The organism is Bradyrhizobium sp. UBA2491 (genome assembly GCF_002341725.1).
In the GTDB taxonomy this organism is placed as follows: domain Bacteria; phylum Pseudomonadota; class Alphaproteobacteria; order Rhizobiales; family Xanthobacteraceae; genus Bradyrhizobium.
This window is the reverse complement of the sequence record NZ_DDOP01000050.1, coordinates 1-47,455: the sequence shown is the minus strand read 5'-3', so window position 1 is coordinate 47,455 and position 47,455 is coordinate 1. Positions and strand designations below refer to the sequence as shown.

At 65.0% G+C, this 47,455-nt stretch carries 47 protein-coding genes, 2 tRNA genes and 1 pseudogene; 15 read left to right on the top strand and 35 right to left on the bottom strand.

Annotated elements, in window-relative coordinates:
• On the top strand, positions 1 to 1,450 hold a 1,450-nt coding region (gene groL, locus B2W55_RS16730), incomplete at its 5' end, for a chaperonin GroEL (protein WP_291532251.1).
• A 166-nt stretch (positions 1,451 to 1,616) separates the two neighbouring features.
• Positions 1,617 to 1,905 (top strand): annotated as a pseudogene (locus B2W55_RS16725) (GIY-YIG nuclease family protein).
• An 88-nt stretch (positions 1,906 to 1,993) separates the two neighbouring features.
• On the opposite strand, the gene B2W55_RS16720 reads toward B2W55_RS16725, so the two are convergent.
• The 4 genes from B2W55_RS16720 to B2W55_RS16705 form a co-directional block, all read right to left on the bottom strand.
• Complete coding sequence (locus tag B2W55_RS16720; RefSeq protein ID WP_024582527.1) at positions 1,994 to 3,145, bottom strand: SPFH domain-containing protein; 1,152 nt, start codon at positions 3,143 to 3,145, stop codon at positions 1,994 to 1,996.
• Between the two features lie 335 nt (positions 3,146 to 3,480).
• Positions 3,481 to 3,547: transfer RNA gene (locus B2W55_RS16715), tRNA-Val, on the bottom strand.
• A 3-nt stretch (positions 3,548 to 3,550) separates the two neighbouring features.
• Positions 3,551 to 3,622: transfer RNA gene (locus B2W55_RS16710), tRNA-OTHER, on the bottom strand.
• 183 nt (positions 3,623 to 3,805) lie between these two features.
• Positions 3,806 to 4,645 carry a LysR family transcriptional regulator gene (locus B2W55_RS16705; protein ID WP_024582528.1) on the bottom strand — a complete coding sequence of 280 codons (840 nt, stop codon included), beginning with the start codon at positions 4,643 to 4,645 and terminating at the stop codon, positions 3,806 to 3,808.
• Between the two features lie 128 nt (positions 4,646 to 4,773).
• Between B2W55_RS16705 and B2W55_RS16700 the strand changes: the two genes are divergently transcribed.
• The gene (locus B2W55_RS16700) at positions 4,774 to 5,367 is read left to right on the top strand and encodes a cysteine hydrolase family protein (protein ID WP_024582529.1); all 594 of its coding nucleotides are present in this window, start codon (positions 4,774 to 4,776) and stop codon (positions 5,365 to 5,367) included.
• 11 nt (positions 5,368 to 5,378) lie between these two features.
• Positions 5,379 to 6,008 carry a glutathione binding-like protein gene (locus tag B2W55_RS16695; protein ID WP_024582530.1) on the top strand — a complete coding sequence of 210 codons (630 nt, stop codon included), beginning with the start codon at positions 5,379 to 5,381 and terminating at the stop codon, positions 6,006 to 6,008.
• Between the two features lie 69 nt (positions 6,009 to 6,077).
• Here the strand turns inward: B2W55_RS16695 and B2W55_RS16690 are convergent, their stop codons facing one another.
• The 4 genes from B2W55_RS16690 to B2W55_RS16675 form a co-directional block, all read right to left on the bottom strand.
• Entirely contained in the window at positions 6,078 to 7,574 is a 1,497-nt protein-coding gene (locus B2W55_RS16690) for an AMP nucleosidase (RefSeq protein ID WP_029879436.1), read from the bottom strand.
• Between the two features lie 98 nt (positions 7,575 to 7,672).
• Positions 7,673 to 8,023, bottom strand: a complete 351-nt coding sequence (locus B2W55_RS16685) for a DUF779 domain-containing protein (RefSeq protein WP_024582532.1) — start codon at positions 8,021 to 8,023, stop codon at positions 7,673 to 7,675.
• A gap of 85 nt (positions 8,024 to 8,108) precedes the next feature.
• Positions 8,109 to 9,626 (bottom strand): aldehyde dehydrogenase, encoded by a 1,518-nt coding sequence (gene adh / locus B2W55_RS16680; RefSeq protein WP_024582533.1) that lies wholly within the window; start codon positions 9,624 to 9,626, stop codon positions 8,109 to 8,111.
• Positions 9,627 to 9,801: 175 nt separating this feature from the next.
• The gene (locus B2W55_RS16675; RefSeq protein ID WP_024582534.1) at positions 9,802 to 10,758 is read right to left on the bottom strand and encodes a GAF domain-containing protein; all 957 of its coding nucleotides are present in this window, start codon (positions 10,756 to 10,758) and stop codon (positions 9,802 to 9,804) included.
• A gap of 438 nt (positions 10,759 to 11,196) precedes the next feature.
• Here B2W55_RS16675 and B2W55_RS16670 point away from each other — a divergent pair, with 438 nt between their 5' ends.
• The 3 genes from B2W55_RS16670 (at position 11,197) to B2W55_RS16660 (ending at position 14,627) form a co-directional block, all read left to right on the top strand.
• Positions 11,197 to 12,117, top strand: coding sequence for a LysR family transcriptional regulator (locus B2W55_RS16670; protein WP_029879438.1), 921 nt, complete (start codon positions 11,197 to 11,199; stop codon positions 12,115 to 12,117).
• A 105-nt stretch (positions 12,118 to 12,222) separates the two neighbouring features.
• Complete coding sequence (locus B2W55_RS16665) at positions 12,223 to 13,224, top strand: carbon-nitrogen hydrolase family protein (RefSeq protein ID WP_024582536.1); 1,002 nt, start codon at positions 12,223 to 12,225, stop codon at positions 13,222 to 13,224.
• A gap of 227 nt (positions 13,225 to 13,451) precedes the next feature.
• Positions 13,452 to 14,627, top strand: coding sequence for a CaiB/BaiF CoA transferase family protein (locus tag B2W55_RS16660; RefSeq protein WP_024582537.1), 1,176 nt, complete (start codon positions 13,452 to 13,454; stop codon positions 14,625 to 14,627).
• Positions 14,628 to 14,826: 199 nt separating this feature from the next.
• Here the strand turns inward: B2W55_RS16660 and B2W55_RS16655 are convergent, their stop codons facing one another.
• The 6 genes from B2W55_RS16655 to B2W55_RS16630 all read right to left on the bottom strand — a co-directional run bounded on the left by B2W55_RS16655 (position 14,827) and on the right by B2W55_RS16630 (position 20,766).
• Entirely contained in the window at positions 14,827 to 16,020 is a 1,194-nt protein-coding gene (locus B2W55_RS16655) for a DUF2778 domain-containing protein (protein ID WP_024582538.1), read from the bottom strand.
• 426 nt (positions 16,021 to 16,446) lie between these two features.
• Positions 16,447 to 17,148, bottom strand: coding sequence for a DUF899 family protein (locus B2W55_RS16650; RefSeq protein WP_024582539.1), 702 nt, complete (start codon positions 17,146 to 17,148; stop codon positions 16,447 to 16,449).
• Between the two features lie 78 nt (positions 17,149 to 17,226).
• On the bottom strand, positions 17,227 to 18,729 hold the full coding sequence (locus tag B2W55_RS16645) for a glycosyltransferase family 39 protein (protein WP_024582540.1): 1,503 nt from the start codon (positions 18,727 to 18,729) through the stop codon (positions 17,227 to 17,229).
• A 7-nt stretch (positions 18,730 to 18,736) separates the two neighbouring features.
• A complete protein-coding gene (locus tag B2W55_RS16640) occupies positions 18,737 to 19,870 on the bottom strand; it encodes a glycosyltransferase (protein ID WP_024582541.1) in 1,134 nt (377 codons plus the stop codon).
• A gap of 247 nt (positions 19,871 to 20,117) precedes the next feature.
• Positions 20,118 to 20,327, bottom strand: coding sequence for a hypothetical protein (locus B2W55_RS16635; protein WP_080891170.1), 210 nt, complete (start codon positions 20,325 to 20,327; stop codon positions 20,118 to 20,120).
• Between the two features lie 67 nt (positions 20,328 to 20,394).
• Positions 20,395 to 20,766 carry a hypothetical protein gene (locus B2W55_RS16630; protein WP_024582542.1) on the bottom strand — a complete coding sequence of 124 codons (372 nt, stop codon included), beginning with the start codon at positions 20,764 to 20,766 and terminating at the stop codon, positions 20,395 to 20,397.
• 231 nt (positions 20,767 to 20,997) lie between these two features.
• Here B2W55_RS16630 and B2W55_RS16625 point away from each other — a divergent pair, with 231 nt between their 5' ends.
• Together B2W55_RS16625 and B2W55_RS16620 are read left to right on the top strand one after the other, a co-directional pair.
• Positions 20,998 to 21,780, top strand: coding sequence for a DUF72 domain-containing protein (locus B2W55_RS16625; protein ID WP_035636296.1), 783 nt, complete (start codon positions 20,998 to 21,000; stop codon positions 21,778 to 21,780).
• A 10-nt stretch (positions 21,781 to 21,790) separates the two neighbouring features.
• Positions 21,791 to 22,252: a DUF488 family protein gene (locus tag B2W55_RS16620; RefSeq protein WP_024582544.1), complete on the top strand. Its 462-nt coding sequence runs from the start codon at positions 21,791 to 21,793 to the stop codon at positions 22,250 to 22,252.
• Here the strand turns inward: B2W55_RS16620 and B2W55_RS16615 are convergent.
• The 20 genes from B2W55_RS16615 to B2W55_RS16520 form a co-directional block, all read right to left on the bottom strand.
• Entirely contained in the window at positions 22,249 to 23,166 is a 918-nt protein-coding gene (locus tag B2W55_RS16615; protein WP_024582545.1) for a PhzF family phenazine biosynthesis protein, read from the bottom strand. The two genes, B2W55_RS16620 and B2W55_RS16615, sit on opposite strands and share 4 nt — an antisense overlap.
• Before the next feature lie 154 nt (positions 23,167 to 23,320).
• Complete coding sequence (locus B2W55_RS16610; protein ID WP_024582546.1) at positions 23,321 to 24,217, bottom strand: amidohydrolase family protein; 897 nt, start codon at positions 24,215 to 24,217, stop codon at positions 23,321 to 23,323.
• 15 nt (positions 24,218 to 24,232) lie between these two features.
• The gene (locus B2W55_RS16605) at positions 24,233 to 25,477 is read right to left on the bottom strand and encodes an MFS transporter (RefSeq protein ID WP_024582547.1); all 1,245 of its coding nucleotides are present in this window, start codon (positions 25,475 to 25,477) and stop codon (positions 24,233 to 24,235) included.
• 53 nt (positions 25,478 to 25,530) lie between these two features.
• On the bottom strand, positions 25,531 to 26,259 hold the full coding sequence (locus B2W55_RS16600) for a GntR family transcriptional regulator (protein WP_024582548.1): 729 nt from the start codon (positions 26,257 to 26,259) through the stop codon (positions 25,531 to 25,533).
• 70 nt (positions 26,260 to 26,329) lie between these two features.
• The gene (locus B2W55_RS16595) at positions 26,330 to 27,646 is read right to left on the bottom strand and encodes an adenylate/guanylate cyclase domain-containing protein (protein ID WP_024582549.1); all 1,317 of its coding nucleotides are present in this window, start codon (positions 27,644 to 27,646) and stop codon (positions 26,330 to 26,332) included.
• Between the two features lie 72 nt (positions 27,647 to 27,718).
• On the bottom strand, positions 27,719 to 28,882 hold the full coding sequence (locus B2W55_RS16590) for an ABC transporter permease (protein WP_024582550.1): 1,164 nt from the start codon (positions 28,880 to 28,882) through the stop codon (positions 27,719 to 27,721).
• An 18-nt stretch (positions 28,883 to 28,900) separates the two neighbouring features.
• Positions 28,901 to 29,848: an ABC transporter ATP-binding protein gene (locus tag B2W55_RS16585; RefSeq protein WP_024582551.1), complete on the bottom strand. Its 948-nt coding sequence runs from the start codon at positions 29,846 to 29,848 to the stop codon at positions 28,901 to 28,903.
• Positions 29,845 to 30,630, bottom strand: coding sequence for an HlyD family secretion protein (locus B2W55_RS16580; protein ID WP_024582552.1), 786 nt, complete (start codon positions 30,628 to 30,630; stop codon positions 29,845 to 29,847). Before B2W55_RS16580 ends, B2W55_RS16585 begins: the two co-directional genes overlap by 4 nt.
• A complete protein-coding gene (locus B2W55_RS16575) occupies positions 30,627 to 31,337 on the bottom strand; it encodes a TetR/AcrR family transcriptional regulator (RefSeq protein WP_080891171.1) in 711 nt (236 codons plus the stop codon). The genes B2W55_RS16580 and B2W55_RS16575 overlap by 4 nt, the downstream gene beginning before the upstream one ends.
• 126 nt (positions 31,338 to 31,463) lie before the next feature.
• Complete coding sequence (locus B2W55_RS16570) at positions 31,464 to 31,850, bottom strand: VOC family protein (RefSeq protein WP_024582554.1); 387 nt, start codon at positions 31,848 to 31,850, stop codon at positions 31,464 to 31,466.
• 69 nt (positions 31,851 to 31,919) lie between these two features.
• Complete coding sequence (locus B2W55_RS16565) at positions 31,920 to 32,330, bottom strand: DUF2000 family protein (RefSeq protein WP_024582555.1); 411 nt, start codon at positions 32,328 to 32,330, stop codon at positions 31,920 to 31,922.
• Between the two features lie 332 nt (positions 32,331 to 32,662).
• Positions 32,663 to 33,013, bottom strand: coding sequence for a DUF4189 domain-containing protein (locus B2W55_RS16560; RefSeq protein ID WP_043855788.1), 351 nt, complete (start codon positions 33,011 to 33,013; stop codon positions 32,663 to 32,665).
• Between the two features lie 275 nt (positions 33,014 to 33,288).
• On the bottom strand, positions 33,289 to 34,893 hold the full coding sequence (locus B2W55_RS16555; RefSeq protein WP_024582557.1) for an NTP transferase domain-containing protein: 1,605 nt from the start codon (positions 34,891 to 34,893) through the stop codon (positions 33,289 to 33,291).
• Entirely contained in the window at positions 34,890 to 35,591 is a 702-nt protein-coding gene (locus tag B2W55_RS16550; protein ID WP_024582558.1) for an XdhC family protein, read from the bottom strand. Before B2W55_RS16550 ends, B2W55_RS16555 begins: the two co-directional genes overlap by 4 nt.
• Positions 35,592 to 35,593: 2 nt before the next feature.
• Entirely contained in the window at positions 35,594 to 35,917 is a 324-nt protein-coding gene (locus tag B2W55_RS16545) for an XdhC family protein (protein ID WP_024582559.1), read from the bottom strand.
• 29 nt (positions 35,918 to 35,946) lie between these two features.
• Entirely contained in the window at positions 35,947 to 37,149 is a 1,203-nt protein-coding gene (locus B2W55_RS16540; protein ID WP_024582560.1) for a vWA domain-containing protein, read from the bottom strand.
• Between the two features lie 145 nt (positions 37,150 to 37,294).
• Positions 37,295 to 38,203 carry an AAA family ATPase gene (locus B2W55_RS16535; RefSeq protein WP_024582561.1) on the bottom strand — a complete coding sequence of 303 codons (909 nt, stop codon included), beginning with the start codon at positions 38,201 to 38,203 and terminating at the stop codon, positions 37,295 to 37,297.
• A gap of 97 nt (positions 38,204 to 38,300) precedes the next feature.
• Positions 38,301 to 39,107 carry an FAD binding domain-containing protein gene (locus B2W55_RS16530; protein WP_024582562.1) on the bottom strand — a complete coding sequence of 269 codons (807 nt, stop codon included), beginning with the start codon at positions 39,105 to 39,107 and terminating at the stop codon, positions 38,301 to 38,303.
• 99 nt (positions 39,108 to 39,206) lie between these two features.
• A complete protein-coding gene (locus tag B2W55_RS16525) occupies positions 39,207 to 39,692 on the bottom strand; it encodes a (2Fe-2S)-binding protein (RefSeq protein ID WP_024582563.1) in 486 nt (161 codons plus the stop codon).
• A gap of 231 nt (positions 39,693 to 39,923) precedes the next feature.
• Entirely contained in the window at positions 39,924 to 40,370 is a 447-nt protein-coding gene (locus tag B2W55_RS16520; RefSeq protein WP_016840413.1) for an SRPBCC family protein, read from the bottom strand.
• Positions 40,371 to 40,577: 207 nt separating this feature from the next.
• Between B2W55_RS16520 and B2W55_RS16515 the strand changes: the two genes are divergently transcribed.
• The 3 genes from B2W55_RS16515 to B2W55_RS16505 all read left to right on the top strand — a co-directional run bounded on the left by B2W55_RS16515 (position 40,578) and on the right by B2W55_RS16505 (position 43,264).
• Positions 40,578 to 41,933, top strand: coding sequence for a 3-carboxy-cis,cis-muconate cycloisomerase (locus B2W55_RS16515; protein WP_024582564.1), 1,356 nt, complete (start codon positions 40,578 to 40,580; stop codon positions 41,931 to 41,933).
• A 41-nt stretch (positions 41,934 to 41,974) separates the two neighbouring features.
• Entirely contained in the window at positions 41,975 to 42,757 is a 783-nt protein-coding gene (pcaD, locus tag B2W55_RS16510) for a 3-oxoadipate enol-lactonase (protein WP_024582565.1), read from the top strand.
• A gap of 114 nt (positions 42,758 to 42,871) precedes the next feature.
• Positions 42,872 to 43,264, top strand: coding sequence for a carboxymuconolactone decarboxylase family protein (locus B2W55_RS16505; RefSeq protein ID WP_024582566.1), 393 nt, complete (start codon positions 42,872 to 42,874; stop codon positions 43,262 to 43,264).
• Here the strand turns inward: B2W55_RS16505 and B2W55_RS16500 are convergent.
• Positions 43,244 to 43,765 (bottom strand): hypothetical protein, encoded by a 522-nt coding sequence (locus B2W55_RS16500; RefSeq protein WP_024582567.1) that lies wholly within the window; start codon positions 43,763 to 43,765, stop codon positions 43,244 to 43,246. The two genes, B2W55_RS16505 and B2W55_RS16500, sit on opposite strands and share 21 nt — an antisense overlap.
• A gap of 524 nt (positions 43,766 to 44,289) precedes the next feature.
• On the opposite strand from B2W55_RS16500, the gene B2W55_RS16495 reads away from it, so the two are divergent.
• The 3 genes from B2W55_RS16495 to B2W55_RS16485 all read left to right on the top strand — a co-directional run bounded on the left by B2W55_RS16495 (position 44,290) and on the right by B2W55_RS16485 (position 47,373).
• Positions 44,290 to 45,207 (top strand): ABC transporter permease subunit, encoded by a 918-nt coding sequence (locus tag B2W55_RS16495; RefSeq protein WP_024582568.1) that lies wholly within the window; start codon positions 44,290 to 44,292, stop codon positions 45,205 to 45,207.
• 67 nt (positions 45,208 to 45,274) lie between these two features.
• Entirely contained in the window at positions 45,275 to 46,543 is a 1,269-nt protein-coding gene (gene livM / locus B2W55_RS16490) for a high-affinity branched-chain amino acid ABC transporter permease LivM (protein WP_371412480.1), read from the top strand.
• Complete coding sequence (locus tag B2W55_RS16485; protein WP_024582570.1) at positions 46,540 to 47,373, top strand: ABC transporter ATP-binding protein; 834 nt, start codon at positions 46,540 to 46,542, stop codon at positions 47,371 to 47,373. Before livM ends, B2W55_RS16485 begins: the two co-directional genes overlap by 4 nt.
• The last annotated feature ends 82 nt before the right edge of the window (positions 47,374 to 47,455 follow it).

Genomic DNA, 47,455 nt, shown 5'->3' with positions numbered 1-47,455 from the left:
CAAGTTCGAGAACATGGGCGCCCAGATGGTGCGCGAAGTCGCCTCCAAGTCCGCTGACGCGGCTGGCGACGGCACCACCACGGCAACCGTGCTCGCCCAGGCGATCGTGAAGGAAGGCGCCAAGTCGGTCGCCGCCGGCATGAACCCGATGGACCTCAAGCGCGGTATCGACCTCGCGGTCGAAGCCGTCGTTGCGGACCTCCAGAAGAACTCGAAGAAGGTCACCTCGAACGAGGAGATCGCCCAGGTCGGCACCATTTCGGCCAACGGCGATGCCGAGATCGGCAAGTTCCTCGCCGACGCCATGAAGAAGGTCGGCAACGAGGGCGTGATCACGGTCGAGGAAGCCAAGTCGCTCGAGACCGAACTCGACGTCGTCGAGGGCATGCAGTTCGACCGCGGCTACATCTCGCCCTACTTCGTCACCAACGCCGACAAGATGCGCGTTGAGATGGACGACGCCTACATCCTGATCAACGAGAAGAAGCTCTCGTCGCTGAACGAGCTGCTGCCGCTGCTCGAGGCCGTGGTGCAGACCGGCAAGCCGCTGGTCATCGTCGCTGAAGACGTCGAAGGCGAAGCGCTTGCCACCCTCGTCGTCAACCGCCTGCGTGGCGGCCTGAAGGTCGCGGCCGTCAAGGCTCCGGGCTTCGGCGATCGCCGCAAGGCCATGCTGCAGGACATCGCGATCCTGACCGGCGGCCAGGCCATCTCGGAAGACCTCGGCATCAAGCTCGAGAACGTCACGCTGCAGATGCTCGGTCGCGCCAAGAAGGTGATGATCGACAAGGAGAACACCACGATCGTCAACGGCGCCGGCAAGAAGGCCGACATCGACGCTCGCGTTGCCCAGATCAAGGCGCAGATCGAGGAAACCACCTCGGACTACGACCGTGAGAAGCTCCAGGAGCGTCTCGCCAAGCTCGCAGGCGGCGTCGCGGTGATCCGCGTCGGCGGCGCGACCGAAGTCGAGGTGAAGGAGCGCAAGGATCGCGTTGATGACGCGATGCACGCGACCCGCGCGGCTGTCGAGGAAGGCATCGTCCCGGGCGGCGGCGTCGCCCTGCTCCGTGCCTCCGAGCAGCTCAAGGGCCTGCGCACCAAGAACGACGACCAGAAGACCGGCGTCGAGATCGTGCGCAAGGCGCTGTCGGCTCCGGCTCGCCAGATCGCGATCAACGCCGGTGAAGACGGTTCGGTGATCGTCGGCAAGATCCTGGAGAACAAGACCTACAATTACGGTTTTGACTCCCAGACCGGCGACTATGCCGACCTGGTCAAGAAGGGCATCATCGACCCGACCAAGGTCGTGCGCACCGCGATCCAGAACGCTGCCTCGGTTGCGGCGCTGCTGATCACCACGGAAGCGATGGTTGCCGAGCTGCCGAAGAAGAACGCCGGCGGCCCCGCGATGCCTCCGGGCGGCGGCATGGGCGGCATGGACTTCTAAGTCCAGCCACTCAAGGCGATCCACGAAATGCAAAACCCCGGCAGCGATGCCGGGGTTTTTGCTTTTGGAGTGAGTGTTGATTTGACGTTCGAAGCGACGATACCATCCGCCGTCATTCCGGGGCGCGCGCTGCGCGAGCCCGGAATCCATAACCACGAGTGTCGAGATGGCCTACTACGTCTATCTTCTTGCGAGCAAAAAAGCACGGCACACTCTATCTCGGTGTAACAAACGATCTTGTGCGTCGCATCCACGAACATCGTACGAAGGCGGTTAAAGGCTTTACATCGCGATATGGCGTCGACAAATTGGTTTGGTTCGAGATTTACGAAGACGCAACCACCGCAATCACTCGCGAGAAAGAGCTCAAGAAGTGGCGGCGCGATTGGAAGACCCGGCTCATTGAGGAGCAAAACCCGGGATGGGTTGATCTCTATCCGGGGATATCCACGTGATAGCCGTGGTTATGGATTCCGGGCTCGCGCTGCGCGCGCCCCGGAATGACGAACGTGAAGGGCCGCCCGTGGGCGGCCCTTCTTGTTATCATGCGCTCTCGGGCGCCTTGAGGCGGACCAGCTTGGTCAGCAGCGCATCGAGGCCCTGCCCGTCGCCGGCGTGCAGGTCGATGCGGCCGACCTTCTCGACCAGACGCTCCAGCGACTCGAGCTCCTTGAGCCGCAGCAACAGAGGGTTCTCCTCCATCAGCTTGGCGGTGTTCAGGAGCGAGCGCGTCGCCGCGGTCTCCTCCTGGCGACGGATCAAATTGGCCTTCGCCACCCGCTCCGCCTCCACCACCTTGTTGACCAGCTCGCGGATCTCGCCGGGCAGGATCACGTCCTTGACGCCGAGCTCGGTAACCTCGACGCCAGAGCCCGCGACACGGCCGCGGACATAGTCGCGCAACTCCTCGTCGAGCGCCGTCTTCGCAGACAGCACCTCGTCCAGCGTGCGGCCGGCCACCGCCTCGCGGATCGCGAACTGCACCAGGCGGTACAGCCACGCATCCACGTCGGGCACCGTGGCCACGACCCGCTCGGGATCGACGATCCGGCGGAACGCGGTCAGCGTCACGCGCAGCGCGATGCGGTCCTTGGTCAGCATCTCCTGCGCCGTGATCTCGATCGCCTGGGGACGCAGGTCGAGGCGCTTGACCTCGATCTTGCGGCCCGCGATCCAGAACGCGTGCCGGCCGGGCGCGAGCCGCTCGACCAGCTTGCCCTCAACCGTGAGCAAGCCCGCCTCGTGGTTCTCGACCACGGCCTCGGTGATGACGCCGGCCCGGTTGGGCTGGATCATCGCGAGATGGCGCGCCGTGACCCTGGGATCGCTGGTCACGTCGATGCGCTCGACATCGACCACGGTCGCGACCTTCCAGTAGACGCGCGTCTGCCAGGGCGTCATCAGTTGCACCGGACGGCCGTCGAGGCTGACGATCGCGATCTCGTTCGCCTTGGTCTCGATCGCCGCGAACAGCCCGTCAGCCAGATCGGGCCGCGCGGCCTTGATCACCGCGAAGCGATCCGCGGGGAATTCGCTGCGCACGACGCTGAACAGCTCGGCCTTGAGCTCATGCAAGGGATCGAACAGCCGATGGCGTCCGGGGCCGAGCACCTGCTCGAGCCGGCCGTCACGCGTCAGCAACGCGCGCTCGCCATCCTTCACCGTCAACTTGGTCGTCAAGAAATGCCAGGTCATGGCACGCCTCCATCGTTGCCTCGGGCCCATGGGCCTGAGAGCGGGTTTCATTTTGCAAAGGACGTGAGGACGCGAACGCGGCTTCCTGTCAGCCAAGCGGGCCGTGGCTTGAGCTTGCGCGATGACGGGCGCACGCGCGCGATCGCACGACGATTGTCGTGCGGCCGTGTGGAGCCACCCGGCATCAGCGCAAGCGGTATCCACCGCGGCGCAAAGCCGGTCTCACAGTGTCGATGTTCGGACGAAGAGCCTTGCGGCAGGACGACCGGACTGCGACTGAAGCGCGCGTCCGGTCCCCTTCAGAGGCATCAGCTTTGAAGGCTGAAACGGAGCGCTTGGAGCGGGAATCGAACCCGCGACCCGATGAGTGTCATTCACCTGCTCTAACCAACTGAGCTATCCTTTGTGAGAAGATCGGATTCGAACCGGTACCTTCGGGATTTCAGTCCCGACGCTCGCCCATGAGCTTCATTCTCGTGATCTTCATTTCGGCGGAACACGACACCGCAGAGCGGCACGCGCCAGTCGGGATCTCACGAGCCCGAACCCATGGCCGAAGCGAAGGAGCGGGCTAATAGACGAAGCACGCCCGGGTTGCAAGAGGGCAATGTGTGATTTTTTCGTGACGGGACACCGACCATCACCTCGTCATTCCGGGGCTCACCCGCCCCGTGCGACATCCTGGAAACAGCCGCGCAGCCAATCGATGGTAACGCGCGTGGCCACGTCGCGCTTGAGATGGTTCTGCACCAGCAGCCACACGTCGCGTCGCTTCGGCAGCAGCGTGGCACGCAGGCGGCGATCGGTCAGCAAGTCCACGCAACTATGCTCCGGCAGCACGCCGACCGCGTGATGCGACTGGATCAGTCTGTGGATGACACGCACATTGTCGGTGACGCAGCGCGCGCGAAGCCGCTTCGCGCGCAGGAATTGCATTTCAGGAATGCCTCCGAGTTCGTCCGGATAGGCGCACGTCACCGCCTCTCCCGCCGTCGTCGCGGCCGGCTCGAAGAAATACAGCCTGACCTCGGCGAGCTTCGAGATCGCAAAGTCGCCCTTGTCGGGCTTGCGCAGGCGGATCGCGAGATCGGCCTCCCAGCGCGAGAATTTGACGTTGTCGCTCGACGTCAGAAACTGCAACGTCAAGCCCGGATGGGCACGCAGCAACGCGCCGGTGCGCGGCGCCAGCACTTCCTCGGCAATCGCATTGGTCGAAGCGATGCGCAGCCGGCCGACCGGCCCGGGCAGGCTCTCGCCGATCCGGCCGATCTCCTCGGCATGCGCGGCCATCGCCTGGATGTGCGCGAGCACGACGTCGCATTGCCGGGTCGGCTTGCGCAGTCCGTCGGCGGCCTCGAACAGGCGTAAGCCGAGCGCGCGCTCGATCCGCGCCAGCCGGCGGCCGACCGTGGTCTCGTCGATGCGCAGCCGCGCGCTGGCGCCGGCATAGGTGCCCTCGTCCCTGATGGCGGCGATGATGCGAAGGTCGTCCCAATTCATGGCGTCAGGCTACATCGTGCCTGGCCTGCCTGCAACAACGCAGCCACCGGCTGCAATATCCCTGCATAACGGCAGGCCGCTCCGCGGCTATATTTTCGCAAGACACATCCGCTGGAGACATCGGGACCATGACCGCAGCCAAGACATTGATGCAGCTCGCCGGTATCGATCTTACCCCGCCTCGCCTCGGCGACAGCTGCCTGGTGCTGATCGATATCCAGAACGAATATCTCGCAGGTCCCCTCGCTTTGCCCGACGCCAGCCCCGCGATCGTACGCGCTACCGCGTTGCTCGGACGCGCACGCGACAGCGGCGCTGTCATCATCCACATCGCGCACAAGGGAGCGCCGGGAAGCCTGTTCGACCGCGCCGCGGAGCGCGGCGCGATCGTGGCGCCGTTGGCACCAAGGCCGGGCGAGATCGTGATCGAGAAGCAATTGCCGAACGCGTTCGCCGGCACCGAGCTGAACACGCAGCTTGCCGCGACCGGACGCAAGGAGCTGGTGCTCGCCGGCTTCATGACGCATATGTGCGTCAGCTCGACGGCCCGCGCCGCGCTCGATCTCGGCTTCCGCACCACCATCGACGCCGACAGCTGCGCCACCCGCGACCTGCCCGACGGCAGCGGCGGCACCATTGCCGCAAAACTCATCCACGACGTCGCGCTCGCCGAACTATCCGACCGCTTCGCGATCATCGCCCGCGGCAATGCCCTCGCCTGAGAGACATCGCCATGCTTGAGCTGTATTTCTCGCCGATGGCCTGCTCGCTCGCCAGCCGCATCGCATTGATGGAGGCCGGGATCGAGGCGCGCTACCACCTCGTCCAGCTCTGGACCAAGAAGGTTCTGGAGGACGATGGCGATTTCCGCGCGGTCGCGCCGAAGGGCGCGGTACCGGTGCTGGTGCTGGAGAACGGCGAGCGCCTGACGGAAAGCGCGGCGGTGTTGCAATATATCGCGGACCGCAAACCCGAGCTCGGCCTGGCGCCGCAGCCGGGCGATCCGGATCGCTACCGGTTGCAGGAGTGGCTGAGCTTCATCGGCACCGAGATCCACAAGGGCTTTCTGTTCCCGACCTTCTGGTACAAGGACGACGCATCGCTGGCCAAGCCGCGTGCGCGGATCGGCCAGACCTTGTCGGTGCCATCTGCGCATCTGGCGGACCGTGAATTCCTGGTCGGAGAACGCTTCACGGTTGCCGACGCGCACCTCGCCTGGGCCCTGCTGTTGCTCCGCGCCGCCGGTGTCGACGTCGCGCAATGGCCGTCACTGGCAGCCTATCTCTCACGCATCCAGGCCCGGCCGCAGGTCAAGGCCGCGGTCGGCACCGAGATGCAATTGTGGAAATCGCTCGCGGCGTGAGCAGGCGAGGGTCTCTTGCCTGTGCATGATCTTTTCGGAAAGCGGCTTCGCAGTTTTCCGGATCATGCCCTACTGGAATGCGACCTCGGCGAAGCTGCGCAGCTTGCGTGAATGCAGCCGTTCGGATTCCTGCTGCTTGAGCCGCTCCAGCGCCCTGAGGCCGATCTCGAGATGCTGGCCGACGCGCTGACGATAGAATTCGCTGGCCATGCCGGCGAGCTTGATCTCGCCATGCAGCGGCTTGTCGGAGACGCACAGCAGCGTGCCATAGGGCACGCGGAACCGGTAGCCGTTGGCGGCGATCGCCGCGGATTCCATGTCGAGCGCGACGGCGCGCGACTGCGACAGCCGCCGGATCACCTGCGGCCCGCTGATCTCCCAATTGCGATTGTCGACGCTGGCGACCGTGCCGGTCCGCATCAGCCGCTTGAGCTCGAAGCCGGTGAGCCCGGTGACCTCGCCGACCGCCTCCTCCAGCGCCACCTGCATCTCCGCCAGCGCCGGGATCGGCACCCACAGCGGCAGTTCGTGATCGAGCACGTGATCCTCGCGGACATAGCCATGGGCGAGCGCATAGTCGCCGAGCCGCTGCGTGTTCCGCAAGCCGGCGCAATGCCCGATCATCAGCCAGGCGTGCGGTCGCAGCACCGCGACGTGATCGGTGATGTTGCGCGCGTTCGACGGACCGATCCCGATATTGATCAGGGTGATGCCGCGATAGCCGGGCTCGACCAGATGAAACGCCGGCATCTGCGGGACACGCTCCGATGCGGTGCCGGTGGTGCCGCCGCCAGCCAGCGCGTTGCGGGTGATCACATTGCCGGGCGCAACGAAGGCTTCAAGACCGGCCTCGCCCGCCGCGAGGCGTTGCTGGGAGAGCTGCACGAAGGCATCGACATAGAACTGGTAGTTCGTGAAGATCACGAAGTTCTGGAAATGCTCCGGATCGGTGCCGGTGTAGTGATAGAGCCGGCGCAACGAGTAGTCGACCCGCGCGGCGCGGAACAGCGCCAGCGGCTCCGGCATGCCCGGCTTCAATTCGAACGTACCGTCGGCGATCGCATCGTCCATCGCGGCGAGGTCGGGCGTATCGAAGATATCGCGCAGCGATCGCGTGAAGGCCGAACTGTCGGCAATGGTCAGCGCCGCCTCGATATTGATGTCGCGCCTGTAGGCGAAATGGATCGGAATCGGCTCATCGGATTCCCCGATCTCGACCGCCACGCCATGGTTCTTGATCAGGAGCCCGATCTGCTCGGTGAGATAGGTCCGGAAAATATCCGGCCGGGTGATGCTGGTTTCGTGGATGCCGGGCCCCGCGACGAACCCGTAGGCAAGGCGGGAATCCAGCCGGGCATGCGACGATGTCGTGATGCGCACGAACGGGTAATGCGCGCGGACCCGCGTGGTGATCACCGCGCCGTTAACATAGGCCTCGAAGCGGTTGCGCAGGAAGCCGGTGTTGCGCTCGTAGATCTCTTCGAGGCGGGACACCGCCGCGCCGGCATCGACGAATGCTTCGGTCGTGATCGGTGGAGGGGTTTCGATGGGGGTTGCAGGAGACATGTTCGCCTTGCGCCAAGGACCGGTGTCGAGCTGGGACTCGCTCCGGATCGACGCAGTATAGCGACAATGGCCTCCAGTTCCAGATCGCGCAGACCGCCCTATTCCGCCTCGCGTGGCGGCAGCGCGCAGATCTCGGACCGGGTCAGGAACCGGCGTTCGCGCCCGTTGTCGAGCGAGAACATGCCGCCGCGACCAGGAACGACGTCGATGATCAGATCGGTATGCTTCCAGACGTCATACTGCGAACCGCTGATGTAGAACGGCGCGCCGCCGATCTCACCGAGCTTGACGTCGTAATCGCCGATCAGGAAGTCACCTTGCGGATAGCACATCGGCGACGAACCGTCGCAGCAGCCTCCGGATTGGTGAAACAGCACCGGCCCATGATCGGCGACGATCTCGGCAATCAGCTCGAGTGCGGCAGGCGTCGCGGTCACCTTGTCAGCCATCCCGGCCTCCGTGATGGGGCTTCGGCGGAACGTCCCGCCGAAGCCTGTCGTTTTGGTTCCCCAAACGATGGGGTGGACCGAGCCCTCAGAAGAAGCCGAGCTTCTTGGCGCTATAGCTTACCAGCATGTTCTTGGTCTGCTGATAGTGGTCGAGCATCATCTTGTGGTTCTCTCGGCCGACGCCGGACTGCTTGTAGCCGCCGAACGCCGCGTGCGCCGGATAGGCATGATAGCAGTTGGTCCAGACCCGGCCGGCCTGGATCGCGCGACCGAACCGGTAGCAGCGATTGGCATCGCGGCTCCAGACGCCGGCACCGAGGCCATAGAGCGTGTCGTTGGCGATCGAAAGCGCCTCTTCATCGGTCTTGAAGGTCGCGACCGACACCACCGGCCCGAAGATCTCCTCCTGGAACACGCGCATCTTGTTGTTGCCCTCGAACACGGTCGGCTTGACGTAATAGCCGCCCGACAGTCCGCCGCCGAGATTGTTGCGCTCGCCGCCGGCCAGCACCTTGGCGCCTTCCTTCTTGCCGATGTCGATGTAGGATAGAATCTTCTCGAGCTGCTCGGAGGACGCCTGCGCGCCGATCATCGTCGACGGGTCGAGCGGGCTGCCCTGCGTGATCGCCGCGACGCGCTTCAGCGCGCGCTCCATGAAGCGGTCGTAGATCGATTCATGGATCAGCGCCCGGCTCGGACAGGTGCAGACCTCGCCCTGGTTGAGCGCGAACATCACGAAGCCTTCGATCGCCTTGTCGAAGAAATCGTCATCTTCCGCGCAGACGTCCTTGAAGAAGATGTTCGGCGACTTGCCGCCGAGTTCGAGCGTCACCGGGATCAGGTTCTGCGAGGCGTATTGCATGATCAGCCGGCCCGTCGTGGTCTCGCCGGTGAAGGCGATCTTGGCGATCCGGTTCGACGACGCCAGCGGCTTGCCGGCCTCGAGACCAAAGCCGTTGACGACGTTGACGACGCCCTTGGGCAGGAGATCGCCGACCAGCTCGAGCCAGGTCATGATCGAGGCCGGGGTCTGTTCGGCCGGCTTGATGACCACGCAATTGCCGGCGGCCAGCGCAGGCGCCAGCTTCCAGGTCGCCATCAGGATCGGGAAATTCCAGGGAATGATCTGTCCGACCACGCCGAGCGGCTCGTGGAAATGATAGGCCACGGTGTCATGGTCGATCTCGGAGATCGAGCCCTCCTGGCCGCGGATCGCGCTCGCGAAGTAGCGGAAGTGATCGATTGCGAGCGGCATGTCGGCGGCCATGGTCTCGCGGATCGGCTTGCCATTGTCCCAGGTCTCGGCGGTTGCGAGCTTCTCGAGATTGGCCTCCATCCGGTCGGCGATCTTGTTGAGGATCAGCGAGCGCTCGGCGACGCTGGTCTTGCCCCAGGCGTCCTTCGCCGCATGCGCTGCGTCCAGCGCGGCCTCGATATCAGCCGCGTCGGAGCGCGGGATCTCGCAGATCGGAAGTCCCGTGACCGGCGATACGTTGTCGAAATATTTTCCGGAATGGGGCTCGCGCCATTCGCCGCCGATGAAATTGCCATAGCGTTTGGCAAACGGCGCCTTGAGCACGGACTGCATGTCAACCTTGTTCATGTGTTCCTCCGTTGGCACGCCGATGCACACGGCGTTGGCCGGAAAGCTCGGTCAAATCAGGCAGACAGAACAGGGGCCCGCCGCAACGGCCGCAGGGGAACTGTCGCAAATCTGAGACAGAGTGCGCCGCAAATTGGCATAGATGCGTCAGCATTTCCGACGCAAACGCGGAGCCTTAGCGATGCAGGCCGAGCTGCTTGAGCTTGCGGTGCAATGTGGCGCGCGACATGTCGAGATTCTTGGCGGCTTTGGACACGTTGCCGCCGGCGCGTGCCAGCGCACGCTGCAACGCTGCGCGCTCCGCCGCAACCAGGCCGCCATCGTCACGGGTCTCACCGATCAGATCCGCCGCCGGCAATGGCCGCGCCAGCGACGCCGCGTTGAGGCCGAGCGCGCGCCGCGCGGCCCGCGTTGCACCGATCACGAGGTCGTCGCGATCGACCGCGAGCAGCGAGTTGACGGCGCGCTCGCTTCGCGGCGTCAGCAGAATTCGCGCATCGGGAAACGCCCGGCGAAAATTCTCGGCCTCGATCGCGCGCGCAGCGTCGGTGACCGTGGTGGCGATCAAGCGGGAAAATCCGTCGGTCAGGTCGGCGCGGCAGGAGGAGACATCGAGCGCCGCGGCAAGCTCGCCATGCTCGTCAAAGACCGGCGCGGTGGTGCAGAACAATCCGGAATTGCGGGTGAAGAAGTGCTGCTCGCGATCGATCGACAGCGGCCGCTTCTCCACGATGCAGGTACCGATGCCGTTGGTGCCCTCATATTTCTCGCTCCAGACCGCGCCGGTCCACAGCCCCCAGGCGTCGAACGTCGCGTCATCGGCGCCGGCGCCGCGCCGGTCGACCACAACACCGTCGCGATCGGCGAGCAGCACCGAGCAGCCGACGCCGCCGACAGCAAGAAACAGCCGGTCGAGCGTGCCCTGGGCGACCTTCAGAAACTCGCCGAGACGCTGCTGCGCGGCGGCGACGTCGGCTTGCTGGAGACGATGGGAAGGCCTACGGCTCGCCGGATCGAGCGCATGCAGATGGCCGGAGCGGCGCCACGACGCCGACAGCTCGGACGGCGCCCCGCCTCCGGCAAGCACATCGAGAACCTTGTCCGTATGCATGACACCCGGCGACCGGCTCATGCTTCCCTCCCCTGCTCCCCGGGTTCTCAGACCCTCGGGAACGCGGCGCTGTTGACCCTGGCACCCCTGTATTCCGCAGGATATAGCGCGCCCGGCAGCCTTTCAAGGGACGCGACTGCGACCTTCGGACAGGGCCTGGCCGCGCGCCGGTCAATTCGTCCCAGCCGGCGGCCCGCCCATCGGCGCTCGTCGACGGGTGGGCGTGACCCAGGTATCGCGCGACCCCGCATCATCGCAATGGCTCGACCCAGTTCGTGCCCGCTAGCTGAGGCGACGCATTTCCGCAATGATCAATGCAGAAATACTCGTTCTCTCGGAAACCAAGGCTTTCTAAACTTTTGCGTCTGTTCCGAATCTGCCCCGGACCGGGTGCGAGGACCACACAAGCCACTTGTAGGCTTGTATTTTGCGGGCCAAACGTGAATACGCATGTTCAGAATGGGCAATGCAAAATCCCTCCGATCGATCAGATGGGATGATCTGCGAATATTCCTCGCGATTGCGCGCAGCGATCACATCGCGGGGGCTGCCCGGTTGCTGCAACTTGACCAGTCGACGGTCAGCCGCCGCATTGCGCAAATGGAAGCCGACCTTGGGCTCCGTCTCGTCGAACGCAAGCGCGAGCGATTGTACCTCACCGAATTCGGCCGAAACATTCTCCGGCATGTTGAAACGATCGACAGTCAGGTTTCGCAAGTCCTCGATCTTTCGCGCGGTGAAGTCGAAGGAGCCTCTCCGCTCATCCGCATTTCGACCTACGAAGGTCTATCGACGTTCTATTTGGCCGAGCGGCTCGCAGCCTTTCAGTTGACGCAACCTCCAATGCGTCTCGAGATCGTCACACAACTGCGGCCCGTGAACGTCGCGATCCGGGATTCCGACCTGTTCGTCAGCTTCTACGAACCGGAAGGACGGGGTCTCCACAAAGAACAGCTTGGCACGATCACGGTGCATTTGTTCGCTTCCCAGCGATATTTGGACAGCGAGGGCACGCCGAAGAATCGGACCGATCTCGCTCGCCATCGGTTCGTTTCGTTCATACCTGATCTTCTCAGCGTCGAGTCCGCGCGGTTCCTGGACGAGGTGGTCGAAGGGCATCGCGACGTGTTGAATTCCACCAGCATGGGGACGCAGATGGCCGCCGTTGCGGCGGGTGCTGGCATTGTGATGCTGCCGGTCTTCGCCGCGCGTACCGATCGCAGATTGGTCCCGATCCTTCGGGAGAGCATCGCGATCGAACGCGGGATCTGGGTCAGTACCCATCAGGATCTTCGCTATACCGCAAGAGTAAAGTCGCTGATCGGATTTCTGAAGAAGATATTCAAGGAGGATCACGATCACTTCAATCGGTGGTCGTAAGCATCTGCCCGAATTTCCGCAATGACGAATGCGCAGATCCAGCTTCTTGGTCGGGCGATCTGTCCATAAAGTGGTGGCGCGCATTCGCGCGTGCCACGAGGACGTATGGGACTTTATCCAAGCTACAAAGTCGCGGCAGCTCATGTCGCATCTGTCTATGGCCACAGTGACAAAACGACGGAAAAAGCCTGCGACATCATCGCTGAAGCAGCTCGGCAAGGCGTTCGCCTGATCGCCTTTCCCGAGGCGTTCATCCCGGGCTATCCTACCTGGGCGACATTGGCTGCGCCTTTTGACGGAGACAAGTACTTCGCCGAGCTGGCTGCTCAGGCCATCCGTGTCGATGGTCCCGAGATGGGAAAGGTCCGCGCCGCCGCGCGCGCCAACGATATCTTCGTCTCCATCGGATTCACGGAGGCGAGCAGTGTAAGTGTGGGTTGTCTGTGGAATGCGAATGTTCTGATCGGCCCTGGCGGTGATATCCTGAATCATCACAGGAAGCTGGTGCCCACGTTTTTCGAGAAACTGGTGTGGGCCAATGGTGATGGCGCGGGCCTGCGCGTTAGCGACACGGAGATCGGCGGCATCGGCATGCTGATCTGCGGCGAGAACACCAATCCGCTGGCGCGCTTTTCGTTGATGGCGCAAGGAGAACAGGTTCATATTTCCACCTACCCGCCCATAGGAGTGGCTGGAAAGGTAAAGACGGCCGGCACCTACGATCTCGAAAAGGCAATTCGGATTCGCGCCGCCGCACATTCTTTCGAGGCAAAAGCCTTCAATATCGTTGCATCTGCGTACCACGACCAGTCCGCGCGCGAGGCGATCGCAACGATGGGGCCGGAAGCCGCTGAGATCGTGGAGGCCAGCCCTCGAGGTGTCTCGATGATCCTGGGCCCGACAGGTGCACTCATAAGCAGCGTCTTGAGCGATCAAGAAGGCTTGGTGACGGCCACGATCGATCTCAAGGACGCCGTTGTGCAGAAGCGGATCCACGATGTCGTCGGCTACTACAACAGGTTCGACATCTTCAAACTCTCAGTCGATCGCTCGGCAAATCGGCCAATCCATTTCCCCTTCGAGCCGACGCATGATCCCAATTGCTGATCCCGGTTTGGCGGGAAAAATTGGCGGCTACCGCGGATGATATCCATGTCACGTCGAGCCAAGGGACCAAGTTGGCGGCGGGCTGGCCCCGCATGGCTCGCCACCATGCTCACCTGCAACCGGAGATTCAGGCAGGGGCCGCTTCGGATGAGAAGTCAGTTCAACTGACACCGCGATCTTCCAGAACAATCTTGCACCACTGACCGTCCTCAAAGCGTCGAGGTTATATGTCGCGCCTTCCCCTATCTCATATTCGCGTGCTCGATCTGTCGCGCGTTCGAGCCGGCCCGACCTGCGTGAAATTCTTTGGCGACTTCGGAGCCGACGTCATCAAGGTCGAGCGCACCGACGGCGAAGGAGATCCCATGGGGGACGATCGCTATTCGTCCGACTACGTCAACGCCCAAAGAAACAAGCGTGGAATCACGTTGGACCTCAAGCGGCCCGAAGGCGTGGCTGTTCTCAAGAGATTGATCGAGACCGTCGACGTGGTGGTCGAGAGTTTTCGGCCAGACGTAAAGCATCGATTGGGTATCGACTACGACAGTCTATCGGCGATCAATCCAAGGCTCGTCTACACCTCGATTTCCGCGTTCGGGGAAACGGGGCCCTACAGCGCGCGACCAGGCTTCGATCTGATCGCCCAGGGCATGGGAGGGTTGATGTGGCTTACAGGTTATGCGGATCGCGGGCCGCTGCGAGCAGGAATGTCACCCGCAGATGTAAGCGCCGGGATATTTGCCGCGATCGGAGCGATGATCGCGCTCATCGAGCGTGAACGGTCGGGAAAAGGACAGTGGGTACAGGCCAATCTGTTGTCGTCGCAGATCATGCTGTTGGATTATCAGGCCATGAGCTGGCTGATGGACGGGCACATTCCGCAGCAGCGCGCAAACGATCACCCCAAGATCGTTCCTACCGGGGTCTATAAGGCCAAGGACGGCTATTTCACGATCTCAACGGTAGGGAATGACAGTTACCACCGGCTCTGCAGCGCGATCGGCGCGCCCGAGCTGAGTTCAGATCCCCGTTTCGTGACGGCGGATTTGCGAGAAAGCAACCGCGACGCCCTGAACGCCTCGATCGAAGCCGCAACTTCACAGAACACGGCCTCCGCGTGGATCGAATGCCTCAACGCGGCCGGCGTTCCGGCGGGACCGATCTACAAGCTCGATGAAATGTTCTCAGACCCCCAAGTCAAGGAAATCGGAATCGTACAATCTCTCAATCACCCGAAGCTCGGCCATGTCGAAATCCTCGGTCAGCCGATCAAGCTGAGCCGGACGCCTGCCGAAATTCGGCGTGCCCCGCCGGAACTCGGCGAGCACACCGACGAGGTGCTTGCGGAATTTGGCTTCGAGCCTGCCGAAGTGGCGAAGTTGAGACGTCTTCGCGTGATCTAGTTCAGTGCGCCACCGTGCCCGTTCACCCGGTCCGCATCACCAGCGCAATTAGCAAGATCTTGCCCACCCCGCGGGCGCCGGCGGCCAGTGTCCTGCACGAGTGTCCAGCGCCTGCCCTGCGCTCCGATTGACGCCACCGAGATAGCTGACGACGGCGGGACAGGCCAAGGGGAGCAAGCTCCCCTCCGGCAGACAGCGCCTACTGAATCCGCGCGAGCACCGCGAGGCGGCGGATACCCTTGTTACGGTAGGCGTCGAGGAACGCGTAATAGTCCTTGAACGAGACGCAACCGTTGGAATCGCCGTTCGGGCCGAGCATGAAAGTGTGCGCGAGCAGGCCGACGCGGTTGAAGATCTTGCCCTCGCCGCCGATCGGATTGAGCCGCAGCGCCGGCACGCCGTGGAACAGCGCCTCGCGCGGCTTGAGTTCGTAGATGTGCGGCGGCGTCACACCAACCATTTTCAGATGCGACGACCGGGGATCGTCGAGCCGGGAGCCGAGCCCCGAATGCGCCTCGAGCCGCGTGCCGTCGGGCAGGTATACGGTCCTGGCCGAGATGTCATAGACCGCGGTCTGGCGGTCATAGGGCGGCGAGCCGCCGAGCATCGGGTTCTGGTCGAGCGTCGAGGGGATGCTGCCGGTGACGTTGGCGTCGGCCGAAGCAAAGGAGAGCAGCCCGCCATTCGACTCGCGCTTGCCCCACAGCTTCTCGACCATGGTCTGCCGCTCGTTCGAGGCGATCGACATCACCGCGGCCTTGGCGCGCGCGGCCATGTCACGCACCGTGACGCTGCCGGACTTGGTGGCCGACTTGCTCTCCACTGCCTTGGTGTCGGTAGCCTTCGGTTGCACCGACGCTGATGGATCGTTGAGCGCCACCTGCAGATTGGCGGCGGCTTCCTTCTTGTTGGTCTCGACCGATTTCGGCGCCGGCAGCGGCTTCGAGGCCTCCGCAAGCTTTGCCGAGGCGACCGGCTTCGCTTCGGCGACCTTGGGCGCGGCGGCCTGCTTGATCGGGTCGATCTGCGGCGCGGCGTCGGCGACGACGCTGGATGCCACGCCCTCGGGCGAAGCCGCCGCAAACCGATCGTTAAACATGAGTGAAGGTGCCGGGGTTTCCGACTTCGCGACTTCGGATTTGGCGACTTCGGACTTGACGACCCCGGACTTGGCCACCTCGGACTTGGTGGCCTCGGATTTGGCGGGCGCCGCCGGTGCGGGGGTCAGCGAGGCGAACACCTCGTTGAATGCCGGAGCCGGCCGTGCGGCGGCCGCTACCGGCCGCTTGACCGCCGGGGCCTCGAACGACGCACTGCCCACCGAGGGATAGACGCTCGCGGCAAAGATGTTGGCATAGACGGTCCAGGCGCAGCCAAGCACCAGCCCCGCCACCGCGGCGCTGCCGAGGAAATGCTGTGGGAGGATTTTTCGGGAGGATTTCTTGCGGCTCGGGGCCCCAAGAACATACGCACTCGCACTCGTACCCATACACCCGGCGCTCAAAACAGGTCCACCTTTGTCCCCACACTGGATCTGCCGAACGACATTTCGGCTCACCGTCGCGCAGGGGGCACAGACGGCCATTAAGGCGACTTTTAGTTAAATGCGACTTAACCGGATGCGATCCCCTGCAACGCGGGAAGTGCCTGTGGCGTAGGGCTTTTTTAAGATGACATTGGAACGCCAAAACGGCTTTTTTGTCCCATGCTGGGACATTCCGGCACGCCGCCCGGGTGCAGGATGCCGGAATAAATTCAGGGGAGAATTTCCTTGCCGATCGCCCCGTAAATGCACGGGCATCGCGCAAGAAACGTCTCCTCAATAGCTCAGCTTCGGATACCAGTCCGTGCCGCGGCCCTCTCGCGTGGTGTCGAGCACGGTCCAGAGCGGGTCGAGATCGGGTGCGCCACGCGGGTCCTGCCCGGGGTCCATCGTGCCCGCCCCCATCTCGCCAGCCCAGAAATGACGGACCGTGCCGTCGTGGCGCGTGAAGACATTGTAGCCGGGCACGTCGCCATCATCCTTGCTGACATAATCGCGCGTGTAGTCGCCCGACATGGACATGTCCGAATAGACCCTGTGGCGGGTCCAGCCGCGCGCCCGCTTCGCCTCGACCAGGCGCGCGATCGGCGAGCGCGCCACGAACACGAACGACACGCGCTGCTCGATATCGGGCAGCTTCTCCTCCCATGTGCCCATGAACGAGGTGCACATCGGACACGGCTTTTCGCGCTGCGGGCCGAACATGTAGCTGTAGATGATCAGGGTCTGCCTGTTGCCGAAGAGATCGCCGAGCGAGGCCGGACCGGCTTCGCCGGTGAATTCATAGGCCGTAGTCACCTCGCCGCCCGGCGGCAACGCGCGGCGCAGCTCGGCCACACGTTCGATGTGCCGGCGCAACTCGATCTCCTCGGCAAGCAGCGCCTGGCGCGCGCGACGATATTCGGCGCTCTCATTGGGGAAGCGGCTGGTGTTGGTCCTGGCGAGCTCGGCGGCGGGCTTGAGAACGGAACTGGTCATGATCGGAACCTCGCGTGATTGACGGGCTCCCTGGAAGACGAACCGGAACCGGAGCGTCCGACAGTCAGCCGCGGCAATTCATTGCAGTTCCGGCGGCGGCGAGCGATCGAGGACGTCGCCCTTTGCGCCTCCCAGCAGATCCAGCGCGTAGGTCTCGATCACCAGCGGCCCACGCATGCGCCTGGCTTCGGCGATGGTTTCGATACGAGTGAAATTGTCGCGCACCGAAGCCGGCATCGGCTGGTCGAGCTCATGCACATACAGCAGCTTGCCCGAGAGCTGCGCCGGGCTCGGCTCCGGCATATTGACCCAGCGGATACGCTGGCCCTGCTGGGCGACGCAGCTGCCCTTGGGGAGATAGAACGCGAGCCAGCCGACGGTGCCATAGTCCGGCGCCAGCACGCAGCTTGCACCCGACTTCACCCGTGCCGCCTCGATTTCGCCGGCGAGCTCCGGCCAGCCGACGCCGACGCTGCGCACGGTGGCGTCACGACGATATCCCGAGAGGATGCCGGTGTTGGCCTGCACGATCAGCAGCGCGAACAGCACGACGCCACTGGGTGCAGCCCAGCGGCGGCAGAAATCCACGGTGCGCTGCTCGCGCGGCGCCCACTGCGCCTGGATCGCGGCGACCGCGGCCGCCAGCGCAAAGGCGGGATAGACCGGCGCGAACCAATTGGCCTCGACCCGCGCATGTAACGCGTGCCAGGTGAAATAGACCACGATGGTCCAGAACATCGTGTTGATCAGGACGCGTGCCGGCATCGCGCCGGCGCGACGCCGATAGAGCGCATAGAGGCCCATCACGCCGAGAATGAACACCAGCGGCGTCGCGAACGCGAATTGGGTCGGGATCAGCTCGGCGATGTAGGTCGGCCGGAAATCCTCGATCCGGGCGCGTCCCATCTGCTTGATGAACGACACCCATTGGTGCTCGGCATTCCAGAGGATGACAGGCGCGAACAGGCCGGCCGCGACCAGGCCGCCGAGATAGAGCCACGGCGAGAGAAACCAGCGCCGCAGCTTGGGCACCGTCGCAAGCCAGATCAGGATCGCGGGACCAAAGAACAGCGCGGTGTATTTCGACAACAGCGCCGCACCGGCGCTGGCGCCGACCGCGAGCCACCAGGCGCCGCGTCCGCTCTCCAGCACCTTGGCGAGCGCGTACAGCAGCAGGCTGGCGGCGACCAATAGCGGCGCATCCGGCGTCACGATCAGCGTGCCGACCGCGGCCATCAGCGTGACGTTGAGCAGGATGGTTGCGCTCGCGGCAATGCGCTGGCCGCCGAACAGGATCGCCGCGGCCCGGTAGATCGCCCAGCTCATCGGGAGCGCGAGCAGGATCGAGACCAGCCGCACGCCGAACGGCGTGTCGCCCGCGATCATGGTGCCGAGCCGGATCACGATCGCGACCATCGGCGGATGATCGTAATAACCGCCGGCCAGCGCCTTCGACCACATCCAGTAATAGGCTTCGTCGAAGGTCAGCGGCGTCCATGCCGCCGCCACCAGCCGCAGCAGCACCAGCGCGCATACCGCGAGCGCGGTATTCCGGGCGAGCCGCCCCTCGTTCGCACTCATGCGAACGTCACCGCTTGCGCCAGACGAACAGTCCGGACATCGCGTAGTTCCAGACCACGCCCATCAGCGCGCCGGCAGCGCCCGCAAGCCACCAGATCGGCTCCTGGTCGTAGACCGAGAATGCGACGCCGACATTGGCGAGCAGACCGACGCTGCACACCAGATAGAACAGCAGCAGGCCGCGCAGGATGCCAAAGCCCTTCAGCCGCTGGTCGCGATAGGTCAGGAAATTGTTGAGGATGAAATTGCTGGTCATCGCGACGACGGCGCCGGCGGCCTGCGCCTCCGGGAATCGCGCGCCGAACATTTGCAGCGCGACAAACAGCACAGCGAGGTGCACGAGCAGGCCGAGCCCGCCGACCGCGGCGAACAGGATGAAGCGCAGCGAGATCAGATCATTGGTCAGCTTCGCCAGCACCAGGCCGAGAAAGTCGAGCGCGACCATGGAATCAAGCTTGCTCTCGCCATGCTGGCGGGCACCGAATTTGTAGGGAATTTCGACCGTGCGCAGCTTGCCGTCCGCGGTCGCCACCAGGTCGAGCAGGATCTTGAAGCCCTGGGTCGAGAGCTGCGGCGCAAGCTGCTCGAAGCGGTCACGGCGGATCATGAAGAAGCCGCTCATCGGATCGGCGACCTCGACCTTCAGCGTGCGGCGGGCGATCTCGGTGGCAAAGGCGCTGGCGCCCGCGCGCTGCTTGTTGAAGCCGTCGGCCTTGTAACCCTCGATGTAGCGACTGCCGACCACGAGCTCGGCCTCGCCGCTCTCCAGCAGCGCCAGCATCTTCGGGAGCTGGGTCTCGTCATGCTGGAGATCGGCATCCATCACGGCGGCATAGGGCGCGCTCGAGGCCAGGATGCCCTCGATACAGGCGCCGGACAGGCCCCGTCGGCCGATTCGGCGAACGCAGCGCACGCGCGAATCCTGCCGCGCCAGGCCACGCACCACATCCCAGGTTCCGTCGGGCGAATTGTCGTCGACGAAGATGACCTCCCAGGATACGTCCTTCAGGATCGCGTCGAGCCGGCGGTACAGCACCGTGACATTGTCGCGCTCGTTGAAGGTTGGGACGACGACCGAAAGCTGCGGCAGACGTGCGGTCTGCGACGCGGTTTCGGGGCCCGGCTGCATGGCGTCATTCATGAGCGCCAGCGTATAGCCGCAGCCTCCCCGGCTGCCAAGGCAGGCCGAACCATACGGGCGCTCGGGAAGCGGGAAAACGGGGCAAAATACCCCTGAAAATGCCAACGACCACGAACAAGGGGCGCGCGTACATCCGGCGCAGCCAAACAATGTCGTGGTCGTCCCGGCGCCGGAGCCCTGAAGCTGCAACGTCGCCGTTCCAAGCTAGATAGGAACGCCCCGGACAGTTCGCAAGGGGCGAACGGCGCTAGTTGTTCGGTACTTCCCGGATCACGGGGCCGCGTGGCGCCGGGGCCACTGGCGCGGCTTCAGCGGCAGGGGCGGCTTGCGGCTGCGCCGCAGCGGGCGGTGCGGGGTTATGAAGCTGGCTGGGCGACGGCCCGTAGATGAACGCCGCCGCCAGCACGATGGCTGCGACCACTGCGCCCAGAAAGCCTGCCGTCGATTGTGAACTCATGCCGAACATCCCCTCGCCTGCGCGGATTGATATCAAAAATCGGCCGGCCGCAACAGGATTTGGGAACCTATTTCGCCGCGGCCTTGCGCCGGGTGAAGGCGGTCACGATGTCCTTCTGCGCCAGCTCGATCGCGCGGTTGGCGGTCGTCAGATTGGCGTCGGCATCCTGCTTCGGAAATTGCAGCGACAGGAAGTCGATCAGCGACACCCGGAAGTTCTGCCGCTCGGAAGGACAGACATTGGCGATCAGCGAGCTGAACTCCTGGTCGGACATCGCCTTGTTGCTGTCGCGGGGATATTCGCGGGCGAGACAATTCCAGTAGGCGTCGCGGCCGGTGATCGCGAGCTTGTGCGCGTCGTCGACCTCGTCGGCCATTGCAGTAGACGATATCGCGGCGGACGAGGTGACCAAGAGAGCGGCCGCAACCAGCATGCGCATTGTTGTTCTCCCGTTTTCGGCATCCTAGCCAACGCTGGCGACCACGATAAGCACCGGCGCGCCGATCTGGCAAACTGGCCAATCACGATTATTTTGACTACTCTCGCTCCCTACTCCCCTCACCTCGCGACGAGTGCAGCCGTGGCCAAAGCTCCCACCAAGGCAACCAAGACCGACGCCAAGACAGACGCCAAGACAGACGCCAAGACGACCAAGACCGGCGCGGGCAACATCTATATCGGCATCGGCGGCTGGACCTTCGAGCCGTGGCGCGGGGTGTTCTATCCGGAGAAGCTCACGCAGGCGAAGGAGCTGTCCTACGCCGCCTCGAAGCTGACCTCGATCGAGATCAACGGCACCTATTACGGCTCGCAGAAGCCGGAGAGCTTTCGCAAATGGGCCAGCGAGGTACCCGACGGCTTCATCTTCTCGCTGAAGGGGCCGCGCTTCGCCACCAACCGCCGCGTGCTCGCCGAGGCCGGCGATTCGGTGAAGCGATTCTATGATTCGGGCGTGCTGGAGCTGAAGGACCGGCTCGGCCCGGTGCTCTGGCAATTCGCACCGACCAAGAAGTTCGATGGCGTCGATTTCGGCAAATTCCTCGAGCTGTTGCCGCGCAAGCTCGACGGCCGCGCGCTGCGCCATGTGGTCGAGGTGCGCCACGACAGCTTCAAGGTGCCCGAGTTCATCGCCCTCATCCGCGAGCACGAGGTGCCCGTGGTGTTTGCCGAGCACGGCAAGTATCCGGCGATCGCCGACGTCGCCAGCGACTTCGTCTATGCCCGGTTGCAGAAGGGCAACGACGAATTGAAGACCTGCTATCCACCGAAGCAGCTCGACGCCTGGGCCAGGCGCTTCCAGGACTGGGCCGGCGGCGGCGAGCCCGACGACCTGCCGAAGGTCGACGAGACCGCGCCGAAGAAAGCCCCGCGCGACGTGTTCGCCTATGTGATCCACGAGGGCAAAATCCGCGCGCCCGCCGGCGCGATGGAGCTGATCGAACGGGTGAAGTGAAGGAACAGCGATGGCGAAGGCAAAAAAGCTGTTCACCATCGGCTACGAGCAGACGCCGTCGAACGCGGTGCTCGACGAGCTTCAGCACGCCGGCGTCAAGCTATTGGTCGACGTCCGCGCGGTTGCCTCCTCGCGCCGTCCCGGCTTCTCCAAGACCCAGCTCGCCGCCGGCCTCGACGAGCGCGGCATCGGCTATGTCCACCTCCGCGGCCTCGGCACGCCGAAGAGCGGTCGGGAAGCAGCGCGTAGCGGGCAGTACGCGCTGCTGCACAAGATCTATTCGGCGCACCTCAAGACGGTGCAGGCCAGGGAGGAGCTCGACGAGCTGTCGGCGCTGGTGAAGCAGTCCGGCCCGGTCTGCATCCTGTGCTACGAGCGCGACCACGAACATTGCCATCGCCGCTGGATCGCCGAGATCATCGAGGAGCGCGACGGCGTCAGGATCGAGAATCTGGCTGCGCCACAGCTCTAGCCCGCCTCACCCGACAGGTTCAGCGTCCCTTCCATCATCTTCACGCAGCCGCCGCCGACATGCACCGACGTGATCGCGCCGCCCTGCTTGCGCACCCGCGTCAGCAGCAGGCTCGGCCGGCCCATATCGACGCCCTGCCCGATCCGCAGCCGCAATTCGCCGTCACGCGTGGCGTCGATATCGGCGAGCAGCGCCGCGCAGGCGGCGGTCGCGCTGCCGGTGGCGGGATCCTCGGACAGCCCGCTGGCGCCCGGATGGAACATACGCGCCTGGAGATCGAGCGGCTGCTCGTCCGCCGGCACGTCGCGGGTGTAGAAATAGACGACGTCGCGGCCGATTTGCGCCAATGCCCTGGCGAACGCAGCCGCATCGGGCCGGGCGCGCTTCAGCGCCTCGCGCGAGGCGATCTCCACCACCAGGAACGGGAGGCCGACCGAGACGACCTGCGGCGCATGCCGGTCGGTCTTCACGTCGTCGGCCGACAGCGACAGGCACGCCGCCGCATCCGCCGCACTCACGACATTGGTCCGCTGCAAGGCCTGCGGCGCGGTCAGCTCGGCGCCGACCACCGTGCCGCGGTCGGACAGGATCGCGACCGGCACGAGGCCGGCCTTCTCCTCGAATTTCAGCTGCTCCGGCGGCTTCGCCGCCTGGCTCGCCAGCACGAAGGCGGTGCCGACATTGGGATGGCCGGCGAACGGGATTTCGGAACGCACCGTAAAGATGCGAACCTGGGCATCGTTGGCCGCGTCCTGCGGCGGCAGCACGAAGGTCGTCTCCGAATAGTTGAACTCGGTCGCGATCGCCTGCATCTGCGCCGTCGACAGCCCCCGGGCGTCGAGCACCACGCCGAGCGGGTTGCCGCCGAAAGCGCGGTCGGTGAAAACGTCGACGGTGATATAGCGCCGCTGCATCTTGCGTGTCCTCGTGCTCCGGTCATTGGCGACCGATCGCCTTCATCGTAACACAGCCGCAACGACGCCCATCAGAGCACTCGGTACAATCACGCGCGTTGTTGGAGCATGATCTCTTCTCGGAAAACCGCTTCGCGCTTTTCCGGATCATGCCTCAGAACCGAAACAATGCACGCGGCGATGCGAGCACGCGCGCCCGCTCATCGGCATCGGTCACGAGCTCGTCGAGGAATTTGCGGTTCTTGGCGTAATTCTGCGTCGCCTCGAACTGCGTGTGCGGCCAGTCGCTGCCCCACAGCAGATGATCGACGCCGAAGGCCGTACGCAGCAGCGGATAAGCCTGCTTGGCGAATGCCTCACCATTGGGTCCGTTGCGATATGGCGCAGAAATCTTGACCCAGACCTTTCGCGACGCGCCGAGCTTGAGCACCGCCTGGAATCCGGGATCATCGATTCCGAGCTTCGGATCAGGCAACGTATAGTGATCGAGCACGACGTTGACGCCGAGATCGAGCAGCTTCGGCGCGAGCATCGCAAGATCAGCGGCCTTGCGCTGGATCTCGACCTGCCAGCCCATTGTCTTGACCTCGGCGAGCAGCGCCTTCCACTCCGGCAAGGCCAGGTCAGGCAACGTCTGGCCAACCAGGTTGAGGCGGATGCCGACCACGCCGGCGCTATCGAGCGCGCGAAGCTCATCCGCGGCGACGGCGGGATCGACCACGGCGATGCCGCGCAGCCTCCCATTGGTCGCCTTCAGGCATTCGACCAGATAGGAATTGTCGGTGCCGAGAAAGCTCGGCTGCACCAGCACGCCATTGGTCATGCCGTTCTGGTCGAGCTGTTGCAGATAGAGCGCGAGCGGCGCGTCGTAGTCGGGCGCATAGCGCCGGCCCGCCGCGAGCTTCAGCCCGCGATGGAAGACGTGGGAATGGGTGTCGATCGAAAGTTTCGGCACCTCAGCCCTCACCTTGCTCACGATGCCGCCGGCCGACAGCGCGGCAATCCCCGCAGCAAACTGGCGCCGCGTCAACCCATGTTCGTAAGATGTCATGATCATTCCCCATTTTCACGCGCGCGTTGCAGCGGCTTGCTCGAAGACCTTGCCGCGGGTCTCCGGCAGCATCAGCACGGCGATCAGCACCAGCGAATAAGCGAACGCCGCGTCGATCCCGATCGCGGCACCAAGGCCGATGTGATCGCTGAGATAGCCGACCAGGAACGGGAACGCGGCGGAGACGATGCGGCCGAAATTGTAGCAGAAGCCGACGCCGGTGCCGCGCACGCCGGCCGGGTACAATTCGCTGAACAGCGCCGCCATGCTGGCAGGAATGCCCGCGGAGAAGAAGCCCAGGGGGAAGCCGAGCACCAGCATCTGCGAATTGGACAGCGGCGCGAAGATATAGACCAGCACCGTCACGACGCAGGCGGCGGCGAACAGCGTCACGTTGGCGCGCCGCCCGATCCGGTCGCTGATGATCCCGGAGACCACGCAGCCGCAGAAGAAGGCGACGATGATCACGGCGAGATAGGCGCTGGAGCCGAGCACCGAGAGATGCCGCTCCTCGCGCAGGAAGGTCGGCAGGAACGTCGTCAACGCCGCATAGCCGCCATGGGCGCCGATGCCGAACAGGCCACCGATCAAGGTCGAACGCAGCACGTCGCGATGAAAGATTCCAGCGAGCGTGGCGAAGAACGGCGGTTCGGCCGCGCGCGACACCGCACGCGGCGGCTCCTTCAACCCGCGGCGGATGAACAGGATCAGCAGAGCCGGGATCAGGCCGACCGCGAACAGGATGCGCCAGGCGATGTCGGCCGGCGCATAGGTAAACACCAGGGCCGAGAGCAACACGGCGGCGCCCCAGCCGACCGCCCAGGCGCTCTGCACGGCGCCGAGCGCCTTGCCGCGATGCTCGGGACGAATGATCTCAGCCATCAGCACCGCACCGCAGGCCCATTCGGCGCCGAAGCCGATGCCCTGAATGGCCTTCAGGACCACGAGCTGGGTGTAGTTCATCGCGAAAGCACAGGCGAAGGTCGCAAGCGCAAAGGTCGCGACCGTGATCTGCAACGCCTTCACCCGCCCGAAGCGGTCGCCGAGCGCACCGCCGAGCCAGCCGCCGAACGCGCCGAAGAACAGCGTCACCGAGCCGAGCAGGCCGGCATCGGCCTTGCTGATCCCGAATGCGGTGATCAGCGCCGGGATCGCCAGGCTGAACATCTGGACGTCGAGCGCGTCCAACCCCCAGCCGCCGAAACTTGCCCAGAAGGTACGCCGCTCGAGCGGCGAGCATTCGCTGTACCAGTTTGCCATGTATCCTCCCGTGAATTGTTGTGTTGTTGTGTCGTTGTGCTTGGTTGCCGCGCTCACCTGATCTCGGCGTGGTAGCGGAAGCGATCCGCCGGCCCGCGCGAGCGGCGCCATTCGATCGGCCGTCGCTCCAGATCGAAGGCCAGGCGCTCGATCACGATCAGCGGCGCGTTGGCCTCGAGCCGCAGCAGCCGCGATTGCATCTCGTTCGCGACCTCGACGGTGAGGATTTCATCGGCCGAGACCACGACCTGGCCGCAGCGGTCCTCGTAGAGCGGATAGAGCAGATCGCCGAACTCGGCGGTCTCGAGCGCAAGGATCGCCTCGAAGCGCGATCGTTGCAGCCAGATCTCCTCGGCGAGCAATGGCACGTCGTCGATCAGCCGCAGGCGCGACAGGCTGATCACAGGCTCACCGACCGTGATGCGCAACGCCGAGGCCACCGCCGAGGTCGCCGGCATCGCCTTGCGCCGCAGGATCCGGCTCTGCGGAACGCGGCGCTCGCCGCGCTCGGACTGGAAGCGGAAGAAGCGGAACAGCGAGGAATTGAAGCGGGCCCGGCGCACGAAGGTGCCGCGGCCCTGCTGGCGCTCCAGTACGCCGTCGCTGACCAGCTGATCGATCGCTTTTCGCACGGTGCCGATGGCGACGCCGTAATGCGCGCCGAGCTCGGCCTCCGACGGGATCAGATCGCCCGGACGCCACTCGTTGCGATTGATCCGCGCCGCGAGGTCGTCGCGGAGACGCTGGTAGCGCGGCAGGCGGTCGTCGAGATCTGAACTCATATAGTCATCTATATGAGTATATGACATGACGTCAACAGACTACCATGACACCTCCGATCCACGGATACCCCTACCCCAGTTGCCAGACCGGCACCGGGTGCTCGTAACCCCGCACCGGGATCTCGCCGCGCGGGACCGCGTCCGTGCACTCCTCGCCGAGCGCATCTCGCACGGCGGCGGAGATCAGGAATTGCGTGCCGAGGTCCTTGTTGAGCGCCTCGAGCCGGGCGGCGAAGTTCACGGTGTCGCCGATCACCGTGTACTCCTTGCGCCGCGGCGAGCCGATATTGCCGGCGACGACCTCACCGACATGGATGCCGATCCCGATCCGCAGCGGCCAGCTCGACGACGCGTTGGAACGCTCATTGGCCGCCAGCATCTCGCGCGCAGCGGCAACCGCCTGATGCGCGGCGTCACCGGTCTCGAACGGCGCGCCGAACAGCGCGAGGAAACCGTCGCCCAGGAACTTGTTCACGATGCCGCCGTGGCGGTCGAGGATCTCGACGAGCACCGCAAAGGCGCCGTCGAGCCGGTCCACCACCTCCTGCGGCGAGCGCGCGCGCGCACCGGCGGTGAAGCTACGGAAGTCGACGAACATCACCGCGACGCGGCGGAGGTCGCTCCCGGTGCTGGCGCCCTCCGCCATCAGGCGTTCGACCACCTGCGGCGAGACGTGCTGGCCGAACAGATTGGTGATGCGATCACGCGCGGTCGCGGCCGCAATGCTGGCCCCGAATTGCCGCCGCAACTGCATGCCGACCGCGCCGGCCAGCACGCCGCAGATCAGGATGATCGAGCTGCGCGCGGCGTGATAATAGATGCCGGGGCCGGTCTCGACGCCGCCGGACGCATGGAAGTACACCGCCATGTAGAACAGCTCCGCCGCCGCCACGAAGCCGGTGAAGGTCGAAAGCCAGAAGTCGAGCCGCAGGGTCGAGAGGATGATGAAGAGGAAGTAGGTCAGCGGCGCCACGAAACCGAGCGCCTCCTGGCGGCCCATGCTGTCGATATGCAACGCCAGCACCACGGTCGGCAATGAGGTTTCGACCAGCACGCCGATATAGCGCCGGATCACCGGCAGGTCGCGGCCCTTGCGCATGTGCCAGCTGATCGCCGCGTGCACCCACAGCTCGAACACGATGAGCGGCACGATGACGTAGAACACATAGATCGGGCTGAGGTTGCCGTGCCAGACCCGGCTGACCGCCTCGGGGGCGAAGAAGTACACCAGCAGGCTGATCGCGCCGAGCACGATCGTGGTGCCGATCAGCACCTTGATGCGGAGCAGCTCGGTGGTCATCACCTCGCGCATCAGCGCGTGGTGGAAATCGGCGGAGACGGTGGTGTCCGGCGTCGCGCTGTCTTTGGTGCCCCAGAATCCAGCCATTTCCCCTCGCCCGTCATTCCGGGGCGCGAGGCGAACCCGGAATGACAATCAACAATTGGGACCATTCTAGCCTCAATCGAGCGTGCGGCGGAAGCGCGTCACGGCGACGGTCATGGCGAACAGCATCAGGGTGGCGAGCGCGATGGTGTCGTATTCCAGGTTCTGCATCGCCGCGCCCTTCAGCATGATGGCGCGGACGATGCGGACGAAATGGGTCAGGGGCAGCGCCTCGCCGATATATTGCGCCCAGACCGGCATGCCCGCGAACGGAAACATGAAGCCGGACAGCAGGATGCTCGGCAGGAAGAACATCATCGAGAGCTGCATCGCCTGCAACTGGTTCTGCACGATGGTGGAGAACGTGTAGCCGATCGACAGGTTGGTGGTGATGAACAGCGTGGTGAGCAGCGCCAGCAGCGCGAAGCTGCCGAGCACCGGCACGCCGAACACGAACACGCCGATGCCGATGATCAGTGCGGCCTGGATGAAGCCGACCAGCACATAGGGGATGATCTTGCCGAACATCACCTCGACCGGCTTGATCGGCATCGACAGCAGGCTCTCCATGGTGCCGCGTTCGATCTCGCGCGTCACCGACAGCGCAGTGAAGATCAGCATGGTCATGGTCAGGATGGTGCCGACCAGGCCGGGCACGATGTTGAGGCGGGATTCCGCCGCCGGATTGTAGCGCGCATGGGCGCGGATCTCGAACGGCATGTCAGGGGGATCGCCGATATGCAGGTCGTGCGCCAAGGCCGATTGCACCAACGGCCCGAGCGCACCGAGCGCCGAGCCGGCCGCCACCGGATCGGTGGCGTCGGCCGCGACCAGCAGCGCCGGCTTGTCGCCGCGCCGCACCGCGCGCTCGAAGCCGCGCGGGATCTCGACGCCGAACAGCACCTTGCCGGATTGCAGCAGTTCGTCGAACTCCTCGACGGTGTGGACCTCGCGGACGAAATGGAAATAGGCGGTGTTCTCCATCGCCTTCAGGATCGAACGCCCGAGATCGGTGTCCTCCTGGGTCAGCACCGCGGTCGGCAGATTGCGCGGCGTGGTGTTGATGGCGTAGCCGAACAGCGTGAGCTGCAACACCGGGAGCATGATGATCATGGCGAACGAGACGCGGTCGCGGCGAAGCTGGATGAACTCCTTGACCAGCATCGCATAGCTGCGCCGCCAGAAGCCGAACCGCGGCTCCCCGGTCTCGCCATTCCGGATCGTATCCGTCGCACTCATGTTACTTGTCCTTGGCACTCATCCCTGGAAATTGTCCTTGGAGCGCCCCATCAGGTCGATGAAGACGTCTTCGAGCGACGGTTCGCTCGGCTGCCAGCGCCATTTCGAATTGTCGCGATAGGGCGCAATCGCCGCTTCGAGCGCCGCCTTGTCGCGGCCGGAGACGTGCAGGCTGGTGCCGAACGGCGCCACCATATCGACGCCGGGCTTGCCGGTCAGCTCGCCCATCAGCCCGTTGAAATCCTCGCCCGTCACCGTCCAGGTCGACAGCGCCGAGGCCGCGATCACCTGGTCCACGGTGCCGTGGGCGAGCAGATGGCCGTAGGCGATGTAGGCGATCTCGTGACAGCGCTCGGCCTCGTCCATGTAGTGGGTCGAGACCAGCACGGTGAGGCCTTCGGCGGCGAGCGCATGGATCTCGTTCCAGAAATCGCGCCGCGCCTTCGGATCGACGCCGGCGGTCGGCTCGTCGAGCAACAGCAATTGCGGATTGGGCAGCGTGCAGGCGCCGAGCGCGAGCCGCTGCTTCCAGCCGCCGGAGAGGTTGGCGGCGAGCTGCTCCTCGCGGCCCTTCAGCCCGATCCGCGCGATCATGTCGGCCGCGGCGCCGCGCGCGTCCGGCACCCCATAGAGCCGCGCGACGAATTCGAGATTCTCGCGCACCGACAGATCCTGGTAGAGGCTGAAGCGCTGTGTCATGTAGCCGACCTTGCGCTTGATCTTGTCGGCATCGCGCCGGATGTCGTAACCGAGGCAGGTGCCCTCGCCGCTGTCCGGCGTCAGCAGGCCGCACAGGATGCGGATGGTCGTGGTCTTGCCGCTGCCGTTCGGACCGAGGAAGCCGTAGATCGAACCGCGCTTGACCTGCATCGACAAGTCATGGACCACCTCGCGTCCATTGAACGACTTGGTCAGGCCCTTGACGTCGATGGCAATGCCGGGCGCGCTGGTTGGGCCGCCGTTCATCTGCGGTCCGCCACCGGCGTCTTGGGGTTGAAGTAGACGCTGATCGGCTGGCCGACTCGCAGGACATCGGGCCGGCTCGGCCGTGCCTGGATCAGATAGACCAGCTTGTTGCGCTCATCGAGGCTGTAGATGACCGGTGGCGTGTATTCCGCCGTGGTGGCGATGAAATAGATTTTTGCGGTCAGGTCGGCGGCGCAATTGTCGCAAGTCACCCTCACTTCGTCGCCGAGCGCGAGCTTGGGCAACTCGGTCTCCGGCACGAAGAAGCGCAGCTTCATGTTGCCGGGCGGCATGATCGACAGCACCGGGCGTTGTGCCTGCACCATCTCGCCCTCGCGGAAATAGATCTGCTGGATCGAACCCGCGATCGGCGCAAAACCCTTGCGGCGGTCGAGCCGGGTCTGCGAGGTGACGACGCGCGCCTCCGCGACGCGCAGCGCCGAGACCGCGGAATCGAGATTGGCCTGGGTGCCGGCACCGGTGCCGCGAAGCGAGGCCGCGCGGTCGTAGCTCTGCTGCGCGTTGGCGAGCGTGGCGTTGTTCTGGTTGAGATCGGCGCGTTGCAGGTCGTCATCGACCGAATAGAGCAGATCGCCGGGCTTGACCTCGTCGCCCTCGCGCACGTTGAGCTTGATGACACGGCCGGATTCATCGGGGCTGACGAAGATCATGTCGGCCTCGACCCAGCCCTGGAAGCCGGGATCGCGCTTCTCCTTGCACCCGGCGAGCGCCGCCGCCAGCGCGGCGATCGTGATCAGCTTCATCATGCGCGACGCGGTCATGTCTTCCTCCGTTCGCCGAAGATCAGATCGAGATGCACCTTGAACATCGCGAGCCCGTCGAGCGGCGCGTGCCGGGCGAACAGGCTCTGCCAGATCACCGCGACGATCGCGGGCGCAACCACGAGCTGGGGAAACTGCGCGATCTCGCGCTGCTTGATCTCGCCCCGCGTGACCGCGAGTTGGACCAGCATGCTCATCGCCTCGAGCCCCTTCGACACCACCTCGCGGAAATAGAAATCGGCGATCGCCGGGAAACGCGGCCCTTCCGACACGATCAAACGGATGATGTCGCCGCGCCGGGTCGCCACGATTTCGCGGATGAAGGTCTCGGCGAATCGCTCCACCGCGTCCCGCACCGGACCGGTGATGGTGGGCAGCGCAGTCATGCGGCTGATCAGCGGCACCAGCGCGGTGCGGATCAGCTCCTCGAACATCGATTCCTTGTCCTTGAAGTAGAGATAGAGCGTGCCCTTGGCGACGCCCGCCCGCTTGGCGACGTCGTCGAGCCGCGTCGCAGCGAAGCCGCGGGCGATGAACTCGTCCATCGCCGCCTCCACGATCGCTGCACGCCGCTCCGCCGATTTTCCGGCACGGCTGGAGGCAGGCACGGCCTCCTCGAGCGGTGCCGAGACCACCGTCGGAATTTTGGCCGCGGCGACACGAACGGAGGTGCGGCGAGTGGCCGGGGACGTACCGGTGGTTTTCATGCGCTTTGTCATGCCCGAGATTATGACTGACTGGTCAGTCATTGTCAATGTCATGAAAGGTAACCCGCGGCGACGTGTAGCTTTCCTGCTTTGGCACCGTACGGGCTCAGCCGCACCCTCTTCGCGTCAGCGCGCTGCGCGAGGCCGCTCGGTCAGCGACAGTACATTGCCATCGGGGTCCCTGAGCCAGGCGATCCGGGCGCCCGACGGCGATTGCCAGATGCCGTCGCTGTCCTGGGCGAGTTGCGGATAACGCTCGAAGGTGCCGCCACGGTTCGTGATCCCGCGCACGGCGGCTTCGATATCCGGTACCGACCAGCCGAGCGCGGTGTGCGGTTGCGGCGTCAGTTCGTGAACCTTCTGCACCCGCAATTCGGTGCGTTGCACATCATAGACAATGGCGAAATCATCCTCGGAGACGAAGCGAAGACCGAGCACGCTTTCGTAGAATGCCCGGGTGCGTGCCCCATCGGTCGTGGCCAGAAGAGCGATCAGGCTGCAATCACCGAGCATGCTGTCCTCCGGAGGACCGTCTTGGCGCGGTCCAGTAGACGCAGGATGGGTAGTTCGCAAGGTGCGCGACTACGTGTGAAACTTGAGTCCGTCAAGAATCTTGTCGACCACCTTGCGCTCGGCGCGGATGGCGAGGCCGACCAGATTGAGGTCACCGCGCGCCACCGCCCTCACCGCCTCGCGGTTGGCGGCGTCATGCGTGGTCTTGAACATCTCTTCGGTGTAGAGCGCCGGCTTCACGTTGCGCGCCAGCGCGCGGTCCAGTGCCCGCGACAGCGCAGGCCCGTCGGCACCGTAGATCAGGATCGGCTGGCCGATCAGGGAGAGATATCTCGTCCCCGAGCCATCCTGGTAGCTCTCGCCGATACATTCGGGAAACGACGCCGCGATGCCGCCGGCAAGGAACGACGCCACGTTGAGCTTCTGCCAGACTTCCAGGTCGGTGCGGATCACGACCGCGATCTTGGTGTCGAACTGCATGCGGCGAGCCTATCCGCGGGCCGGTCGCAAGCGCCAGTACCGGTGGCGCATCCCTCATCTGCCGGCCGGGCGCTTGCCGTACCGCCTGGTCTTTCACCGGGATGCGGGAGGGCGTTCACCGGCTATGTCGCCCAGCGCAGCGACGCCGAGGCGTTTGCGATCAACGGCAAAGGGGGCTGCGGCTACGGCACTGGCAGAACGATCGCGGAAGCGCGCGAGAATGCCGTCACGGATTGCAGGGACACGGCATGCCGTGTGTATGCCGTTGGCCAGCACCTGCTCGAAAACTAAACGTCGCGGCGCCGCATCCGCCCGCTGTTCCGGATTGCACCCTACCCCTTGGCGTCGCAGGCCCAGGCGCGGATCACGCATTCCTTGCCGCCATAGTCGTAGCACTTCTTGGTGGCCGCATTGAGCGAGCCCGAAATCTTCGGCGCCACCGCATAGCCATGCGCGCCGCAGGGATTCTTCATGTCGATCGAGAGCGCGGCGCAGGCGCGCTTCATGGTGACGGTGGTGCAGTCGCCCTTGCATTGCTTCAGGGCCGCGGCGCGCGCCGCGCCCTCCGCGGGATAGTCGTAGGCCTGGCCATAGGCCCCGCATTTGCCGACCGCGAACGCGCCGGCCGCGTGCGCCTTGGGGACGAAGGTTTCCACGGTGAAACGCGTGGCGCCAAGCAGCAATGTCAAGACAAGAATCGTCAGCGCGCGACGCTGCGCGGCGGCGGTCGAAATGATCAAGCGGAAATCCCCCAAAGCCCGACGCGGACTGTACGCAGGGGTCGTTGCCAGATGGTGAATGACGAGTTGCTGGCGCGTGCTATCCGCGCGTCGTCCCGGCGAAAGCCGGGACCCATAACCACAGGATGCAGTTATTGAAAGAAGCTGTGGCCCCTACGTCGTGCAACAATAACCTTCGGTGGTAATGGGTCCCGGCCTCCGCCGGGACGACGGTGGGGCTAGCTCCGCCTTGCCGCTTCCAGCGCTTGCGGCGTGTCGATGTCGAGGAAGGCGCTGTTGCCTTCGACCGGGACCTCGGCGACCACCTCGGCATGCTTGGCGATCAGGTGACGAGCACCGATGTCGCCGTCGAGCGTCATCAATTCCCTGAAGAATCTGCGCGACCACAACACCGGATTGCCGCGGCGGCCCTCGCTGACCGGGACCGCGATCAGGTGGCCGCGATCGGGCGCGAACGTCTCGATCAGTCGGTCGATCAGCTGCGCATCGATCAGCGGCATGTCGCCGAGACAGACGATCGCGCCATCGACATTGTCGGACACCGCCGAAATGCCCGCCTTCACGGAGCTTGCGAGGCCGCCGGCGAAGTCCGGATTGCGGACGAATTTCACCTTGAGCCCGTCGAGCGCCTGCTCGACCAGACCGGCCTGATGCCCGGTGACGACGATCACCTCCGAGGCCTTCGAGGCCAGCGCCTGCTCGGCGACGATACGCGCGAGCTTCTTGCCGTCGAGCTCGGCGAGCAGCTTGTTCGGGCCGCCCATCCGGGTCGAGCGACCGGCGGCGAGCACGATCGCCGCGACGTGGCGGTTGCCTTCGGTGTCCGGCACGGTGCGCGGCTGCGGCCGCGTCACGATCTCCATCAAGAGACCACCGACGCCCATGCCGGTCAGATCCGACCGTGTCACCTTGATGCCGGCGAGCAGCCGCATCAGCACCCAGTCGAACCCGTTCTCGACCGGCGAGCGCGCGCAGCCCGGCGCACCCAGAACCGGGACACCGCCGGCACCGCCGATCAGGAGCAGATTGCCGGGATCGACCGGCATGCCGAAATGCTCGATCGCGCCGCCGATCGCGGTGATCGCGGCCGGAATGACGTCGCGGCGATCGGCGATCGCGGACGCGCCGAACACGATGACGAGCTCGGCGCCGAGGCCGAGCAATTCCTTGATCGAGGCGGCGAGCACGGTCTCGTCATGCGGCACGCGGCGCTCGGCGATGATGCTGGCGCCAGCCGGTGCGAGGCGTTCAGCGGTGACGCGCAGCGTCTTGTCGATCACCTTCGGCGCGAGGCCCGGCAGCAGGGTCGAGACCACGCCGACCTTCTTGATCACATAGGGCGCAATCCGCAGCGTGTCGCGGCCGGCGACCGCGACGGCGGCATCACGCAACTTGCCCTCGACGCCGAACGGGATCAGCTTGACGGTCGCGATCATCTCGCCTTCGACCACCGGCTTGAATGCCGACAGCGTCGCAAAGGTGATGGCTTCATCCACGCCGTTGATGCGATCGACCGCCGCGCGGTCGACCACCAGCACGCCGGGGCGCGCGGCAAACAGATTGGCGCGTCCGGTGAAGGCGCGCTCGACATTGACGCCCTCGCCCGCTACCGCCTGCGCGATGCTGGCGGCCGCGGCATCCTCGGAGACGTCGCCGTGCTCCAGCCGCACCACGACGACATCCTTGACGCCGGCCTTGGTCAGCGCCTCGACCTCGTCAGGGCCGATCTTGGTGCCCTTCTTGAGCACCAGCGAACCCTGCCGGAGCGTATGCACGGTGACGCCGCCAATCGCGTCGGCCGGACTGGCGGGACCGAACTTCATGCCGCTTCTTCTTTTTCCTTGGGGGGCAAACGCAGCTGCGCAGTGATCTCGGCCATGATCGCAACCGCGATCTCCGACGGCGACACTGCGCCGATGTCGAGCCCGATCGGCGCATGGATGCGAGCGATGTCGCTATCTTTCGCACCCTGCGCGCGCAGCCGCTCGGCGCGCTTGGCATGGGTCTTCCGCGAGCCGAGCGCGCCGATGTAGAAGCAATCGCGGTCGAAGGCGTGCAGCAGCGCCGGATCGTCGATCTTCGGATCGTGCGTCACCGCGACGAACGCCGTGTAGTGATCGACGTTGAGCGGCGGCAGCGCGACGTCGGGCCATTCGGCGACCAGCGGCACGTCGGGAAAACGCTCCGGGCTCGCGAACGCGGTGCGCGGATCGACCACCGTCACGTCATAGTCGAGCGAGCGCGCCAGCGGCGCCAGCGCCTGGCTGATATGGACCGCGCCGATGATCACGAGCTTCGCGGTCGGCGCGTAGACGTTGAGGAACAGCTTCTTGCCGGCGACCTCGACATTGCCGCTCTTGCCCATTCTGAGCTGCTTGGCGAGCTCGGCGCGCAGCGGATCGGCGGCGATGTCCGCGGCGTTGACCAGGCGCTGCTCGCCATTGGCGGTGTCGGTGACGATGATCACCGGACGGCGCGCGGCGCGCTCGGCGTTCAGCTGTTTCAGGATCTCGAGCTTCACGGCTAACCGACCTTCTCGACGAAGACGCGGATGGTGCCGCCGCAGGACAGGCCGACATTCCAGGCCGTCTCGTCGGCGACGCCGAATTCGAGCATCTTTGGCTGGCCGCTCGCGATCACGTCGAGCGCCTCGGTGACGACGGCGCCCTCGACGCAGCCGCCGGAGACCGACCCTAAGAACGTGCCGTCGTCATTGATGACGAGGCTCGATCCGGCCGGGCGCGGCGCCGAGCCCCAGGTCTCGACCACGGTGGCGAGCGCCACGCCATGGCCCTCTTTCTGCCAGGCCTCGGCGGCCTGAAGGATGTCTTCGTCGCGATTGAGCATGGTGGCCTCCTGCTATCGGGTCAGGCTTCTTAGGCTACAGAACGGATCAGGCTGCGATGGTGCGCCGGCGGCGGGGATGACAGCGCCCCGATCAAGCCCTTGATGGACGTCAAGTTATGCACCGGGCGAAATTCGTCAACGTGGGGCAACATCATTTTGATGCCCTGCGCCTTGGCCTCGAAGCCGGAATAGCGCAGCAGCGGGTTGAGCCAGATCAGGCGGCGGCAGGAGCGGTGCAAACGGTCCATCTCGAAGGCCAGTTTGGCATCGGCCTCCCGCTCTAGTCCATCGGATATAAGGAGCACGATGGCGCCCTGCCCCAGCACCCGGCGGGCCCAGAGCTGGTTGAAGGTGTGCAGCGAGGTCGCGATCCGGGTCCCGCCGGCCCAGTCCTCGACCGAGGATGTGCAGCTCGCCAGCGCCTCGTCGGGGTCACGCGCCCGTAACGCCCGCGTCACATTGGTCAGGCGGGTGCCGAACAGGAACACCGAGACCCGCTTGCGGGCGTCGGTGATGGCATGCAGGAAGTGCAGAAACAGTCGGGTGTATTCGCTCATCGAGCCGGAGATATCGAGCAGCGCCACGATCGGTGCCGGCTTCTCGATCCGGCCGAGCTTCCTGATGTCGATGATCTCGCCGCCGGTGCGCAGCGAGTTGCGCACGGTGCGGCGCATGTCGAGCCGCAGGCCGCGCGCGTCCGGCTGGTAGCGGCGGGTCACGAGTTCGGCCTGCGGCAGCCGCATCTTGGCGATCTCGCGCGTCACCTCGGCAATCTCGGCCGCGGTCATCTGCGCGAAATCCTTCTTTTGCAGCACCTCCTTGTCGGAGACCGAGAGCTTCAGCTCCTGCTCCTGGGCCTGCGGCCGCTCCTCGCTCCTGGCCGGCTGCGCCATCGCCTCCTGGACCCGGCGCGAGGCCGGCGGCGGCTTCTTCTTGGCATGGTCGGGCAGCGGCACCGAATCCAACATGCTCTTCCACTCCTCGGCGGCGCGGAAGAACAGCATGAAGGCCTGATGGAAGATCAGCGCATGCTCATGGCGCTTGACGAAGATCGCCGCCAGCGTGGCGTAGAAATCGGCGCGGTTGCCGACCTCGATCAGCTGCAACGCGTTGAGCGCATCGATCACCGAGCCCGGCCCGACGGGTAGGCCTGCGGCACGCAGCGCGCGGGCAAAGCCGATCACGTTGTCGGCCATGTGGCCGGTCGGGGGATCGAGGTGGTTGATGGGCATTCGGTGCAATCTCTCCAACTCGTCATTCCGAGGCGCGCGCAGCGCGAGCCCGGAATCCATTTATCATCCCGCGCCTAGCCCAATGGATTCCGGGCTCGCGCCAAGTGGCGCGCCCCGGAATGACGAGCGGTGTCATGCGCGAGACTTACGTCTCGCTCGTCGCTTCCTTCAATGTCTTCTGCAACGCATCGCCCTGCATGCGCGCGATGTCGTCCTGGTATTTCAAGAGCGCACCCAGCGTGTCGCCGACGACCTGCGGCGTCAGTGAGCGGGCGTCGAGTTCCGACAGCGCGGTGGCCCAGTCGATGGTCTCGGCGACGCCAGGCGACTTGTAGAAATCCTGGTTGCGCAGCGCCTGCACGAAGCGCACGACCTGCTGCGACAGTTTTGCGGAGATATTCGGCACCCGCGACTTGACGATCGCGAGCTCGCGCTCGGCCGCGGGATAGTCCACCCAGTGATAGAGGCAACGCCGCTTCAACGCGTCGTGGATCTCACGCGTGCGGTTCGAGGTGATGATCACGATCGGCGGTGCCGGCGCCTTGACGGTGCCGAGCTCGGGGATGGTGACCTGGAAGTCGCTGAGGATTTCCAACAGATACGCCTCGAACGCCTCATCGGCGCGGTCGAGTTCGTCGATCAGGAGCACCGGCGGGCCGGCGACATCGGGCTCGAGCGCCTGCAACAGCGGCCGCTTGATCAGGAAGCGTTCGGCGAAGATATCGCTGGCGAGCTGGTCGCGGTCGGTATCGCCGGAAGCTTCCGCCAGCCGGATCGCGATCATCTGCGCCGCGCTGCTCCACTCATAGACGGCGGAGGCAACGTCGAGGCCTTCATAGCATTGCAGCCGGATCAGCTTGCGCCCGAGTGCCGCCGACAGCACCTTGGCGATCTCGGTCTTGCCGACGCCGGCCTCGCCTTCGAGGAACAGCGGCCGGCCCATGCGCAGGGCGAGATAGGTCACGGTCGCGAGCGAGCGTTCGGCGAGATAGCCGCGCGACGTCAACAGCTGCTCGAGCGCATCGACGGAAGTGGGTAACGCCGATGCACTCATGGAACAGCCAGTCTTCGAACAGGGGTTAGCAACATCACGCGTCAGATCTAATCCTTGGGATCCACTCAGGATCTAGTCCCTTGGATCTAGTCCTTAGCTAGTCCTTGGCGTTGGCGGCTTCCACCGCCCTGCGCGCCAGGACGCCGATCAAATGCGCGCGGTATTCGGCGCTGCCGTGCAGGTCGCTGTTCAGGCCTTCGGCCGAAACCTCGATGCCGTCGAGCACCTTGTGCGAGAAGCGCTTCTTCAGGGCCTCCTCGAACGCGGTGACGCGGAACACGCCGTCAGAGCCCGCGCCGGTGACTGCGACCCTCACGTCGGACGGGCGCTTGGCCACGAACACGCCGACCAACGCATAACGCGAGGCCTGGTTGCGGAACTTGATGTAGGCCGCCTTCTTCGGCAGCGGGAACATCACCTTGGTGATGATCTCGTCGGCCTCCAGCGCGGTCGAGAACAGGCCCTGGAAATACTCCTCGGCCTTCAGCCGGCGCTTGTTGGTGACGATGGTCGCGCCCAGCGCCAGCACCGCGGCAGGATAGTCGGCGGTCGGGTCGTTGTTGGCGAGCGAGCCGCCGATGGTGCCGCGATGGCGCACCGCGGGATCCCCGATCAGGCCGGCAAGCTCGGCGAGCGCCGGGATCGCCTCGCCCACGATCGCCGAGTTCGCGACCTCGGCGTGCTTGGCGGTCGCGCCGATCACCAGCGAACGGCCCTTCATCTCGATCGTATCGAGACCTTCGATATGGGAGAGGTCGACCAGGTGCGGCGGGCTCGCGAGCCGCTGCTTCATGACCGGCACCAGCGTATGACCGCCGGCGATCAGCTTGGCGTCCTCGTTCTTCACCAGCAGGTTGGCGGCCTGCCGCACGGTGCCGGGACGATGATATTTGAATTCGTACATTGGCAAATTCCTGGGAATGTCCTGATCGCTTGTCGCGATGAATTGCTGATTGAGCGAGCTCCGGCTTGTCTAAGCCAGGTCCGACTAAGCCAAGTCCGACTAAGCGAGATCCGATTTGGCCATCGCCTTGGCGCCGGCGGCGATCGAGGCCACGATGTTCTGGTAGCCGGTGCAGCGGCACAGATTGCCTTCCAGCTCCTCGCGGATCACTTCATCGGTGAGCTCGTGGCCCTTGCGATGCACCATGTCGACCGCGGTCATGATCATGCCGGGCGTGCAGAAGCCGCATTGCAGGCCGTGATGCTCGCGGAAGGCCTCCTGCATCGGATGCAGCGGCGCCCCGTCAGCCGCCAGTCCCTCGATGGTTTTGACCTCGTGACCGTCGGCCATCACCGCAAGCGTGGTGCAGGACTTCACCGCCTTGCCGTCGAGATGCACGACGCAGGCGCCGCACTGCGAGGTGTCGCAGCCGACATGCGTACCGGTCAGCCGCAGATTTTCGCGCAGAAACTGGACCAGAAGGGTACGGGGGTCGACATTCGCGTTCACGGGGTTGCCGTTCACGATCATTGAAATCTTGGCCATCAGCACTCTCTTATCTGCACCACCGCATATCGGCGAAGCAGGCGGTTTAAAATCATTCCAGACGGCATAATATGGGCGCGCCCCGCGATGGGCAACCTTTCGAGCCACCCATCCAGGACATAACGGCAAGGCATCGCGGGGTCCGAATGACCCGTCCCACGAGCAGGATAGACTCTAGTTCTGACGCGTTCTCTTCACGCGAACCGGGTGCCCACTTCGCTCGAAAACGCTCTAACCCTGCACCGCCTTGGCGAAATTTGCAAAGAATTCGTCGGCGAGCTTCTTGGCCGCGCCGTTGATCAGGCGCTGGCCGAGCTGGGCGAGCTTGCCGCCGATCTGCGCCTCCACGTTGTAGCTCAGGAGCGTGCCGCCATCCTTGTCGGCAAGGCCGACCGTGGCGCCGCCCTTGGCGAAGCCGGCAACCCCGCCCTCGCCTTCGCCGGAGATCTTGTAGCCGTTCGGCGGGTCGAGATCGCTCAAGGTAACCTTGCCCTTGAAGCGGGCGGAGACCGGGCCGACCTTCATCTTGGCAGTGGCGCGGAAGCCGCCCTCGTCGGTCTTCTCCAGTTCCTCGCAGCCGGGAATGCAGGCCTTCAGCACTTCGGGATCGTTGAGCTTGTCCCACACAGCCTGGCGCGGCGCCGCAAGCTGGACTTCGCCGGTCATTGTCATGGCCATGGGGGACCTCCTCGATCGCTAGCTAAACCTGTTTCCCCAAGTAAAGCAGCCGGCACGCAAAGAAAAGGGCACCTTCGGAGGATGAGCGATGCATATTCGCAGCGCAGCAAAGCCGCGCGATCGCTCGCGAAATCGAGCAATCCGCCTTGCGATTGCGATGCCGGCGGGCATTGGCAGCGGGCTGCGGGAATGGTTAGGTCGCACGCCATGAGCACAGCCCTCTCTCCCCTGCTTGCGCCGATGCTGTCGAGCCCCGCGATGCGCGCGGTGTACGACGATGCCGCCACGCTACAGAACATGCTGGATTTCGAGGCCGCGCTGGCCCGCGCCGAGGCGACGGTCGGCGTGATTCCGTGGGCCGCCGTGACGCCGATTGCGAAAGCCTGCAAGGCCGAATCATTCGACCTGGCAACACTGGCCGACGCCGCGACGCGGTCCGGCAATCTGGCCATCCCCCTGGTGAAGGCCCTGACCGCCGAGGTCGCCAAGGCTGATGCCGAGGCGGCGCGCTACGTACATTGGGGCGCCACCAGCCAGGACGTCATCGACACTGCGACCATGCTGTCGCTGCGCGCCGGCATCGACGCGCTGCTCGCCGACCTCGACCGCGCCGTTACGGGGTTTGCCGACCTCGCCCGCGCCCATCGCAACACCGCAATGGTGGCGCGAACCTGGCTGCAACACGCGCTGCCGATGCCGTTCGGCCTGAAGCTCGCCGAATATGCCGCAGCCTTGCACCGCTCCCGCAAGCGATTGCAACGGCTGCGCCACGAGACGCTGACGCTGCAATTCGGCGGAGCCGCCGGCACGCTCGCCGCCCTCGGCGACAAGGGCTTCGCGGTCGCAGCCCAGCTCGCGAAAGAACTGGACCTGCCCTTGCCAGATGCGCCCTGGCACACTCATCGCGACCGCATCGCGGAGGCCGCATCTGTGTTCGCGATCCTTGCCGGCAGTTGCGGCAAGATCGCGCGCGACGTCTCGCTGATGATGCAGACCGATGTGGGCGAAGCCTTCGAGCCGGCCGGCGCCGGCCGCGGCGGCTCCTCCACCATGCCGCACAAGCGCAATCCGGTCGCCGCCGCCAGCGCGCTGGGAGCAGCGACCATGGCGCCGAACCTCGCCGCCACGATCTTCGCCGCGCAGGTCCAGGACCACGAGCGCAGCGCCGGTCCCTGGCATGCGGAGTGGCCGACCTTGCCGGGCTTGATGCTGGTGACGTCGGGTGCGCTCGCCGCGATCGTCGATGTCGCCGAAGGGCTCGAGGTCGACGCGGCGCGGATGCGCGTCAATCTCGATGCGACCCATGGGCTGATCATGGCGGAAGCCGTGACGTTTGCGCTGGCCGAGAAGATCGGCAAGAGCGATGCCCACCATCTGATCGAGGCCGCAAGCAAGCAGGCGATCGCGAACAAGAAGCACCTGCGCGACGTGCTGTCGGCGGACGCCAAGGTCACCGCGCACCTCGATGCGAAGCGGATCGCGGCACTGTTCGAACCGATGGCCTATCAGGGCGCCTCGCAGGCGCTGATCGACCGCCTGCTGGCTTCGCTGGATGACGAGTAAGTGGAAGCGCGCGTTCGCCCGCGCCTGACAAGGAGCAAGAAATGCCGATGATCAACGCCGACGGGTGCCTGCTCAACGTCCAGGTGGACGGCCGCGACGGCGGGCCGACCGTGATGCTGTCGAACTCGCTCGGCTGCACCCTGCAAATGTGGGAGCCGCAGATGCGGGCGCTGACGCAGTTGTTCCGCGTCATCCGCTACGACCGCAGAGGTCACGGCAAATCCGGCGTGCCGGCCGGCCCCTACTCCATGGAGCGGTTTGGCCGCGACGTGCTGGCGATCCTCGACGACCTCAACATCGACAAGGTGCATTGGTGCGGCCTGTCGATGGGCGGCATGGTCGGGCAATGGCTCGGCGCCAACGCGCCCGAGCGGTTCGGCAAGATCGTCCTCGCCAACACCGCCTGCTACTATCCGGATCCGACCAACTGGCTGAACCGCATCAAGGCGGTGAAGGAAGGCGGCATCGCCGCGGTCGCCGACGCCGTGATCGCGGGCTGGCTGACTGCCGATTTCCGCGAGCGTGAGCCGGAGACCACGGCACGCATGAAGGCGATGCTGCTGGCCTCGCCGGTCGAAGGCTATCTTGCCTGCTGCGAAGCGCTCTCGACGCTCGACCAGCGTGCGCTGCTGCCCAGGATCAAGAGCCCGACGCTGGTGATCGCCGGCAAGCAGGACATGGCAACGCCGGTGTCGGCGGGAGAGATGATCCGCAGCGGCATTCCCGGCGCCAGCATGACGCTGCTCGATGCCGCGCATATTTCCAATGTCGAGCAATCGCACGCCTTCACCGAAGCCGTGGTCGGCTTCCTGACGCAACGCTAACCACCAGCAGCAATGGACGTCGTTGCGAGCGGAGCGAAGCAATCCATGTCACCGCCTGCCGGGACATGGATTGCTTCGTCGCTTCGCTCCTCGCGATGACCGAAGGAGACATCGATGGACGACAATCAGCGTCGCGACGACGGCATGACGCAGCGCCGCAAGGTGCTGGGCAATGAATGGGTCGACAAGTCGATCAAGAACCGCAACGCGTTCAACACCGACTTCCAGGACCTGATCACCCGTTATGCGTGGGGCGACATCTGGACCCGGCCGCATTTCGATCACCGCACCCGCCGCGTGCTGGTGATCGGCACCATGGTGGCGCTCGGCCAATGGGACGAATTCCGCCTGCATGTGCGCGCGGCGCTCGCCGAGGGCGGCTTCTCGCCCGAGGACATCAAGGAGATCCTGCTGCAACAGGCGATCTATTGCGGCGTGCCGGCGGCCAATCACGCCGTCAAGGAAGCCGGCGCGATCATCGCAGAACTAGGGCTGCTGAAGGGATAGCTCGCCTGCCGGCGCGGTTGCGTCGGTGGCAGCCGCCCGTGCGCGCTTCGGCGACGTCTCGAACAGCATCACGATCGCGGTGCCGAGCAGCATCAGAAGCTCCGATGCATGCATGCGCAGCGCTTCGATCTCGCCGACCTTGGAGGCCATCACCATGCTGGCGAAGCTCAGCACGCTGCCGAGGCAGAGCGCCACCGCAAGCGCCTCGTCGGCGCCGCTGCTTCGGCGGAACGGCGAAAACACCGTCATCGCGAGGAAGACCGCGAAGAATGCCGCCACGGTGATCCGCGCCAGCGCCAGGAGCCATGCGAGCCGCACCGTCGCCATCTTGCCAAGGTGCAGATAGTCGCTGGCATACAGCGCGATCGACACGCTCGGCCGCTCATAGAGGCCGTGGATCGGCGACACCATGATGCTGAAGGCGATGATGGTCCAGACCGGAATGAAATAAGCCGCGAGCAGCGCGCCGTTGAAGGAGCTGATCCGCCAGGTATTCGACATTGCCGCTTCCCGTTTGTCTCCGGCGCCTTTGGGAGCGGCGACGGTTCAGCCAGCGAGGTAACGCCGATCAATTGCCGGCGGCAATTTAAACCCTTTGTTTACCTTAACTGGCCTGGGGATTGTCATAAGGGCGGTCGGCGCCGTGTCAAAACGATGCATCAAGTCAGGCCGGCTCGTCTCTGGGCCGCGTCCTTCGACGGGCCCGTGTCCGCGGGCACGCGGTGGCCTCACCGTTCGGATCAGGCGTCCAGTCTTGCCGCCTCGGATCGGGCTTCCGACCGCACCCTGGAACACGGGTTCCGGCGCGATCATTGCAAGGCAAGGTCGCGTCGTCCCTGTGACATCTGAACCGCACCCGCCAAAGTAGTTATGTACAAGCCCTTTCTGCTGCTGCCATGCTGTTGCCGCCGCGGGGGTTCCACTGTTAGAAAATGACACGACGCGACGGATCAGGCTGCCGGGGGCCCTTGCCGCGTCACACGCGACGTGGCGTTTTCGAGCGAAGTGGGGACTAGCGGCAGCGCATGGATTATTTCGCCCAGCAACTGATCAACGGCCTCGTGCTCGGTTCGATCTACGGCCTGATCGCCATCGGCTACACGATGGTCTACGGCATCGTCGGCATGATCAATTTCGCCCATGGCGACGTCTTCATGATCGGCGGCTTCATCGCGATGATCTCGTTTTTGGTGCTGGTGTCGCTCGGCCTCACTGCGATTCCCCTGATCCTGCTGATCGTGCTGCTGGTCTCGATGGTGATCACCGCGCTCTATGGCTGGACCATCGAGCGCATCGCCTACCGGCCCTTAAGGCATTCGTTCCGCCTGGCGCCGATGCTGTCGGCGATCGGCATGTCATTCGTGCTGACCAATTTCTCGCAGGTGTCGCAGGGCGCGCGGGTCAAGCCGGTGCCGCCGATCATCACCGGCGGCTACACGCTGCATGAAGGCCCCGAAGGCTTCGCGGTGCAGCTCTCCAATATCCAGATCGTGGTCGTGCTCGCCACCATCGTGCTGCTCGCGGTGTTCACCTGGCTGGTCTCGCGCACCCGGCTCGGGCGTGACATGCGCGCCTGCGAGCAGGACCAGACCATGGCGGCGCTGCTCGGCGTCGATGTCGATCGCACCATCTCGATGACCTTCGTGATCGGTGCCGCACTGGCCGCCGTCGCCGGCATGATGTACCTGCTCTATTACGGGCTGGTCGATTTCTTCATGGGTTTCGTCGCCGGCATCAAGGCGTTCACCGCCGCGGTGCTCGGCGGCATCGGTTCGCTGCCCGGCGCGATGCTCGGTGGGCTCGCGATCGGCCTGATCGAAACGTTCTGGTCGGCGTATTTCTCGGTCGAGTACAAGGACGTCGCCGCGTTCTCGATCCTGATCGTGGTGCTGATCTTCATGCCGACCGGCCTGCTCGGCCGTCCCGAAGTCGAAAAAGTCTGACAGGCACTTCGTGAGCGCGACATCCGCCCGCCCCTCGCACGCCGCGCAGCCCTCGGGCAGCGCCTTCATTCTCAAGAAAGCCCTGATCAGCGCCGTCGTCGCGCTGGTGCTGTTCTCGCTGATGATCGGCGTACGTACCGAGGCCGGCCCGCAAGGCGGCCTGATCTACTGGACGCGGTTCGGCGATCTCGCGGCCATGGTCGGCACCGTGTTCGGCGGCAGCATCATCATCGAATTGCTGCGGCAATGGTGGGGACCGGTCGATACCGAGCGCGTCGTGCCGAAACCGGTGCAGGCGGCGATGTCGTTCGCCGGCCGCTGGCTGGCTCCGGCGCTGCTGGTGTTCGCCTTCCTGGTCCCGGTGATCTTCTACAACCAGCGCTACATTCTCGACCTCTCGATCCTGGTCGTGACTTACGTGATGCTGGGTTGGGGCCTCAACGTCGTGGTCGGTCTCGCCGGCCTGCTCGACCTCGGCTACGTCGCCTTCTATGCGGTCGGCGCCTATTCCTACGCCCTGCTCGCCACCAATTTCGGCCTGTCGTTCTGGGTCTGCCTGCCGCTCGCCGGCATCCTCGCGGCATTCTGGGGCGTGCTGCTCGGCTTCCCGGTGCTGCGGCTGCGCGGCGACTATCTCGCGATCGTGACGCTGGCCTTCGGCGAGATCATCCGCCTCGTCATCATCAACTGGCAAAGCCTGACCGGCGGCCCCAACGGCGTCTCCGGCATCCCGCGCCCGACGCTGTTCGGCATTCCGCTCGACAACAGCGATGACGGGCTTGCGGCCAAGCTCGGCATCGACTTCTCGCCGACCCACCGCATCGTGTTCCTGTTCTATCTGATCCTGGCGATGGCGCTGCTTACCAACTGGGTGACGATCCGGTTGCGCCGGCTGCCGATCGGCCGCGCCTGGGAAGCGCTGCGCGAGGACGAAGTGGCCTGCCGCGCACTCGGCATCAACGTCACCACGACCAAGCTGACCGCGTTTGCGACCGGCGCGATGTTCGGCGGCTTCGCCGGCGCGTTCTTCGCCACCCGGCAGGGCTTCATCAGCCCGGAATCCTTCACCTTCCAGGAATCGGCGCTGGTGCTGGCGATCGTCGTGCTCGGCGGCATGGGCTCGCAACTCGGCGTCGCGCTGGCGGCGGTGGCCATGATCGGCGGCTTCGAACTGTTCCGCGGCTTCGATCAGTACCGCATGCTGGTGTTCGGCATCGCGATGGTGCTGTTGATGATCTGGCGGCCGCGCGGCCTGATCGGCCATCGCGCGCCGACCGTGTTCCTGGAGCGCAACCAGGCGATCTCGTCCGACCTCGTCAAGGAGGGCCACGGATGAGCGGCGACAACATCCTCACCGTCGACCGCCTGATGATGCGCTTCGGCGGCATCGTCGCGGTCAACGAACTCTCCTTCACCGCGCAGCGGCGCCAGATCACCGCGCTGATCGGACCGAACGGCGCCGGCAAGACCACAGTGTTCAACTGCATCACCGGTTTCTACCGGCCGAGCGGCGGCGCCATCCGGCTCGCCCATGATGATGGCCGCACCATGCAGCTCGAGCGGCTCGGCGATTTCCGCATCACCAAGCTCGCCAAGGTGGCGCGCACCTTCCAGAACATCCGGCTGTTTCCCGGCATGACCGCGCTGGAGAACCTGATGGTGGCCCAGCACAACGCGCTGATGCGCGCCTCGGGGCTGACCCTGCTCGGCCTGATCGGCGCGCCGTCGTGGCGCGCGGCCGAGGAGCGCGCCATCGAGCTGGCGCGGACCTGGCTCGACCGCGTCGGTCTGCTCGCGCGCGCCGACGATGCTGCCGGCAACCTCGCCTATGGCGACCAGCGCCGGCTCGAGATCGCGCGCGCGATGTGCACCGAGCCCGTGCTGCTCTGCCTCGACGAACCGGCCGCCGGATTGAACGCGCGCGAGAGCGGCGGGCTGAACGAGCTGCTGCTCTCGATCCGCAACGACCACGGCACCTCGATCCTGCTGATCGAGCACGACATGTCGGTGGTGATGGAGATTTCCGACCATGTCGTAGTGATGGACTACGGCGTCAAGATCGCCGAAGGCACGCCACAGGCCGTGCGCGACGACCCCAAGGTGATCGCCGCCTATCTCGGCGCCGACGAGGAAGAAGCGATCGCCGTGATGGAGAGCGGCACGTGAGCGCGGCCCCGAAGCCTCCCACCTCCCCCTGCAAGGGGCTGATCATCGAGCATTCTCTTTCCCCGTCATGCCCGGGCTTGTC

Excerpts from the sequence above, each read along its gene's own strand:
- B2W55_RS16720 (WP_024582527.1), bottom strand. The coding sequence starts at position 3,145 with ATGACCTGGCATTTCTTGACGACCAAGTTGACGGTGAAGGATGGCGAG.
- B2W55_RS16485 (WP_024582570.1), top strand. The coding sequence starts at position 46,540 with ATGAGCGGCGACAACATCCTCACCGTCGACCGCCTGATGATGCGCTTC.
- B2W55_RS16600 (WP_024582548.1), bottom strand. The coding sequence starts at position 26,259 with ATGAGTTCAGATCTCGACGACCGCCTGCCGCGCTACCAGCGTCTCCGC.
- B2W55_RS16670 (WP_029879438.1), top strand. The coding sequence starts at position 11,197 with ATGGGCAATGCAAAATCCCTCCGATCGATCAGATGGGATGATCTGCGA.
- B2W55_RS16565 (WP_024582555.1), bottom strand. The coding sequence starts at position 32,330 with ATGCAGTTCGACACCAAGATCGCGGTCGTGATCCGCACCGACCTGGAA.
- B2W55_RS16555 (WP_024582557.1), bottom strand. The coding sequence starts at position 34,893 with ATGAAGTTCGGTCCCGCCAGTCCGGCCGACGCGATTGGCGGCGTCACC.
- B2W55_RS16520 (WP_016840413.1), bottom strand. The coding sequence starts at position 40,370 with ATGGCCATGACAATGACCGGCGAAGTCCAGCTTGCGGCGCCGCGCCAG.
- B2W55_RS16685 (WP_024582532.1), bottom strand. The coding sequence starts at position 8,023 with ATGGCTGACAAGGTGACCGCGACGCCTGCCGCACTCGAGCTGATTGCC.
- adh (WP_024582533.1), bottom strand. The coding sequence starts at position 9,626 with ATGAACAAGGTTGACATGCAGTCCGTGCTCAAGGCGCCGTTTGCCAAA.
- B2W55_RS16595 (WP_024582549.1), bottom strand. The coding sequence starts at position 27,646 with ATGGCTGGATTCTGGGGCACCAAAGACAGCGCGACGCCGGACACCACC.
- B2W55_RS16665 (WP_024582536.1), top strand. The coding sequence starts at position 12,223 with ATGGGACTTTATCCAAGCTACAAAGTCGCGGCAGCTCATGTCGCATCT.
- B2W55_RS16525 (WP_024582563.1), bottom strand. The coding sequence starts at position 39,692 with ATGGCCAAGATTTCAATGATCGTGAACGGCAACCCCGTGAACGCGAAT.
- B2W55_RS16620 (WP_024582544.1), top strand. The coding sequence starts at position 21,791 with ATGGCGAAGGCAAAAAAGCTGTTCACCATCGGCTACGAGCAGACGCCG.
- pcaD (WP_024582565.1), top strand. The coding sequence starts at position 41,975 with ATGCCGATGATCAACGCCGACGGGTGCCTGCTCAACGTCCAGGTGGAC.
- B2W55_RS16495 (WP_024582568.1), top strand. The coding sequence starts at position 44,290 with ATGGATTATTTCGCCCAGCAACTGATCAACGGCCTCGTGCTCGGTTCG.
- B2W55_RS16590 (WP_024582550.1), bottom strand. The coding sequence starts at position 28,882 with ATGAGTGCGACGGATACGATCCGGAATGGCGAGACCGGGGAGCCGCGG.
- B2W55_RS16535 (WP_024582561.1), bottom strand. The coding sequence starts at position 38,203 with ATGAGTGCATCGGCGTTACCCACTTCCGTCGATGCGCTCGAGCAGCTG.
- B2W55_RS16500 (WP_024582567.1), bottom strand. The coding sequence starts at position 43,765 with ATGTCGAATACCTGGCGGATCAGCTCCTTCAACGGCGCGCTGCTCGCG.
- B2W55_RS16580 (WP_024582552.1), bottom strand. The coding sequence starts at position 30,630 with ATGACCGCGTCGCGCATGATGAAGCTGATCACGATCGCCGCGCTGGCG.
- B2W55_RS16695 (WP_024582530.1), top strand. The coding sequence starts at position 5,379 with ATGCTTGAGCTGTATTTCTCGCCGATGGCCTGCTCGCTCGCCAGCCGC.
- B2W55_RS16675 (WP_024582534.1), bottom strand. The coding sequence starts at position 10,758 with ATGAGCCGGTCGCCGGGTGTCATGCATACGGACAAGGTTCTCGATGTG.
- B2W55_RS16585 (WP_024582551.1), bottom strand. The coding sequence starts at position 29,848 with ATGAACGGCGGCCCAACCAGCGCGCCCGGCATTGCCATCGACGTCAAG.
- B2W55_RS16575 (WP_080891171.1), bottom strand. The coding sequence starts at position 31,337 with ATGAAAACCACCGGTACGTCCCCGGCCACTCGCCGCACCTCCGTTCGT.
- B2W55_RS16690 (WP_029879436.1), bottom strand. The coding sequence starts at position 7,574 with ATGTCTCCTGCAACCCCCATCGAAACCCCTCCACCGATCACGACCGAA.
- B2W55_RS16605 (WP_024582547.1), bottom strand. The coding sequence starts at position 25,477 with ATGGCAAACTGGTACAGCGAATGCTCGCCGCTCGAGCGGCGTACCTTC.
- B2W55_RS16545 (WP_024582559.1), bottom strand. The coding sequence starts at position 35,917 with ATGCTCAATCGCGACGAAGACATCCTTCAGGCCGCCGAGGCCTGGCAG.
- B2W55_RS16650 (WP_024582539.1), bottom strand. The coding sequence starts at position 17,148 with ATGACCAGTTCCGTTCTCAAGCCCGCCGCCGAGCTCGCCAGGACCAAC.
- B2W55_RS16705 (WP_024582528.1), bottom strand. The coding sequence starts at position 4,645 with ATGAATTGGGACGACCTTCGCATCATCGCCGCCATCAGGGACGAGGGC.
- B2W55_RS16645 (WP_024582540.1), bottom strand. The coding sequence starts at position 18,729 with ATGAGTGCGAACGAGGGGCGGCTCGCCCGGAATACCGCGCTCGCGGTA.
- B2W55_RS16615 (WP_024582545.1), bottom strand. The coding sequence starts at position 23,166 with ATGCAGCGGCGCTATATCACCGTCGACGTTTTCACCGACCGCGCTTTC.
- B2W55_RS16700 (WP_024582529.1), top strand. The coding sequence starts at position 4,774 with ATGACCGCAGCCAAGACATTGATGCAGCTCGCCGGTATCGATCTTACC.
- B2W55_RS16570 (WP_024582554.1), bottom strand. The coding sequence starts at position 31,850 with ATGCTCGGTGATTGCAGCCTGATCGCTCTTCTGGCCACGACCGATGGG.
- B2W55_RS16640 (WP_024582541.1), bottom strand. The coding sequence starts at position 19,870 with ATGAATGACGCCATGCAGCCGGGCCCCGAAACCGCGTCGCAGACCGCA.
- B2W55_RS16660 (WP_024582537.1), top strand. The coding sequence starts at position 13,452 with ATGTCGCGCCTTCCCCTATCTCATATTCGCGTGCTCGATCTGTCGCGC.
- B2W55_RS16635 (WP_080891170.1), bottom strand. The coding sequence starts at position 20,327 with ATGAGTTCACAATCGACGGCAGGCTTTCTGGGCGCAGTGGTCGCAGCC.
- B2W55_RS16515 (WP_024582564.1), top strand. The coding sequence starts at position 40,578 with ATGAGCACAGCCCTCTCTCCCCTGCTTGCGCCGATGCTGTCGAGCCCC.
- B2W55_RS16630 (WP_024582542.1), bottom strand. The coding sequence starts at position 20,766 with ATGCGCATGCTGGTTGCGGCCGCTCTCTTGGTCACCTCGTCCGCCGCG.
- B2W55_RS16610 (WP_024582546.1), bottom strand. The coding sequence starts at position 24,217 with ATGACATCTTACGAACATGGGTTGACGCGGCGCCAGTTTGCTGCGGGG.
- B2W55_RS16530 (WP_024582562.1), bottom strand. The coding sequence starts at position 39,107 with ATGTACGAATTCAAATATCATCGTCCCGGCACCGTGCGGCAGGCCGCC.
- B2W55_RS16505 (WP_024582566.1), top strand. The coding sequence starts at position 42,872 with ATGGACGACAATCAGCGTCGCGACGACGGCATGACGCAGCGCCGCAAG.
- B2W55_RS16540 (WP_024582560.1), bottom strand. The coding sequence starts at position 37,149 with ATGCCCATCAACCACCTCGATCCCCCGACCGGCCACATGGCCGACAAC.